Source organism: Streptomyces sp. NPDC002588 (assembly GCF_040295925.1).
GTDB lineage: Bacteria > Actinomycetota > Actinomycetes > Streptomycetales > Streptomycetaceae > Streptomyces.
Window position 1 is genome coordinate 1 of the sequence record NZ_JBEOWF010000005.1, and the last position, 57,671, is coordinate 57,671.

Genomic DNA, 57,671 nt, shown 5'->3' on the forward strand with positions numbered 1-57,671 from the left:
CAGTACATCGCCCGCGAGGGCATCGAACTGCCCGAGATCTACTTCGCGCACGAGCGGGAGGTGTTCCAGCGGGCCGGGATGTGGCTGACCGCCGGCGAGTGGGGCGGCCCGAAGGACGGGGAGACCGTCGAGAAGCGGCTCGTTCGGTACCGGACCGTCGGGGACATGTCCTGCACCGGCGCCGTCGACTCCGACGCGGTGACGCTGGCCGACGTGATCACCGAGATCGCCGCCTCCCGGCTCACCGAGCGCGGCGCCACCCGCGCCGACGACAAGCTCTCCGAGGCCGCGATGGAAGACCGCAAACGCGAGGGGTACTTCTAGACATGACGGTCGACACACTGCGCTTCGCCACCGCCGGCTCCGTCGACGACGGCAAGTCCACTCTCGTCGGACGGCTGCTGCACGACTCCAAGTCGGTCCTCACCGACCAGCTGGAGGCCGTCGAGCGCGTCTCGGCGAGCCGCGGCCGGGAAGGCCCCGACCTCGCCCTGCTCACCGACGGACTGCGCGCCGAACGCGAACAGGGCATCACCATCGACGTGGCCTACCGCTACTTCGCCACCCCCCGCCGCCGCTTCATCCTCGCCGACACCCCCGGCCATGTGCAGTACACCCGCAACATGGTCACCGGCGCCTCCACCGCCGAACTGGCGATCATCCTGGTCGACGCCCGCAACGGCGTCGTCGAGCAGACCCGCCGCCATGCCGCCGTGGCCGGACTGCTGCGCGTCCCGCACGTGGTCCTCGCGGTCAACAAGATGGACCTGGTCGGCTACGGGCAGGACGTGTTCGAGCGCATCGTCGAGGAGTTCGCGGGCGACGCCGCCGAGTCGGGACTCCCCGGCTTCACCCCTGTCCCGGTCTCGGCGCTCGCCGGGGACAACGTGGTCGAGCGCTCGACACGCCTGGACTGGTACACCGGACCCACGCTGCTGGAGTTCCTGGAGCAGGTGCCCGTCGCCGCGGACGCCGCCGACGCGCCCACCCGCCTCCCCGTCCAGTACGTCATCCGGCACGGCGATGTCCGCCTCTACGCGGGCCAGTTGGTGTCGGGCTCCCTGCGGGTCGGCGACCGGGTGACCGTGCATCCGTCGGGCGAGACCTCCGAGGTCGCCGCGATCGACGTACTGGGCAAGGAGGTCGAAGCGGCGTACGCGCCGCAGTCCGTCGGGATACGGCTGGCGGACCGGCGGGACGTCTCGCGCGGGGACATGATCACGGCGGGCACGGACGCTCCGACACTCACCCAGGACGTGCGGGCGGCCGTGTGCCATCTGGCCGACCGTCCGCTGCGGGTGGGCGACCGGGTGCTGCTCAGGCACACCACGAGGACGGTCAGGGCGGTCGTCCGGGACCTCGGCGGGCCGGCCGCGCTGTCGGTGAACGACCTGGGGCGGATCACCCTGCGCACCGCCGAGCCGCTCGCGCTGGACGACTACGGGCTCTCGCGTCGCACAGGCGCGTTCATCCTGATCGACCCGGCGGACGGCGCGACGCTCACCGCGGGCATGGCCGACGTCACCTCGTAAGGCTCAGCCGGGGTCTGGGCGCGTCCGTGCGGCCGGTCCGCGGGGGCCGGCTGCCCGCCAGGTAGGGGGCGGGCCAGTCGGCCCCCGGCCCGCTGTAGCCCTGCTCGGCGGCCGCGTGGAGGGTCCAGTTCGGGTCGTGGAGGTGCGGCCGGGCGAGCGCGCACAGGTCCGTACGGCCCGCCAGGATCAGGGAGTTGACGTCGTCCCAGGAGGAGATCGCGCCGACGGCGATCACCGGGATCCGCGCCGAGTGGCGGATGCGTTCCGCGAACGGCGTCTGGTACGACCGTCCGAACTCCGGTTCCTCGTCGGCGACGACCTGGCCGGTGGACACGTCGATCGCGTCGGCGCCGTGCGCGGCGAAGGCGCGGGCGATCTCCACCGCGTCCTCGGCCGAAGTCCCGCCGTCAGCCCAGTCGGTGGCGGAGATCCGGACGGTCATCGGGCGCTCCGCGGGCCACACCGCGCGTACGGCGTCGAAGACCTCCAGCGGGAACCGCAGCCGTTTACCGAGCGTGCCGCCGTAGGCGTCCTGACGCAGGTTGGTCAGCGGGGAGAGGAAGCCGGACAGCAAATAGCCGTGGGCGCAGTGCAGTTCGAGCAGATCGAAGCCGGCCCGGGCGGCCCGTCCGGCGGCGGAGGCGAACTGTTCGCGCAGATCGGTGAGTTGGGCGCGCGAGAGCTGGCACGGGGTCTGGCTGCCCGGCTTGTAAGGCAGCGGGGAGGCGGCCACGAGCGGCCAGTTGCCCTCGGGAAGCGGCTCGTCCATGCCCTCCCACATGGGCCGGGTGGAGCCCTTGCGGCCGCAGTGGCCGAGCTGCACTCCGATCGCGGTGCCCGGCGCCCGGGTGTGCACGAACTCGGTGATCCGGCGCCAGGCGTCGGCCTGTCCGGCGGTGTAGAGCCCGGTGCAGCCTGGCGTGATGCGGCCCTCGGGGGACACGCACACCATCTCGGTCATCACCAGTCCCGCCCCGCCGAGGGCGCGGGCGCCGAGGTGCACGAGGTGGAAGTCGCCGGGGACGCCGTCGGTGGCGGAGTACATGTCCATGGGCGAGACGACGACCCGGTTGCGCAGGGTCAGGCCGCGCAGCCGGAACGGGGTGAACATCGGGGGTGTTCCGGGCGGACAGCCGAACTCCCGCTCCACGGCCTCGGTGAAGCGCGCGTCGCGCAGGCGCAGGTTGTCGTGGGTGACGCGGCGGCTGCGGGTGAGCAGGTTGAAGGCGAAGCGGCGGGGGCGCTGGCCGACATGGAGGGCGAGGTTCTCGAACCACTCCAGGCTGGCGCGGGCGGCCCGCTGGGTGGAGGCGACGACGGGCCGTCGTTCCGCCTCGTAGGCGCTCAACGCGCTTTCCAGGGTGGGCTGTTCGGACAGGCAGGCCGCGAGTGCCAGCGCGTCCTCGACGGCGAGCTTGGTGCCGGAGCCGATGGAGAAGTGGGCGGTGTGGGCGGCGTCGCCCAGGAGGACGACGTTGCCGTGCGACCAGCGTTCGTTGACGACCGTGCGGAAGGTGGTCCAGGTGGAGTTGTTCGACTTCAGGGGCCGTCCGCCGAGGGCGTCCGTGAAGATCCTGGCGCAGCGCCCGATGGACTCGTGCTCGCCGAGTTCGTCGAAACCGGCCGCTCTCCAGACCTCCTCGCGCATCTCCACGATCACGGTGGAGGCGTCCGCCGCGTACGGGTAGCCGTGCAGTTGCATCACGCCGTGCTCGGTCTCGGCGATCTCGAAGCGGAAGGCGTCGAAGGCGAAGTCGGCGGCGAGCCAGATGTACCGGCAGCGGTGGGGCGTCAGCCGGGGGCGGAAGGCGTCGGCGTACGCCTCGCGGGTCGTGCTGTGCACTCCGTCGGCGGCGATGACGAGGTCGTAGGTCTCGGCCAGCCAGGACGGATACGGCGCCTCGGTGCGCAGGCGCAGGTCCACGCCGAGGGTGCGGCAGCGCTCGTGCAGGATCTCCAGGAGGCGCTTCCTGCCGAGGGCGGCGAAGCCGTGGCCGCCGGCGGTCTGGCGGGTGCCGCGGTGGACGATGTCTATGTCGTTCCACCGGACGAAGTCCCGTTGGAGGGCCTGGTGGACGGCGGGGTCGGCATGCTCCATGCCGCCGAGGGTCTCGTCGGAGAGGACGACTCCGAAGCCGAAGGTGTCGTCGGGGGTGTTGCGTTCCCAGAGGGTTGTCTCGCGGGACGGGTCGAGGCGTTTCAGTAGCGCCGCCGCGTACAGTCCGCCCGGGCCGCCGCCGATGATCGCGATGCGTCGGGGGTGGTTCGTCCCTGAGGCGGGCATCATCGCCCCCGCCACTTCGGAGGGCGCTTCTCCGTGAAGGCCGCGTGGAACTCCGCGTAGTCCTCGCCGTTCATCAGGAGGGCCTGGGTCGCGGCGTCGAGTTCCACCGCGGCCGCGAGCGGCATGTCCAGCTCGGCCGTCAGCAGGGCCTTCGTCTGGGCGTGCGCCAGGGCCGGGCCCTCGGCCAGGCGGCGGGCCAGGGTCCGGGCGGCCCGGTCCGCTCCGCCGTCCTCCGCGAGCTCGCTGATCAGGCCGATCCGCTCGGCCTCGGGGGCCCGGACCGGCTCGCCCAGCATGAGGAGGCGGGTCGCGTGGCCCAGGCCGACCACCCGGGGCAGGAGGTAGGCGGCACCCATGTCGCCGCCGGAGAGGCCGACGCGGGTGAAGAGGAACGAGAAGCGGGCCGTGGGGTCGGCGACCCGGAAGTCCGCGGCCAGGGCGAGGACCGCTCCGGCGCCGGCGGCGACGCCGTGCACGGCCGCGATCACCGGGAACGGGCACTCCCGCACGGCCCGCACGACCTGGCCGGTCATCCGGTTGAAGTCGAGGAGCTGGGCGGTGTCGAGGGCGAGGGTGGCGCCGATGATCTCGTCGACGTCCCCGCCGGAGCAGAAGCCGCGGCCCTCGCCGGCCAGCACCAGGGCGCGGACCGAGCGCTCCCGGGACAGCTCGGCGAGCAGATCGCGCAGGTCGGCGTAGGCGCCGAAGGTGAGGGCGTTGAGCTTGGCGGGGCGGTTGAGCGTGACGGTGGCGACCCCGTCGGTGTACTCGACGCGGAGGTGTTCCCAGCGGGCGGTGCGCGCGGCGGATCCGGTGAAGGGACTCATCAGGGCGGCCTCCTCGACGGTCACTCCCGAAGTTATCACCTGTATGTGACTGTCGTCATGAGTGCGCGATACCAGGGCGGGCCGCCGGCAGGCGCCGGGTGATCGATCAAAGTGTCACCGGTCGTCAATAACGCGGTAACAACGGGAGTGGGTGTGCGAGGCGGGCCGTTGTCCGGGGTAAGCCGTCCGGTAGCGGGGCCGAGGGTCCCGTACGGCGCCCGGTGAGCGCTCCCGCCGACGGCCGCCGTATCCTTCCTGAAGCTGAAAGCAGGACCGTCTGATGTCGATCACGGGACCCTGCGCCATGAACGGACCTGCCTTGCAAGATCGCCCCTCCGACTCGACCGCCTCCTGGCGGATAGCACTGCCGCACTCCGCCGCGGCAGTGCCGGTGGCCCGCGCGCTGGTCCGCACGGCGCTGGCGGAGCTGGAGCACTCGGCGGACAGCGACACCGCCGAACTGCTGACCGCCGAGCTGGTGGCGAACGCCGTGGAGCACACCGCGGCGGGGGACGCCCCGATAGAGCTGGTGGTGGAACTGCGGCCGACCGGCTGCCAGGTCGAGGTGCACGACCACGACCCGCTGCCGCCGGGCGACCTCACCCGGCCGGCCGGCGGGGAGCCCGACCCGTGGCAGGAACACGGGCGCGGACTGCTGCTGATCCGCGCCCTGAGCTCGTCCTGCGGGCACCGCCCCACCGAGAAGGGCAAGGCGGTGTGGTTCCGGCTGACCTCGGTCCCGCCGCAGTGGCGGCCGCGGCAGGTCTGAGCCCGGTCAGCCCCGGATCAGGGTGGCGACCAGCACGGCCTTGATGGTGTGCATGCGGTTCTCCGCCTCGTCGAAGACGACCGAGTGGACCGACTCGAAGACCTCGTCCGTCACCTCGAGGGAATCGAGACCGTGGGTCGCGTGGATCTCCTGGCCGACCTTGGTGCCGAGGTCGTGGAAGGCCGGCAGACAGTGCAGGAACTTGACGTCCGGGTTGCCGGTGGCGCGCAGGACGTCCATGGTCACCGCGTACGGGCCGAGCGCGGCGATCCGTTCGTCCCAGACCTCCTTGGGCTCCCCCATGGACACCCAGACGTCGGTGGCGACGAAGTCCGCGCCGGGGACGCCCTCGTCCAGTGACTCGGTCAGGGTGATGCGGGCGCCGCTGGTGACGGCGAGCTCGCGGGCCCGGTCGACGATCTCCTGGGCGGGCCAGTAGGTCTTGGGGGCGACGATGCGCACGTCCATGCCGAGCAGGGCGCCGGTGACCAGGTAGGAGTTGCCCATGTTGAAGCGGGCGTCGCCCAGGTAGGCGAAGGCGATCTCCTTCAGCGGTTTGGCGCTGTGCTCGGTCATCGTCAGCACCTCGGCCAGCATCTGGGTGGGGTGCCAGTCGTCGGTGAGCCCGTTGTAGACGGGGACGCCCGCGTACGCGGCGAGTTCCTCGACCTTCTGCTGGCTGTCGCCGCGGTACTCGATGCCGTCGTACATCCGGCCCAGCACGCGCGCGGTGTCCTTCACCGACTCCTTGTGGCCGATCTGCGAGCCCGACGGGTCGAGGTAGGTGGTGGACGCGCCCTGGTCGGCGGCGGCGACCTCGAAAGCGCAGCGGGTGCGCGTCGAGGTCTTCTCGAAGATCAGCGCGATGTTCCGGCCGCGCAGGTACTGGGTTTCCGTCCCGGCCTTCTTGGCGGCCTTCAGCTCGGCGGCCAGCTCGATCAGACCGCGGAACTCGTCCTCGGTGAAGTCCAGTTCCTTGAGGAAGTGGCGGCCGGCGAGGGCGGTCGGGACTGTCGCCATGGGGGCGCTCCAAGAGGTGCGTGCAGAGGTGCAGTGACAGGGACCCTTGGAAGTCTATACGACCTTCAGCATTTATATACAGACACCCGTACGGTAGTCGGACGGGCACTCGACCGACAGGACACGCGTACGGCTAGACGGCATCCCGTTCGACCGGACAGCTCATACAGCGCGGCCCGCCCCTCCCCCGGCCCAGCTCGCTGCCCGGGATCTCGATCACCTCGATGCCCCGCTTGCGCAGGTGGGTGTTGGTGGTGGCGTTGCGTTCATAGGCGACGACCACGCCCGGTTCGACGGCGAGGACGTTGCAGCCGTCGTCCCACTGCTCGCGCTCGGCCGCGTGCACGTCCTGGGTGGCGGTGAGCACCCGGATCTCACTGAGGCCGAGGGCGGCGGCGATCGCGCGGTGCATGTGCTCCGGCGGGTGGTCGGTGACCTTCAACTCCTTCTCCCCGGTGCCCGGCTCGATGGTGTACGAGCGGAGCATGCCGAGGCCCGCGTACTGGGTGAAGGTGTCGCCGTCGACCATCGTCATCACGGTGTCGAGGTGCATGAAGGCGCGCCGCTTCGGCATGTCGAGGGCGACGATGGTCTGCGCCGAACCGGCCGCGAACAGTTTGTGGGCGAGCATCTCGACGGCCTGCGGGGTGGTCCGCTCGCTCATCCCGATGAGCACCGCGCCGTTGCCGATGACGAGGACGTCCCCGCCCTCGATCGTGGACGGGTAGTCCGACTGCCCCTCGGACCAGACGCGGAACGTTTCACCACGGAAGAGGGGGTGGTGCCGGTAGATCGCCTCGAAGTGCACGGTCTCGCGCTGCCGGGCGGGCCAGCGCATGGCGTTGACGGCGACCCCGTCGTAGATCCAGGCGGAGGTGTCGCGGGTGAAGAGATGGTTGGGGAGCGGGGCGAGGAGGAAGTCGTCGAGGTCCATGACGTGGAAGCGCACGGACGTCGGCTCGGGGTGGGCCTGGAGGAACTCGCGTTTGGTCATGCCGCCGACGAGGCTCTCGGCCAGGTCGGCCGCGGACATGTTCTCGAAGGCGGCACGCAGGTGGTCGGTGGCGAGCACCCCGTACTCCTTCTCGTCGAAGACGCGGTCCAGGACGAGGGCGCGGGCCGCCGGGAGCTCCAGGGCCTCGACGAGGAGGTCGCCGAAGAGGTGCACTTCGACACCCCGGTCGCGCAGCACGTCGGCGAATCCGTCGTGCTCGGCGCGCGCCCGGCGCACCCACAGCACGTCGTCGAAGAGCAGCGCGTCCTTGTTGCTGGGGGTGAGCCTTTTGAGCTCGAGATCCGGCCGGTGCAGGATGACGCGGCGCAGCCGCCCGGCCTCGGAGTCGACATGGAATCCCATGTCTCCATCCTGACCAACGGGGACCGTCTTCACCCATGGCGGGACCGTTTCCGTGGCGTTTGTTCCCCAGCCGTAATTTTCGTCCCCTTGACGACAAGTAGGCCGCCCGATTATCGTCGCAGTGACGAGAAAAGGTACGGTTTCGAGGGGGGATCACCCATGGCCGACATCACCCGGCGGCTGGGCCTGCGTCATCTGCGGGGCGCGCCGACGGCACACATCCGCCACCACCGCTCGGGCAAGCTCGTGCACGACGGCCCCGGACTCAGCTTCTGGTTCCGTTCGCTGACCGCGGCGCTGTCCGAAGTGCCGGTCGACGACCGTGAGCTGGCCATGACCTTCCACGCCCGTACCGTCGACTTCCAGGACGTCACGGTGCAGGCGACGGTGACCTACCGGATCAGCGACCCGGCCGTGGCCGCCGCCCGGCTCGACTTCTCCATCGACCCGGACACCGGCATCTGGCGGGGCGCGCCCCTGGAACAGCTCGGCACCCTGCTGACCGAGACCGCCCAGCAGCACGCGCTCGACGTCCTCGCCCGTACGTCGCTGGCGGCGGCGCTGGTCGACGGGGTGGCGTCGGTACGGGAGCGGGTCGCGGCGGGACTGGCCGCGGAGCCGCGGCTGCCGGCCACCGGCCTCGAGATCGTGGCCGTCCGGGTCGTGGCGCTGCGCCCCGAGCCGGAGGTGGAGCGGGCGCTGCGCACCCCGGCCCGCGAGCAGATCCAGCAGGAGGCCGACCGGGCGACCTATGAGCGGCGGGCGGTGGCCGTCGAGCGGGAGCGGACCATCGCCGAGAACGAACTGGCCAGCAGGATCGAACTGGCCCGGCGCGAGGAGCAGTTGGTCGAGCAGCGGGGTACGAACACGCGCCGCGAGGCCGAGGAGGGCGCGGCCGCGGACAAGGTGCGGGCGGAGGCGGAGGCGACCCGCACGGTACGACTGGCGGAGGCTGAGGCCGCGAAGCAGGTACGGCTGTCCGAGGCGGAGGCACAGCGCACCGAGCGGCTCGCGGAGGCGGAGGCGACCCGTACCGTACGGCTGGCCCGCGCGGAGGCCGAGGCGGCGCGCGAGGTGGGCGAGGCGCGGGCGGCGGCCCAGGCGGCCTGGCTGCGGGTGCACGCCGACGTCGACGTGTCGACGCTGCACGCCCTCACCGGCAGCCGCCTCGCGGAGAACCTTCCGCACATCGACAGCGTGACCGTGTCGCCGGACGTGCTGACCGGGCTGCTGGCCAAGCTGGGAGCGCGGGAGTGAGCCTCGCCCCGCGGGCCGTGCTGGTCCATCGCACCACGGAGTACGAGGAGTTGGTGGCCCGGCACGGCACGCACGGCCAGGCCGCCTTCTTCCTCTCCTCGCGGGGCCGGGACATCGAGGAGATCGCGGAGCGCCACCGCCGTACAAAACGGGCCCTGGCGGAGGTGACCTCGGCGATACCACTGACATGGCGTCAAACCCGTGTCGAACGAACCGACTTGGACCGCTTCCTCTTCGCACCGGAGGACGTGGTGATCGTGGTGGGCCAGGACGGGCTGGTGGCCAATGTCGCCAAGTACCTGGCCGGACAGCCGGTGGTGGGCATCGACACCGAGCCGGGACGCAATCCGGGGGTGCTGGTACGGCACCGGCCCACGGACGCGGCGGCCCTGCTGCCGTCGGCGCGGGACTGCGCCGCCGACGAACTCACCATGGTGGAGGCCGTCGCCGACGACACCCAGCGGCTGCTGGCACTGAACGAGATCTACCTCGGCGCCGCCGGTCACCAGACCGCCCGCTACCGCCTGGGCCTCGAGGACGACGGGGGTGTCGTCGAGGCCCAGGCCTCCTCGGGGGTGCTGATCGGCACCGGCACCGGGGCGACCGGCTGGATCCGCTCGGTGTGGGGCGAGCGGGGCGGCGGCCTCCCGCTGCCCGGCCCGACGGAGGACCGCCTGCTGTGGTTCGTACGGGAGGCCTGGCCGTCCCCGGCGACGGGAACGGCCCTGGTCGCGGGTGAGCTGGCGGCGGGAGACCGGTTGAGTCTCGTCGTCGAGTCCGAACGCCTCGTCGCCTTCGGCGACGGCATCGAGAACGACGCGCTGGAACTCACCTGGGGCCAGACGGTGCGGGTGGGGAAGGCGGAGACGGCACTGCGGCTGATCGGCTGAGCCGAGTGCCACCCGCCGTACGCCTTCCCCGGCACGTCGCCGTCGAGTCCTGCCCGCCGAGGGAGGCCACGAGGCGCTCTCTCACAGCCGCGGGTCGACCGGTTCCGACTCCAGGGCCAGCACTCCGAAGACCGCCTCGTGGACACGCCACAGCGGCTCGCCCTCCGCCAGCCGGTCCAGGGCCTCCAGACCGAGCGCGTACTCGCGGACGGCGAGGGAGCGCTTGTGGTTCAGGAAGCGGCCGCGCAGACGGGCCAGGTTGTCCGGGCGGGTGTACTCGGGGCCGTAGATGATCCGCAGGTACTCGCGGCCCCGGCACTTGATGCCGGGCTGCACCAGCCGGCCCTGCCCGTCCCGTACCACCGCCCCCAGCGGCTTGACGACCATGCCCTCGCCGCCGCGGCCCGTCATCTCCAGCCACCAGTCGACGCCGGCCCGCACCGACTCGGGGTCGGCGGTGTCGACGTACAGCCGGCGCGTGGTCTGCAGCAGACCGGTGGAGTCGTGCTCCACCAGCCGGTCGAGCAGGGCCAGCTGGCCGTCGTGGGGCAGGGAGGCCAGACTGCGGCCCTGGACCGCCAGGATCTGGAACGGGGCCAGGCGTACACCGTCCAGACCGTCCGTCGTCCAGCAGTAGCGGCGGTACGCCTCCGTGAACGCGGCCGCGTCCGAGGCGCGTTCACGCTGCCGGGCCAGCAGGTCCGACACGTCGATCCCCCGGGCCGCCGCGCCCTCGAGCGCGGCCAGGGCGCCCGGGAACACCGCCCCGGACGCGGCACCCACGGCCGCGTACTGGGAACGCAGCAGCCCGGACGCCTTCAGGGACCACGGCATCAGCTCGGCGTCCAGCAGCAGCCAGTCCACCGGGCCGGAGGCGCTGTCGGGTGCGGCGAGCTCCGACCACAGGCCCGCCTCGTCGACCGCCGCGCGCACCCGGCCGAGGATCTCCTCCGTCACCGACTCGTCGTCGAAGAAGGGACGGCCGGTGCGGGTGTAGAGGGAGCCGGTCGGTCCGTCCACCCCGAAACGCCTACGGGCCGCCTCCGCGTCGCGGCACACCAGGACCACCGCCCGCGAGCCCATGTGCTTCTCCTCGCACACGACCCGCGCGACCCCGTCCGCGGCGTACTGCGCGAACGCCTCCGCCGGGTGCTCCAGGTAGCCGTCGACGTGGCTGGTCGCCGTCGGTGCCATGGTGGGCGGCAGGTACGGCAGCAGCCGCGGGTCGATCGCGAAGCGGCTCATGACCTCCAGCGCCGCGGACGCGTTCTCCTCCCGGATCGAGATCCGGGCCTGCCCCTCGTACCGGGTCTCGACGATCCGCCGGCCGTGGACGTCCGCCAGATCCAGCGGACGCCCGTCGCGGCCGCCGGGCGCCTCGGACCGCAGCGGCTTCACCGGCTCGTACCAGACCTGCTCCGCCGGTACGTCGACCAGCTCGCGCTCCGGCCAGCGCAGCGCCGTCAGCCTGCCGCCGAAGACCGCGCCGGTGTCCAGGCAGATGGTGTTGTTCAGCCAACTGGCCTCCGGGACGGGGGTGTGGCCGTAGACCACCGCCGCGCGGCCCCGGTAGTCCTCCGCCCACGGGTAGCGCACCGGCAGACCGAACTCGTCGGTCTCACCGGTGGTCTCGCCGTACAGGGCGTGCGAGCGGACCCGGCCGGAGGTGCGGCCGTGGTACTTCTCCGGCAGACCGGCGTGGCAGACCACCAGCCGGCCGCCGTCCAGGACGTAGTGACTGACCAGGCCGTCGATGAACTCCCTCACCTCGGCGTGGAACTCCTCACTCTCCTCGGCCATCTGCTCGATGGTCTCGGCCAGTCCGTGGGTGTGCTGGACCATGCGGCCCTTGAGGTGACGGCCGTACTTGTTCTCGTGGTTGCCGGGGACGCACAGGGCGTTGCCCGACTTGACCATCGACATGACGCGGCGCAGCACAGCAGGGCTGTCCGGGCCCCGGTCGACGAGGTCGCCGACGAAGACCGCCTGCCGGCCCTCCGGGTGGACGCCGTCCGTGTATCCCAACTTGCCGAGCAGCGACTCCAGTTCGGACGAGCAGCCGTGGATGTCGCCGATGATGTCGAACGGGCCGGTGAGGTGGGTCAGGTCGTTGAAGCGCTTCTCGGTGACGACGGTGGCGTGCTCGATGTCCTCGACACCCCGCAGGATGTGCACCTTGCGGAAGCCCTCACGCTCCAGGTGCCTGATCGAGCGGCGGAGTTCACGGATGTGGCGCTGGATGACCCGGCGCGGCATGTCGGCGCGGTCGGTGCGGGAGGCGTTGCGCTCGGCGCACACCTCCTCCGGCACGTCCAGCACGACGGCGATGGGCAGCACGTCGTACTTCCTGGCCAGGTCGACCAGTTGGCGGCGGGCGTCCTGCTGGACGCTGGTGGCGTCGACCACCGTGCGGCGGCCGGCCGCGAGCCGCTTGCCCGCGATGTAGTGCAGGACGTCGAAGGCGTCCCGGGTCGCGCTCTGGTCGTTCTCGTCGTCGGAGACCAGGCCCCGGCAGAAGTCGGAGGAGATGACCTCGGTGGGCTTGAAGTGCCGGCCGGCGAAGGTCGACTTGCCGGAACCGGAGGCGCCGATCAGGACGACGAGGGAGAGGTCGGTGACGGGCAGCTTCCGGCCCTTGTGCTGTGTCTCGGTCATGCCGCCTGCGCCTCCTTCTCGTTCGTGGTCTTCGTCGTGGCCGTGCCCAGGGTGAAAACGGCCATCTGCGTGGGCGGTCCCACTTCCGGGTCGTCCGGCCCAACGGGCACGAACGCGACCTCGTAGCCGTGCCGTTCGGCCACCGCGGCCGCCCACGACCGGAACTCCTCGCGGGTCCACTCGAAGCGGTGGTCGCCGTGCCGGGCATGGCCCGCCGGGAGGGACTCCCAGCGGACGTTGTACTCGACGTTCGGAGTCGTCACCAGGACCGTGCGGGGGCGGGCCGAGCCGAACACCGCGTACTCCAGGGCCGGCAGCCGGGGCAGGTCGAGGTGCTCGATCACCTCGCTGAGCACGGCGGCGTCATACCCCTTGAGGCGGGTGTCGGTGTACGCGAGGGAGCCCTGGAAGAGCTGCACACGGGATGCCTGCCGCTCGCCCATCCGGTCCAGCTTCAGCCGCCGGGCGGCGATGGTGAGCGCCCGCACCGACACGTCGACGCCGACGATCTCGGTGAACCTCGGGTCCTTCAGCAGCGCCTGCACCAACGAGCCCTGGCCGCAGCCGAGGTCGAGGACGCGGGCGGCACCGGACGCCTTCAGCGCGGCGATGATCGCGTCCCGCCGTTGCACCGCGAGCGGGGTCGGCTTCTCCTCGGTCTCCGCCTCCGCCTCGACCGCGTTGTCGATGTCCTCGACCTCGCTGTCGTCGGCCTCCGCGAGCCGCACCAGCTCCAGCCGCTCCATCGCCTGCCGGGTCAGCGACCAGCGGCGCGAGAGGTAACGGCTGGTGATCAGCTTCTGCTCGGGGTGCCCGGGCAGCCAGCCCTCGCCCGCCCGCAACAGCTTGTCGACCTCGTCGGAGGAGACCCAGTAGTGCTTGGCGTCGTCGAGGACCGGCAGCAGCACATACAGATGCCGCAGTGCCTCGGCGAGGGTCAGCGACTCCGACTCCAGGACGAGACCCACGTACCGCGAGTCGCCCCACGCCGGGAACCGCGGGTCGAGCGGCACCGGGGCGACGGTCACCGCCCAGCCGAGCGGTTCGAAGAGGCGGCGTACGAGCTCCGGGCCGCCCCGGGCGGGCAGCGCGGGCACCTCGACCCGCAACGGCCTGGTCTGCTCGGGGAGTTCGGGCTTCGCGGCGCACACGCCCCGGATCGCGCTGGAGAAGACGGCGCTCAGCGCGACGGCGAGCAGCGAGGAGGCCGCGTACGGGCGGTCGTTGACGTACTGGGCGAGCGCCGCGTCGGGGGCGCCGCCGCGGCCCTTGCCCTTGCCGCGCCTCACCAGCGCCACGGCATCCACCTCCAGCAGCAGCGCCGCAGTGCAGCGCTGGGCGTCGGCCTCGGGGTAGAGGACGTGCGCCTTGCCGTAGGAGACGGAGAACGCCTGCGCTTTCCCGGGATGCTTGTGCAGCAGATAGCCCAGGTCGGTGGCGGGGCGCTCGGGGGTGCCGGTGGTGGTGATCGTCAGGAACACGGTGGGTCGCCTCGGAAGGGTTCGGTCTCGGAGGAAGCGAAGGGCTGGGGAACGGGCGAAGGACTGAGGAACGGGCGAAAGCGCTGGTCGTGCGCTCGCGCGCCTCTCCAACGTACCGAGAAACGGTGCGCGGGGACGCGGAATTTCACCGGCTACCGCTCCGCCCGCCGCCACGCCCCGACGCCCAGCTTCCCGGTGGTGCCCAGGTCCAGCTGCGGGGTCACCATGACCGGCGCGGCGCCGGACTTCGCCCGGACGCGGACATACGGGACGTTCAGCGGCTCGGTGGTCACGTCGGTGTCGGTGTTGCGCCAGACCAGCCCGGAGACGGCGGTCTCGCCGGGCTTCAGGGTGAAGGCAGTGGGCGGGTCGTCGTATCCGGTTCCGGTGGCGATGCTGTCGCCGCCGCGGAGGATCCGGACTCCTCCGACCGGACGGTGCTCCTTGTCCAGCAGGCTCAACTGCGGATATCCGTCGAGGGAGTAGTCCTTCTCCCCGCAGTTCTCCAGGTGCAGTCCGACGACGCGCAGGCCCATCGCCGCGTCGCCCTCGTCCGCCGTGAGGCGGATCCCGGAGGGCGGGCAGACGCCCGCCTCGGCCGGCGCCTCGGCCGTGGGGACCTTGGTGACCCGGATGACCTTGGCCGCCGTCACCCGGGGGGCGCCCGGCACGAGCACGTCCATCCCGACGGTTCCCCGTACCGTCCGGCCCGCCCCCACCCCGGACACGGTCTCGCGCTGGTTGCCCACCGCCCCGCCGTCGCTCGCCGTGAAGGAGAAGAGCACGGTGTACGTGTACGACTCCCTGCCGTCGTTGGTGACCTCGTAGGCGGCCGAGACACGGGAGCCGGCGGCGGAGGGAACGGTGACCGCGGTGATCCGTACGCCGTCCACCGGCGGGTCGGTGACCTGGGTCCTGGGCGCCGGGGACGCCGCGCCGGCTCCGCCGGCCGGACCCGCGCGTTCCGTTCCGCACGCCGTGGCGCAGAGCAGCAGGACGGCGGCGGCCGTCAGGGCTGGGCGGGTACCGCGGGGCCGGCGCATCCGGTCACCTCATCAGGGGCCGGTCCCGGACGCCTGTGGCGGAGGCCACAGTTCCGGTCACAGCCGTGTCACAGATGACGGAGTGCCGGGCGGTCGCCCGCCCGATCACCGAACACACCCGACAAGCCGCACAAGTCGGACCACGATGTCCGGCCGGGCCACGCGACCGCCCTGCCTCCTACGACAGCTGGGACTGCACCTGCGCGGAGATCAGCTCCAGGTGGTCCAGATCGTGCAGGTCGAGGATCTGGAGGTAGAAGCGGGTCGAGCCGGCCTCGGCGTAGCGGCCGATCTTCTCGACGACCTCGCCCGGGGTGCCGGCCAGGCCGTTGGCCTTGAGCTCGTCGACCTTGCGGCCGATCGCGGCGGCGCGGCGGGCGACCTCCTGGTCGTCCTTGCCGACGCACACGACCAGGGCGTTGGAGAGGGTGATCGCGCCCGGGTCGCGGCCGATCTCCTCGGCGGCGGCACGCACCCGGCCGAACTGGGCGGCGCTGTCCTCGACCGAGCCGAAGGGCATGTTGAACTCGTCGGCGAACCGGGCCGTCAGCCGGGGCGTACGGCTCGCGCCGTTGCCGCCGACCAGGACCGGGATCTTGGGCTGCGCGGGCTTGGGCAGCGCGGGTGAGTCCTTGAGCTCGTAGTACTTGCCGTGGAACTCGTAGGTCTTGCCGGGCTCGGTGGCCCACAGGCCGGTGACGATCTCCAGCTGCTCTTCGAGACGGCCGAACTTCTCCTTCGGGAAGGGTATGCCGTACGCCGTGTGCTCCTCCTCGAACCAGCCCGCGCCCAGGCCGAGTTCGACGCGGCCGCCGGACATCTGGTCCACCTGTGCGACCTGGATGGCGAGGACGCCCGGCAGCCGGAAGGTGGCGGCGGTCATGAGGGTGCCGAGCCGGATCCGCTTGGTCTCGCGGGCGAGCCCGGCGAGGGTGATCCAGGCGTCCGTGGAACCCGGGAGGCCGTCCCCTGGGCCCATCTTGAGGTAGTGATCGGAACGGAAGAAGGCGTCGAAGCCGAGGTCTTCGGTGGCCTTCGCCACGGTGAGGAGGGTGTCGTAACTGGCACCCTGCTGGGGCTCGGTGAAAATACGAAAATCCATACCTCCATCCTGCCTGCCGGGCTTCCCGTCAACCCCATCGGCACCCCCGGGCCCCCTGCTCCCCGGCCGGGTGAAGAGCATCCGCGCGGGGCGCGGGGTTGGTGGACTCGGCGGGTGCACTGAAGGCGCTCAGCACTCCGGTAAGACGCCCTGTCTCGTGCCTGTCTCCGTCCTCTCCTCTCTCGCCTCTCCCGCTTCTCTCTCCTCCCTCTCCTCTCTCGCCGCGAGTTTGCGCAGCATCTCCATGACCCGGTCCCTGGACTCGTCCGCCGCGTCGATCGCCTCCATGCACTGCCAGTACGTGCCCTGGTCGTCCGCCGCGCTGGCCAGGCCGACCAGGGCGATGCCGACCTCACCGAGCAGTCCGCCCAGGTCGAGCAGGGCCGCGCGGGCGTCGTCCAGCTCGGTGAGCTGGGCGGCGCGCAGGTCGGCGGTGTCGAGGTCGGGCGTGTCCAGCACACCGCATCCCCGGCCCGCCAGCTCGGTCAGTCCCAGTGCCTCGCCGCGCAGTTCCGGCGGACCCGAGACGGCGAGGCGGCTGCCTATCGCCTGTGCCAGGGCCTGCGCCTGCCACACCTCCGTGAGGATCCCCGTCCGATCGCCGCTGCCCGCGAGCGCACGCCTGCTTGCCAGGATGAGCCACACCGCGTCCATGCGCCGCCCCCGTCTGTCCCGACGTGCTCCTCGCACGTCCGCCCGAACTCCCTGGCACCCGATCTGGCAGCCGATCTCGCAGCCGGCCTTGCGCACAGAGAGTGTTCCACTACCCAGAGTGAGGGTCCGTGGGGCGAAAAGCCAGAGGATGACGGAAATCTGTGGACAACAAATCGGTTTCGGACCGCCTCATGACTCCGGAGAGTGAAAGCGGATCGCGGAAATCCAGAGTTGTCCACAGGCACGGCTCCTGACGACGGCTCAAGGCGCCGGGAATCGCCGCTCGTTGCGGTCGATCTTCGCGTCCAGGGCGGTGAGCGGGTCGATGCCGAGCACCTCGCACAGTTGCAGCAGATAGGCGAGCACGTCGGCGACCTCGTCCGTCACCCGGTGGGCGGTCTCGGGGTCGTCCATGACCCGCGCCGACTCCTCCGGGGTCAGCCACTGGAAGATCTCGACCAGTTCGGAGGCCTCCACGCTGAGCGCGGCGACGAGGTTCTTGGGGGTGTGGAAGGGCTGCCAGTTCCGCACGGCCGCGAACTCGGCCAGCCTGCGCTGCAGTTGTGCGACGTCGAGGTGTTCGGGGTGCTCGGGGCGCTGGGGGTGCTGGGGGTGCTGGGGGTGCTGGGTCACGGCCCCAGGTGTACCACCGTCACTCCTTTCGTCCGTACGGCCCAGGACGCGTCGCTCACCGCGCCGACGCAGCGGACGTGCCCGCGCTCGGCCGTCCGCACGGCCAGCCGCAGCAGTCCGGCGCGCTGCCGTACGTCCAGCCCCCGGTCGAAGTTGTCGGCGAGGAGGGTGAACGCCTGCATCGCGGACGGCACCTCGCCGGCCGTGTCCAGGTCGAGGACGCCGGGACCGGTGAGCAGGACCAGAGCGAGGGCGACGTGGCGCAGTTCGCCGTATCCCAGCCGGGCGAGTTCCGTGGCGGTGCCGTCGCCGCGGTCGAGGACAGCGCGGACGGTGCCGTCGGGCAGCGGCTCGGCGCGCAGGTCGACGACCGGCCCGGCGCAGCCTACGTCCAGGGCCGAGACCAGTTGCGCGTGCCGCCGTGCGCACTGCTCGCGGGTGCGCCAGACGACGTCGGCGAGGTTGTCGCAGCCGCCGAGCAGCCGTCCCGAACCGATGGGAACCGGGGCGCCCATCCACTCCGGCTGCGGATCGCAGGCGAAGACGGAGCGCAGGGCGACGACCATCTGTTCGGCGGCGGCGAGGACCTGCCGTTGCCCGTCGGTCTTCCCGGCGACGCGCAGCGGGAGCAGGGCGGTGCCGAGCCGGTCGTCGGGGAGGGGGGCGCGGGTGACGGGCGCGGATCCGGCGGTGTGCCAGGCGGCCTGCACCGTACGCCGTGCGGGGTCGCGCAGGGCGGTCTCGAGGAGGACGGTGCCGCCCGTGCTCAGCCGCTCCCCCACGATGCGCAGCTCGGGTTCGGCCTGTACTGCGATGTCGAGCCGGACCGGCCCCTCGGGTCCGTCGGCGGTGCAGCCGATACGGAAGCCGCGGCGGCGCTGGGCGTCGGGGCGGGACCGCTCGGGGACGCAGGCGCGGGGATCCGGGAACACGTCCCCGAGCCGGGTCCCGCCGCCGAGCCGCGCCAGCGCCTCGTACGCCCGCACCGCGGTGGTCTTCCCGCTCCCGCTGGCCCCCGCGACGAGAGTGACCGGCCCCAGGGGGACACGCACCCCCCGATGCCCGGCGAAGGCGGAGAGCCGCAGCTCGGTGAGACAGGGGCGGAGGGGGTGGTCACGGGCGGGAGCGGGTGGGGCTGCCGGCTCGGGCAGGGTGGCCGGGGAGGAGGCGGGGGCCGGGGCGGCCGAGGTGGCACGGGGCGGGGTCATATGCGGACCGTAGGACTCCCTGGGTCCGGCGAACCGTTCCCTCCGGGGGAGCTTCCTACGATCGGGCGACCAGGGGCGCTGACACGGCCTGCCGTGCCGTACCGATGCGAGCCCAGGTGAACCGACGTGAACCGACGTGAACCACCGGCGCACCCGCCTCGCGCGTGCCCCTCTCAGACCCCCGGTACCCCGGCCCCTTCCATGATCCCGCTGACCTCCGTGCCGGGCGGGGTGAGGAGGAAGACGTTGCGGTCGACCCGGTGCATCCCGCTGGCGAGGCCGAAGACGACGCCGGTGGAGAAGTCGAGGACGCGTTTGGCGACCTCGGTCTCCGCCCCGGTGAGGTCGAGCAGCACCGGGATGCCCGCCATGAGGGTCTCGGCGACCTCGCGGGCGTCCGCGAAGACGTTGACCCGCAGGACGACGAAGCGCCGGCGGGCCTCCGTCTCCGCGTCGGGCAGCGCGCGGTGGCCCACCGCCGACGGCCACGCGTCCCGGCCCCGCAACGGAACCACCTGAGCGAGCCCTTCCCACTGTTCATCGGTGACGTCGTATCGGTTCACCGTTTCCCCCCGGACTGACTCGCACTCATTGACTGCACCGGTCAATTCTTACGCCAAGTCACCCGTTCGGCCCAACAGCGACACGGACCGCGACCGCCACAGGCGTCCCACCCAGGCTTCTTACCACCCGCACACCGGAATCTTCACATCCGGGAGCAGCGCTTTCACCGGGCCCGATTAGGTTCCTCCACTGTGCAACTGGCAGACGACACGCTGCTGACACCCGGCCGGCGGACGCAGTCGGCGGTGTCCGCCCCTCCGGAAAACCCCGCGCAGTGGCACCGGGTCCTGACCCTGCTCGCCGACGTCAGTCTCCTCATCGGCACCCGCGCCGTCTGGACCCAGGCCGCGAGCCACCGGGTCGCCGTGGCCGCGGTGATCTCGGTCTGCTACGCGTCGATTCTGGTGTGCGGGGTGCTCGCGCTCGTCGTACGGCGGACCCGCTCGCTCGCCCGCGTCGACCTGTGCGTGCTGGTGACCGCCCTCACCCTCGTGCTGTGTGCCTGGGTCATGGCCCACAAGGGCGGCGACGAGGGGCTGCTCACCACGCAGGCGGCCCGGGAGATCGCGGGCGGCTCCCCGGTCTACGGACAGCCCTGGCCCTGGCTCTTCGACCACGGCGTCGCCCGCACCCCGACCGTGTACGGCGGTTACGACTACACGTACGGCTATCCCCCGCTCGCCCCGCTGCTGACCGTGCCGCTGCTGTGGCTCGGGCACCAGGGCGCCCCCGCGACGGCCATGGCGACCGGCGCGCTGCTGGCCGGCGCGGTGACGCTGTGGCGGATGCTGCCCGTGCCGTGGCGGCCGGCCGCGACGATGGTGTGCCTGGGGTTCGGGATGCTGCCGTCGTACGCACGGCTGGGCTACCCGGCGATCCTCTCTATGGCGCTGCTGCTGCCGGTGGCGGTGCGCTGGCCGCGGATCGGAGCGGGCGGGCGGCTCGGCCGGACGGGGGTCGCCCGTGCGGTGTGTCTGGGCGCGGCCTGTGCCGCGCAGCAACTCCCCTGGTTCGTCGCGCCGTTCCTGCTGGCCGGGATCTACGCGGTGCGCCGCGGCGAGCTGGGCCCGCGGGCCGCGGCGGGTGTGCTGCTGCGGCTGACCGGGGTCGCCGCCACCGCATGGCTGCTGATCAACACGTACTTCCTGGCGCAGCAGCCGCGGGGCTGGTTCCAGGGGATCGCGCTGCCGCTGACGCAGGGCGCGGTGCTGCACGGTCAGGGCCTGATCGGTGTCTCGCTGTACCTCACGAACGGCAGCGACCGGATCGACTGGTACGGGCATGCGAGCCTGCTGCTCGCGGCGGGGCTGCTGGCGCTGTTCGTGCTGTTCGTACGGCGGCTGGGGCCGGTGGCGACCGTGCTGCCCTGGTGCGCCTTCTTCCTGGCGACGCGGTCCCAGGACGGCTACTACCTGATCATGACGCCGCTGTGGGTGGCGTCCGCGGTCACCGCGCCGCTGTCGGAGTTCGCCGGCGCGTGGCAGCCACGGCCCCGGCTGATGGCGGGTCCGCGGCGGCGGCCCGTCCGCCTCGCCGCGGTCGCGCTGGTGCTGCTGCCCGCCCTGGCGAGCGGCGCAGTCGCCGCGACCGGGACGCCGCCGCTGCGGATGCGGGTCGTGGCGGTCCGGCATCCGTCGCCGACCGCCGTGTCCCTGCTCACCGTACGGGTCACCAACACCGGTGACACCGCGCTCACTCCGCACTTCACCCTCACCACCGGCCAGGGCATGGACCCGTACTGGAGGATCACCGGCGGTCCGCGCACCCTGCCCGCCCACGCCACCGCCCGCTACGAACTCCGGCCGCCCGCCCGGAGGTTCCACGTGCCGCGGCCGGGCGTACGGATCCGGCTGCGGGCGTTCACGGCGGATCCGCAGACGCTGTCCAGCACGGACGTGGGTCCCGCGCTGCGGGCACCGTCGCCTCGACTGCGCGGCCGGTCCGGGGCGGGGCGGGACGCCCGTTCACCAGGCTGAACTGACGGTACGTCAGGCCTAGGCCGTGCGGGTGAAGCGGAGCGCGGTGGCGATGGTCGTCAGTCCGCGGATCATGCCGAGCTGGTTCCAGTCCAGGCCGAACTCGCCCCGGTCCACGGTGAATTCGGCGTCCAGGGTGAGGGCGTCGGCGTCCGCGCCGGTCAGCCGGGCGGTGAAGGAGTGCGGCCTGCTGATGCCGCGCACGGTGAGCTGGCCGGACACCTGGACCGCGCCGTCGCGGAGTTCGGCGGAACGCACCGCGTAGGTGATCTCGGGGTGGTTCGCGGCGTCGAAGAAGTCGGCGCCGCGCAGGTGCTCGTCGCGCTTGGCGTTCTTCGTGTCGAGGGAGGCGGCGTCCAGGGTCAGGGTGCCGGTGGCGGAACCGTCGGCGGCCACCTCACCATTGCCGCGCACGGCGGCGAAGGTCCCCTTGACGGTCACCAGGCCCCACATCGTCTTGTGCTTGAGCGCGACGGTGGAGGCGCCCGCGTCGAGCTGCCAGAGTCCGGTTTCCACGGCGACGGTCATGATCATCCCTCACATCGATGGGGCACGAGCCCGCTTGTCCAAATTTGGATGAGACTGCGGGCGCCAACGCTATCGAGTAATCCAAATCTGAACAACCCGTCGGTCCAAAAATGGATGACAGGTAGAATCGGGTCATGGCCGACCCCGAGGAGCACGCCCCCGACCTGCCTGAATGTCCGAGCTCCCGGAGCGGGGGGCTACTGCCGCCCGAGCTGCGCGCATGGATGGTCCTGCTCGCCGCCACGGGAGCGGTGGAGCAGCGGCTGCGCGCGGTCGTGAAGGATCGGCTGGACGTCTCGCACGACGAGTTCCTGATCCTGTGTCTGCTCGCGGAACAGCCCCGGGAGGGGCTGCGCATGACGCGGGTCGCGGAGCTGCTGGGCCGCCCCAAGACCCGACTCACCTACCAGGTCGCCTGCCTCCAGCACGCCGGCCTCGTCACCCGCAAGTCGGTCTGCGGTGACAAGCGGGGCGTCGAGATCGCCCTCACCGACAAGGCCCGCGAACTGCTGCGGGAGGCCTCCGGCGCGCTCGCCGAGACGGTCACCACGGCCCTGGCCCGGGTCATGGGGCCGGAGCAGTGCGCCGCGATGAGCGGGCTGGTGGTGGGGAGGCACGACGAAACCGAGCGCCAGGCAACCGAGCACCCGGCAACCGAGCAAGCCGAACCCGAGCCCGCCGAAGCCGAGGCGGGGACCGCCCCGGCGGAGCCGGTCGGGGCCGGCGACTGACAGGACGCGGAGGCCGGGCGTGTCCTGACGCCCGGCCTCCGCCGCACCCGATCCCCCGCGCCTCTACTTCGCGCCGACGAGCTCCGCGACCTCCGCCTTCTCCTCGCCGTCACCCTGCTTCGCGGCGGCCTTGCGGCCCGGCAGGACGGCGAGGACGACCAGGGTTCCGGCCGCCATGATGATCCCGCCGACCAGGCTGGTCCGGGCGACACCGTGGGCGAAGGCCTCGTGGACCGCGTCCACCAGGGCCTGCGCCTGCTGCGGACCGGCGGACGACGTCTTCGCGATCCGCTCCGCGACCGCCAGGCCACCGCCGACGGAGTCCTTCGCGGTGTCCAGCGCGGCGGCCGGCAGCCGACCGCCGACCAGGTCGGTCAGCCTGTCCTTGTAGGCGGTGCCCAGCAGCGAGCCCAGGATCGCGATACCGAGGGAACCGCCGAGCTCCAGCGCGGTGTCGTTGGCGCCGCCCCCGACGCCCAGCTCGCTCTCCGGGAAGGAGCCCATGATGGTGTCGGTGGCCGGGGAGACGCTCAGGCCGATCGCGAAGCCCAGCATCAGCATGGTCGGCACGAAGTCGGCGTACGTCGAGCCCGTGTCGATCCGGGTGAGCAGGAGGACGCCCGCGGTGCCGACGGCCATACCTGCAACCACCATCGGCTTCATACCGAGCTTCGGGGTCAGCCTGCCGGTGACGGCCGCGCCGACGAACACGGCACCCGCCAGCGGCAGCAGACGGACGCCGGTCTCCAGAGCGTCGTAGCCCAGGACGAACTGCAGGAACTGCGTCGCGTAGTAGACCGAGCCGAAGGTGCCGAAGAAGAAGAACAGGACCGCCGTCATCGAGCCGCTGAAGGAGCGCAGCCGGAACTTGCGCACGTCCAGCATGGGGTGCGGGTGTCGCAGCTCCCAGGCGACGAAGGCCACCAGGCCGGCCCCCGCGACGACGGCCGCGCCCACCGGGCCGGCGCCCCAGCCGAAGTGCGGGCCCTCGATGATCGCGTAGACCAGGGAGCCGACGGAGACGATCGAGAGCAGACCGCCGACGTAGTCGATCCGGCCCGCCCGGTCCGCCTTGGACGGCGGCACCAGGGCCACGGCGCCGACGACCGCGAGGACGGCTGTCGGAACGTTGATCAGGAAGGTCGAGCCCCAGGCGTGGCTCTCCAGCAGCCAGCCGGCGACCAGCGGTCCCACGGCGATGGCCAGACCCGAGGTGGCCGTCCAGGCCGTGATGGCCCGGACCCGCTCCTCCCTGGGGAAGATCGCCACCAGCAGCGAGAGCGTGGCCGGCATGACCACGGCAGCACCGACGCCCATGATCGCGCGGGCCGTGATCACGAGGGCGGTCTCGTCGACCAGGCTGCCCATCACGGAGCCGCCGGCGAAGATCACCAGGCCGGCGATCAGCGCTCCGCGGCGGCTGTACTTGTCGCCGATCGAGCCCAGCACCAGCATCAGCGCGGCGTACGGGACGGTGTAGCCGTCGATGACCCACTGCAGGTCGCTGCTGCTCAGCCCGAGGTCCCGGGTCATGTCCGGGGCGGCCACGATCAGCGAGGTGTTCGCCATGACCACGATCAGCAGACTCAGGCAGAGCACGAGCAGGGCCCACCAGCGCCGTGCGTACGGCCCGGTCGTCTTCTCGACGGGCGTGTTGGCGACGAAGGGCATCGGGACTCCTAGCGGCGACGAATAATTGCCCACTGGTGTGCAGACTACGCGATTGCCCATGGGTGTGCAAATAGAGGGGTGCAGGGGTGACGGCAGCGAGACGGACCGAGCGGGGCATGGCGACGCGACCCGCCGGCTCGCAGGACCAGGCGGGTGGGCGGACGGGCGGGTGGAGCGTCAGGAACGCGGAGAGGGCACGGAGACGGACCCGGGCGGGCAGAGCCTCGTACTCATGGGCGACGGCGCCGGGACCGCCGCGAGGTCACTCCCCGCCGTCGGGCTCCGTCGTCGGCGCCGGCGGGGCGGTCTCCTCGGCCACGGCGCAGGCCCGGTCCGCCGGGACGCCGGCCGCGATGAGGGTGACGACGGCGGTACGGGTGCCGTCGTCCTCCAGCGCTCCGGTGTTGACCTGCTCCAGCAGGGCGAAGTGCATGGCCTCGAGACCGGCGCTCAGCACCGCGGGCGGCAACTGCGCATGGAAGACGCCGTCGCGCTGGCCGCGCTCCAGGATGGCCGTGACCTCGTCGCGGGCCGGGGCCAGGATCTCGGCGACGCGCTCCACACCGAGGTCGCGGCGAGCCAGCGCCAGGAGCAGCCGGTAGCGGTCGCCCACGGGCCAGATGCAGTACACGAAGTGCGCGAGCGCCCGGTCGGCCGGTTCCGCCGGCCGCCTGGCGACCTCCAGCACGCCCCGCAGTGTCTCGGAGGCCTCCTCGGCGAGCGCCTCCAGCAGGGCCGCGCGCCCGGGGAAGTGTCCGAAGAGGGTGCGCCGTACGACACCGGAGGCGCGGGCCAGCTCCTCCAGGGTGATGTCGGGGTTGCGGCCGAGCTCGCGGCGGGCCGTGGCCAGAATGCGCGCCCGGTTGGACCGCGAATTGCGTCGCTGCGGCTCGCGGGCCACGGGCTTGATCACGGCGGAACCTCGGTGGATCAGTACGGACGGACGGCCCGCCCATTCTGGCACGCGGCCTCTCCCACCCCACCGACCCCACGGCGACACCCCAAACTTGGCGTGCTCGCTTTCTTGAACTATTCGTCTTTAGGGCAGTAGGTTGGCCCCATGACTGCACCCCAGCCCCAAACCGTCGCCGAAGAGCTGCGCGGTGTCGGCCTGCGGGTGACGGCCGCCCGTGTCGCACTGCTCGAGACCGTCCGGGACGGTGACCACCTGGACGTCGACGCGATCGCGTCCGGAGTGCGCGACCGCGTGGGCCACATCTCCGTACAGGCCGTGTACGAGGCGCTGCACGCGCTGACCGCGGCCGGACTCGTACGCCGTCTCGAACCGCCGGGCTCCCCTGCGCGGTTCGAGGGACGCGTCGGGGACAACCACCACCATCTCGTGTGCCGGTCGTGCGGCATCGTCGCCGACGTCGACTGCGCGGTCGGCCACGCCCCCTGTCTGACAGCGTCGGACGACCGCGGCTTCGCCGTCGACGAGGCCGAGGTCATCTACTGGGGCCTGTGCCCCGCCTGTTCCGCCGCCGGTACCGCAGCACCGTGAATCCCACGGCACGACCGTGATTCCCCAGCAGCACCGTGATTCCCCCCAGTTCGGAAGGATCCCTATGTCCGAGAACCACGACGCAATCGTCACCGACGCGAAGGAGCAGGCGGGCGGTTGCCCGGTCGCCCACGGGCGCGCCGCGCACCCGACCCAGGGTGGCGGTAACCGCCAGTGGTGGCCGGAGCGGCTCAACCTGAAGATCCTCGCCAAGGACCCCGCGGTGGCGAACCCGCTCGGTGAGGGCTTCGACTACGCCGAGGCGTTCAAGAACCTCGACCTCGCCGCCGTGAAACAGGACATCGCCGAGGTGCTGACCACCTCGCAGGACTGGTGGCCGGCCGACTTCGGCAACTACGGCCCGCTGATGGTCCGTATGGCCTGGCACAGCGCCGGCACCTACCGCATCAGCGACGGCCGCGGCGGTGGCGGCCGCGGGCAGCAGCGCTTCGCGCCGCTGAACAGCTGGCCGGACAACGGCAACCTGGACAAGGCCCGCCGTCTGCTGTGGCCGGTCAAGAAGAAGTACGGCCAGTCCATCTCCTGGGCCGACCTCATGATCCTCACGGGCAACGTCGCGCTGGAGCAGATGGGCTTCGAGACCTTCGGCTTCGGCGGCGGCCGCGCCGACGTCTGGGAGGCCGACGAGGACGTGTACTGGGGTCCCGAGACCACCTGGCTCGACGACCAGCGCTACACCGGCGACCGCGAGCTGGAGAACCCGCTCGGCGCCGTCCAGATGGGCCTCATCTACGTCAACCCCGAGGGCCCGAACGGCAACCCGGACCCGCTGGCCGCGGCCCGCGACATCCGTGAGACGTTCCGCCGCATGGCGATGAACGACGAGGAGACCGTCGCCCTCATCGCCGGTGGTCACACCTTCGGCAAGACCCACGGCGCGGGCCCGGCGGACAACGTCGGCGACGACCCCGAGGCCGCCACCATGGAGGAGCAGGGCCTGGGCTGGAAGTCCACCTACGGCACCGGCAAGGGCGGCGACGCCATCACCTCCGGTCTCGAGGTCACCTGGACCACCAAGCCCACCCAGTGGAGCAACGACTTCTTCGACATCCTGTTCGGCTACGAGTGGGAGCTCTCCGAGTCCCCGGCCGGTGCCAAGCAGTGGGTGGCCAAGGACGCCGAGGCGATCATCCCCGACGCGCACGACCCGTCGAAGAAGCGTCTGCCCACGATGCTCACCACCGACCTCTCGCTGCGCTTCGACCCGATCTACGGTGAGATCTCGCGCCGCTTCCACGAGAACCCGGCCGAGTTCGCGGACGCCTTCGCCCGCGCCTGGTACAAGCTGACCCACCGTGACATGGGCCCGAAGTCGCTGTACCTCGGCGCCGAGGTCCCGGCGGAGACGCTGCTGTGGCAGGACCCGCTGCCGGCGGCCGAGGGCGAGGCCGTCGACGCGGCCGACGTCGCGGCGCTCAAGGCCAAGGTGCTCGCCTCCGGTCTGACCGTCTCACAGCTCGTGTCCACCGCGTGGGCGTCGGCCTCCACCTTCCGTGGCAGCGACAAGCGCGGCGGTGCCAACGGCGCCCGGATCCGCCTCGAGCCGCAGCGCGGCTGGGAGGTCAACAACCCGGACGAGCTGGCCCAGGTGCTGCGCGTCCTGGAGGGCATCCAGACGGAGTTCAACTCCGGCGCCAAGAAGGTCTCCCTGGCCGACCTGATCGTCCTCGGCGGCGCCGCCGGTGTCGAGAAGGCCGCCAAGGACGCGGGCGTCGACGTGGAGGTCCCCTTCACGCCGGGCCGGGTCGACGCGACCGAGGAGCACACGGACCCCGAGTCGTTCGCCGCGCTGGAGCCGACCTCGGACGGGTTCCGCAACTACCTGGGCAAGGGCAACCGTCTGCCGGCCGAGTACCTGCTGCTCGACCGCGCCAACCTGCTGAACCTGTCCGCCCCCGAGCTGACGGTCCTCGTCGGCGGCCTGCGCGTCCTGGGCGCCAACACCGCCCAGTCGTCGCACGGCGTCTTCACGGACACCCCCGGCAAGCTGACGAACGACTTCTTCGTCAACCTGCTCGACCTGGGCACGACCTGGAAGTCGACCTCGGAGGACCAGACCCTCTTCGAGGGCCGCGACGCCGACACGGGCGAGCTGAAGTGGACCGGCACCCGCGCCGACCTGGTCTTCGGCTCCAACTCCGAGCTGCGCGCCCTCGCCGAGGTCTACGCGAGCGACGACGCGAAGGCGAAGTTCGTGAACGACTTCGTCGCGGCCTGGGTCAAGGTCTCGAACCTGGACCGCTTCGACCTGGTCTGATCTCCGCGCACACCGCCGGAGGCCACCGCGTTCGAGGAACGCGGTGGCCTCCGGGCGTCGGCGTCCGTCGCGGGTCAGGGCGCCGCCGTCCGCTGGAACCGCCCGGCGTAGAACAGCAGGGCGGTGTCCCCGTCGCCGGTGGTGGAGGAGAGCACCTCACCGAGGAACAGCGAGTGGTCGCCGGCGAGATGGGACTCGACCGGCCTGCACTCCAGCCACCCCAGCGCGCCGGTCAGCAGCGGCGCCCCGGTCAGCGGCCCCGGGTGCCAGGCGACCCCGTCGAACTGGCGCCGGCCCAGCGGCCTGGCCTTGTCGGCGAAGTAGCGGGCGATCGGCTCCTGGCCCGCGCCCAGGATCGAGACGCCGAAGCCGCGTGAGCTGCTGAGACTGGTGTGCATGACCGCCGTGTGCGCGACGCAGCAGTGCACGAGCGGAGGATCGAGCGAAACCGATCCGAACGCGTTCGCGGTCATCGCGTGGACCTCGGGCTCGCCGACGGACAGCACGACGACACCCGAGGCGAACCTGGACATCGTCTGCCGGAACGAAACCGACACTCTCTCCCCCCGTTCCCGGCACCGACGTGCCGGACGATCACTCGTACTTGCTCGTGTCGGGGAGCCTCTCCCCCAGGTGATCGCGGACGGCGACGGCGGTCAGTTCCGTCACCAGGCCGGCGTCCACCGGGATCCCCCGTGTCTCGTGGAACCAGCGGTGGAACGCCTCCTGGTTCGCTCCCCACGGCGGCGGTCCCGGAAAGTACGGCGTGACGTAGACCGGGGTGCCCGGTTGGCTGCGCCAGCTGTCGGCGAGGGTGCCGATGTCCACGGTGTCGTAGCCGAGAACGTCCAGCAGCGCGGTCACGTCGGCCTTGGCGTCCGGGTGGTCGCCTGCGATGGGCAGGGCGCTGCGCTCCCGGGAACCGGATGGCCGGGCGAGGGCCAGCAGGCTGATGAAGAAGATGTTGTTGCACGCCTTGACCACACGCGATTCCGCCAGGTGCCGTTGCACGAGGGCGCTGGAGGTCAGCTCGCCCGTGTCCAGTTCGGCGATGCGGCCGTCGCGCTCCGGGTAGTAGTTCATCGTGTCGATCACGGTCTTGCCCGTCAGCTCCGCGGCGGGCAACCGGTCGTAGGCGTGCAGCGGTACGGTCGCCACCACCAGGTCGCCGGACCGGGCGGCCTCGGCGGGGGTGGCCGCGCGGGCCTGGGCGCCGAGTTCGGCGACCAGGTCGGCGAGGGTCTCGGGAGCGCGGGAGTTGCTCAGCACGACGTCAAGGCCGGCGGCCACGGCCAGCCGGGCCAGCATGCCGCCGATCATGCCGCTGCCGATCAGCCCGAGAGTCTTGGTCACGATGTCGTTCTCCGTTTCGTTGGTCAGAGCGGTGGCCTGGATCGCGTCACATCACGCGAACGGGCTCACGGTGTTCTCCGCGCCCAGCAGAGCGGCGCCGTAGATCTCCAGGTTGACCTGCGGGATGAGCATCCCGTGCCGGGCCGCCACGCTCGCGTCCCGCCAGATCCGCTGCAGAGGGCTGGCGTCGGCCAGGCCGCTGGAACCGTGGGCGGTCATGAGGGTGTCGATGGCGCGGCCGACATGGCGGACGGCCACGGCGGCGTCGGCACGGTACCGGGCGCGCTGGAGTTCGGTGGGAAGGACGGCCTCGACGGCGTGCCGGTCGAGGGCGTCGGCGGCCCGGTAGGCGTGCAGGTCGGCGGTGTCCAGGGCGGCGGCGGCCTCGGCGATCTGGAGCTGGAAGGCCACGGAGTCGCGTTGGCGGGCGAACGTGGTGAAGGCGATGCCCTTGTGCTCGGCGGCTTCCATGACGTGGGTCAGGGCGGCGCGGCCGAGGCCGAGCTGGGGGCCGGCGACCATCAGCACGAGCGAGGGCACGATGGCGCTGCGGTAGGAGGGGGCGACGCCCAAGGTGACGTTGGAGCCCGCCACCAGGGGGCCGAGCCGCAGCACCCGGTGCTCCGGCACGAACACGTCGTCGATCACATAGCGGTTGCTGCCGGTCGACCGCATGCCGGCCATGTGCCACTCGTCGATGATCTCGTAGTCCTCGCGCGGCACCAGGAAGGCCGCCGGGCCCTCTTCGAGGACGGCGGACGCTATCACCCACGACGCGTGCCAGATGCCGGAGGCGTAGCTCCAGTCGCCGCTGAGCCGGTAGCCGCCCGGCACCCGGCGGACCGGGCCGCTGGGCTTTAGGGTGCCGCTGACCAGGCTGTCGGGAGTGTCGCCCCACACGTCGTCCTGTGCCTGTTCGGGGAACAGTGCCACGCACCAGCTGTTGCCGTTCCACAGTGAGGTCAACCAGCCGGCGCCGCCGTCGATCGCGGCCACGGCGGACGCCACCTCCAGGTGCGTGCGCAGCGGTGCCTCGGCGCCGCCGTACCGCTTGGGTGTGGCGGTGCGGAACACGCCCGCCTCCCGCATGGCCGCCACGGTCTCGTCGGACAGCCGACGTTCGGCGTCGGCCTGCGGGGCCGCTGCGGTCAGGTGCGGGGCCAGGGCGTCGATGGCCTTGAGAACACCGGAGCTCATCGCGAGCCTCCTCCGGGATCGGGTGTAGGGGTGTCGCCGCGTTCGACGGGCACTCCCACCAGCGAGCCGTACTCGCCCCAGGACCCGTCGTAGTTCTTGACGTCCGGCCGGCCGAGCAGTTCGCTCAGGACGAACCACGAGTGCGCCGAGCGGGCGCCGACCCAGCAGTAGGTGATACATCCGCGCGCCGGGTCCAGCGCTGCGTAGACCTCTTCCAGTTCCTGCCGGGACTTGAAGGCGCCGTCCTCGTCGAGCGCTTTGTCCCACTCCAGGTTGACCGCGCCGGGCACGTGGCCTGCGCGCTGGGCCACCTCGTGCGGGTTGTTGCCGGGCGCGAACGCCTCACCGGCGAACCCGGGTGCGAAGATGCGGCCCGCGTACTCGTCGGGGGTGCGCACGTCGAGCAGGTTCCGGGTGCCGATGGCGGCGAGTACGTCGTCCCGGGTGGCCCGGATCGAGCCGTCGGGGTCCTGGGCGTGGTAGTCGGTGGCCGGGCGGACCGTCTCCTCGGAGGTGAGGGGGTGGCCGTCGCGCTGCCACTTCTCCCTGCCGCCGTCGACGAGTTTCACCGACCGGTGCCCGTAGAGCCTGAAGTACCAGAGTGTCAGTGCCGCGAGGAGGTTCGCGTTCACCGAGTAGAGCACGACGGTGTCGTCGTTGCCGATGCCCTTCGCGCTCAACAGCTTTTCGAACGCGCCGCGGTCGATGACACCCAGTCGTAAGCCGTCCTGGAACTCGTCCCAGCCGATCCAGACGGCACCGGGAACGTGTCCCTTCCGGTAGTCGGCGTCGCTGTTGCCGGTTTCCACGAACACCGTCGCCGGATCATCGAGGTGGGCCACCGCCCATGCTCCGGTGACCACGGAGGATTCTCGAGTCATGGTGCGCTCCTTCGGGGTTGTCAGGCCACCGAGACCTCGGGGTTCGTGCCCGGTTCCGGGGCCACGGCGGTACGACGGTCCCGGTGCCAGGCGAACAGGCAGGTCAGGATGCCGAGCACGGTGATACCGGCGGCCACCGGGTAGATCGCGCGCAGCCCCAGGTCGGAGTCGATGATCCGGCCGCCGAGCCATGACGCGAGGGCCGCCGCGAGCTGATAGGCGGACGAGTTCACCGCGAGCGCCAGCGTGGGTGCCGTCGAGGCGGTCCCCAGCACCCTGGCCTGTGTGCCGGGCACGATCGAGAAGCCCAGCGCTCCGAGCAGGAAGACCATGATCGCGGAGGCCACGAGGCCCGCGCCGACCGCCCACATCCCCAGGAGGGCGACCGCCAGCGTGGTCAGCAGACCGACCAGCGAGGGCATCAGCGCGCGGTCGGCCAGCCAGCCGCCCGCGAGGTTGCCCGCGGTCGCGCCGACGCCGTAGACGAGGAGCAGGATCGGCACCGCGGAGTCGGAGAACCCGGAGACGTCGGTGAGCAGCGGCGAGAAGTAGGTGAACACGATGAGCAGGCCCGCGTTGCCGACGACGGTGACCAGGATGGCCAGCTGGACGGGAGAGTTGCGCAGCACCCGCAGCTCGCCGAAGGCGGAGGTGGAGGTTTCGTTGGTGACGTCGGGTACGAAGCGCGCCACCATCAGCAGGCCGACGGCGCAGGTGAGGGCGATGGCGACGAACGTCGCGCGCCACCCGAAGCTGTTGCCGATCAGGGTGCCCAGGGGAGCGCCGAGGATCATCGCGAGGTTCATGCCCAGGATCAGCTTCGCCACCGTGGAGGCCGCCTTCTCGGGCGGCACGGTCGAGGTGGCGATGACGATCGCGTTGGCGAAGAACGTCGAGGTCACCAGGGCCGTGACGACCCGCGCCACGAACGCCACGCCGTAGACGGGCGCGAGCGCGGAGGCCAGGTTGCCGAGGACGGCGATCGCCAGCAGGACCAGGAGCAGCTTCTTCCGCGGGTACCGGGCGGTGAGAGCCGTCACCACCGGGCCGCCGAAGATCATGCCGATGGCGTACGCCGTGACGAGGAGGCCGGCCGCCGGAATGGACACGTCGAGGCCGTCGGCGACGTCCGGCAGGATTCCGGCGACCACGAATTCACCGGTGGTGATGCCGAAGACGCACAGCATTAAGGACAGGACACTGATAGGCATTTTTCCTCTTCGCATCGGAATCGTTCGTACTGCGGCTTGCGGCCCGCGCCGCCTCAGGTGCAGCTCTTGACGAAGGAGTCCACTCCGTCGGGGTGGGAGAGCACGGCCCACATCGCGACCGGGTCGTGGAAGCGGCTGACGAACGCGTCCGCGACCCGCTTGTCACCTGCCGCCCTGCCGAGCAGGTCCCGGACGTGTGGCGGGGGTGGCGCCAGGAACGCGTTGCTCCACGCGACGACATGGCGTGCGTGCTCCCACAGCCGGGCCGAGGCGTCGCGGCAGAACTCGGCGTCGAGCGGGCCGGCGGCCGAGGCGATGAGCTCGGCCAGCGCGAAGGCCGTGTGCGAGCCGAGATTGGCGCCCTGGGCGGTGAGCGGGTCGTTGGTGATCCAGGCATCGCCGATGGCCAGGGCGCAGGTGCCGTCCGCCACCTGGGCCCATCCCCTGCGGACCGCCGGCGTGACGCCGCCCTGCGCCAGCTCGCCCGGCGCGACGAGGCCGAACCGCGCGGAGTCGACGCGTTCGCGCAGACTGGGCGCGTACTCGGCGACCAGGCGCAGCACCTCGCGGTGAAAGCCCGCCGGATCGGCGTCGGCGTCCAGGTGGGCGGGCGGCTCCAGCGGACCGCCCGGCACCGCCTCGAACGCCAGCACGTGCGCCGGTCCGAGGCGGGACAGGAACGGTATCCGCAGGATCTCCCCGATGCCGGGCAGGAAGTGGATGTCCAGCGTGTGCGGCACGTCCTCCCGGATCCCGTGGTAGAAGCCGCTGCACAGGATGCGCTGCGGTGTCGTGTGCGGCGAGCGCGCGGGGTCCACCGGGAACAGCTCCCGCATGGACCGGTCGCCGTTGGCGACCACGACCAGCTCGTGCCGGCGGGCGACCTGGTCCACCGTGACGGGACCGGTCAGGGCGTTCCCGCCGCGCCGGGTGAACTCCTCGAACAGGTGCGGCAGATAGAGGCGGAAGTCCACGACGCTCGACGGCGGGGTCAGCGCCGCGGTGAACTCAAGGTCGGTGTCCTCGCCGTGGACGGTGATCGACCAGTTGTGCACCCGGGCGTCGTCGGACTGCCAGGCGTGCACGCCGAGCGACTCCTCACGCGCCTGCGTCGGCCCGAAGCGGGCCGGGAAGTTCCTCGGCCGCGCCGCGCCGAGCTCCTCGGCGGTCGCCGCGGAGTACAGCGTCACGGGTATGCCCAGTTGCTGGAGACGCAGCGCCAGCTGCAGCCCGGAGATGCCGGAACCGATGATGCCGATGCCGGTCATGCGCCCACCTGCCCGGTGAAGGAGTCCGACCGCAGCCGGCCGGCCAGCCAGGCCACGCTCTCCACCGCGTATCCGGCGGCCTCGGGGGACGCCAGGGCCGAGACGGGGATGAGCACGGGCAGGCGCATCCCCGCGTCGGCGAGTTCACCGATCCGGTCGAGTACGGTCTGCCGGCTGCCCACGATCGCCAGGTCGGCGACCAGCTGGTCGGGTACGACGGCCAGCGCCTGCTCGACCTGCTCACGCGTCAGACGGTGCGGCAGCAGGTGGGACAGCCCGGGGTAGTCCTCCCCGAACGGATGGGCGACGTCGTACTCGCGCCACTTGGCGGCACCGGCGTGCAGCGCGAGATACCGGATCGCCTTGACGCCGGTCAGCTCGCGGGCCGCCTCGTCGGTCTCGGCGACCAGGATCGGCACGCCGCCCGCGGCGACGATCCCGTCCGGGTCCCGGCCCGCGGCGACGGCGGCCCCTCGCACGACGGCCAGCCTGCGGGCGTACTCGGCCGGCGTCATCAGGTCCGAGGGGAGCCAGCCGTCGCCGTAGCGGCCGGCGAGCGCGGTCATGCGGGGGCCGCTGCCGCCCACCCAGATCTCCGGGACGGAGCCGTCGGGCGCACGCAGGTCCATGACCGCCTGGTCCAGGGTGAAGAACTCGCCCTCGAAGTCGTAGGGCCCCTTGGTGTCGAAGAACATCCGCAGGATCCGCAACGCCTCCTCGACCCGGTCCACCTGCCGGTGGGCCCGGATCCCGTAGGGCCGGAGGTTCTCCTGCGCGCCCGCGCCGATGCCGATGACGGGTGGCCGCTCGGTGAACTGCGCCAGCGTCAGCGCGGTCTGGGCCAGCACGGCCGGGTGCCTGCGGTGCGGGTCCGTGACCCCGACGGCCAGCCGCACCGGTCCGGCGTGCGTCGCGAAGTTGCCGAGCACGGTGGCGAACTCGAGTGACAGGTCGGGGGACGGGAGGGCCGCGGCCAGGTAGCTGAAACCGGTGTCCCATGCCTGCCGCGGAAACACGTTGATCAAGTGGTCGAACACGACGAACGTGTCCACGCCCGCCGAGCGTGCGAGGTCGAGCAGACCCCGCCCGCCCTCGACCGGCCCGACGGCGTCCCACGCCAGTCCCACTCTCATACCCCGCTCCTCACAGCCAGTGGTTTCGTGATGGACTCGTCGGCGCCTCAGATGACCTCGACCCGCTGGAGGTGGCGCTTGGTGGGACCGCTGAACGCGTTGCGCCCGTGGATGAGCGAGAAGTTGTCCGCGATCAGGATGTCGCCGGCCTGCCAGTCGTGGTCGTAGCAGTACTCGGGGCGGTGCACGCGCTCGGCGAGCGAGGTGAGGAACTCGTCCGCCTCGGACCCGTCGATCCCGTCGACCTCGACGTACACCGGGTTCTTGTACTTCTCCGGCGACAGCGGCTCGGCGAACCGCAGTACGGGCAGGCCGGTGACGGGGTGCTGGGAGACCAGCCGCTCGGTGACCTGCCCGCCGTAGTGGACGACCTTGTCGGTCGAGTAGGTCATGCTGATCCTGCTCCAGCGCTCGCGCAGCGCGTCGTCCGCGTCCCGGTAGACCCGCGAGGTGTCGGAGAAGACCGTTTCCCCGCCCACGCCCGGTGTCACGTCCAGGCACTGGAAGAAGAAGTAGCGCGGATTCGCCTCGACGAAGGCGCCGTCCCAGTGGAAGGGCACGTCGCCGCTGTCGAACAGATAGTTCTTGGGGTTCTCCTCGACCACCAGGTCGACCACTTCGCCGGGTTCCCACTCGAGGACCTCGCCCCAGCGCCGGCAGTAGTCGGCGAACGCCTGCTTGGCCATCAGCTGGAAGCCGCGCAGCACCAGGACCCGCGACTCCACCGTCCAGCGCGCGAGCGTGTCGACGGGGATCTCCTCGATCCGGGCGCCGCCGCCGGCCGCCTGCACGACGCGGCCGAACGGGCGCAACGGGGTGTGCGTCAGCTTGGTGTTCTCGGTGGAGCCACAGGGATAACTCGTCAAGGGATCGCCTTCCTACGATTTGATGGCCGAATGGGGTTCGACGAAGTGGCTCGGCCGGCCGTGGCGCCAGACGACGGAGGCGTCGGCCTTCTCGGCGTCCCACTTCTTGACCAGCGAGAGCTTGGTGCCGTCGTCGAGCACCACTCCGTGCCACGGCGTCAACCACGCGTCCTGGGTCCGCAGCAGGCGTACGCCGATCTTTCCCGAGTGCGGTGACTGCGGATGGATGGACAGGCGAAGGGCCTGCGGGAACCGCTCGGCCACCACCCGGCTCCAGGCGTTGCTGCGGCTGATCGTCCGGTAGGCCAGTTCCTTGGACTCGTTCCGCAGCGCCGTCCGCGAGACCTTGTCGCCCTTGACGCCCACGGCGTCCTCGAACATGAAGCGGTGGATGCCGTTGAAGAGCGCCCTGGTACCGCTGTCGGTGCGTACGCCTTCCTTCAGCTCCTCGACCGTCGGGGCGTAGTTGTGTTCGAGCACCTTGCGCAGGGTCGGGTAGTCCACCCCGCCGAACGCGTCGTCCAGCCCGTACAGGTCCAGCGACGGCCAGTTGGCCGCCGCGATCATCTCGGCGAGGCACACCCGGTACTCGGTGACCACGTCGTCGGCCACGCCGACCACGTCACCGAAGACATGGCCGTCCGAGCAGATGGTGACCCGCGCGCCCGAGGGGTGGAAGTGGCCGATGTAGTCGCACAGCGACTGCAGGAAGTCCAGCCCCATGTACTCGCCCAGGTCCGGAAGCTCCCCCAGCACCTTGGTGCGGTTGGGCGACTTGGCCGGGAAGGCGGGCAGGACCAGGTGTATCGGCTGTGAGCGGCGGATGAAGTAGTCCAGTTTGGCGCGGTGTTCCTCGAGGCAGGCGGCGCAGGGCGCGGAGACGCACTCCTGGCTGTCGGTCTGCCCGACCGCTGCCAGCCAGGTCCGCTGGGAGCGGTACAGCAATTTGACGATCTTGTCCGATGACTCCGTACAGTCAGCCTCTATCGGGCCAGTACTCAATTCAATTACCCCCGTTGAGCAATACGGACGTGAAATTGACCGACAGTGATTCTCGGCCATTTCCGGATTTCCGTAGGGGGGAATGCCGACGTCGATCGTTTCCGCATCGGTTTCGGCCACCCCCAAGACGCTGCTCAGGTTTGCATACCACGGAGCGGCCCTGCAATAGCCGACCGATTAGATAAGAAGGACGACCGATAGAGGAAAGTCTATGGAAAAACCGGCGGTGATCTCAGCCCAGGAACTCCGGTTCCCCGCGGGGATCGGGGACCGGCCGCCAGCCCTCGTCGGAGCGCCGGTAGGTCCATCGCGGACCGTGGCGCAGCAGGTCGGCCAACGCGCCGAGGAAGCGCTCGACGTGCTCGGCGGTGGTGCCCAGACCGACGCTGGCCCGCAGCGCGCCGGCGGACCCGTCGGCGCCGCCCACCAGGTGGCGCACGGCCTGGTGGGCGCAGAACGCGCCGTAGCGGATGCCGATCCCGTGCTCCGCGGCGAGCGCGGTGGCGACGAGTTCCTGGTCGGCCGGCGCGCCGGCGCCGTCCACGACTGTGAACGACACGACGCCGACGCTCGGGTGGTCCGGACCCCACATCCCGAGCAGACGGACACCGGGAATCTCGGCCAGGCCCAGCCGCAGCCGGGCGGCGAGCGTCCGCTCGTGGCCCTCTATCGCGTCCCATCCCGCCGCCGACAGGGTGTCGCAGGCGACGGCCATCGCATGGGCGCCCACCACGTTCGGTGAACCCGCTTCGTGCCGGTGGGGCAGGTCCGCCCAGGTCACGCTCTCCACTCCGGCGTCATCGGCCACCCGTGCGGTCGCGCCGCCGCCCGCCAGGTAGGGCTCGGCGGCGGCCAGCCAGTCGGGTGCGCCCACCAGGGCCCCGGCACCGAACGGGGCGTACAGCTTGTGCCCGGACAGTGCCACCCAGTCCACCTCGAGCGCGGACATGTCCAGCGGCCGGTGCGGCACCAGCTGGGCGGCGTCGAGCACCACCCGCGCGCCGTGCCGGCGGGCCACGTCGGTCAGTTCGGCCACCGGCCACACTTCGCCCGTGACGTTGGAGACACCGGTGATCACCACCAGTCTCGGCCCCTTCGACGTGGTGGCCAGCGCGTCGTCGAGCACGCGCATCGCGTCCTTCGGCCGGGCCGGCACCCCCAGCCGCCAGACCTTGGCGTCGCGCCACGGCAGCAGCGCGGCGTGATGGTCGGTCGAGAACCGGAACACCATGGTGTCGGGCGGCACGGCACGAGCCAGCAGATTGAGCGCGTCGGTGGTGTTGCGGGTGAACAGCACGGAGGTGTCGCGCCCGGCGCCCACGAAGCCGCGCACCGACGCCCGGGCCCGCTCGTAGGCCCGCGTGGTCACCCGGGAGGTGAAGCCGGACCCTCGGTGCACGCTGCTGTACCACGGCAGCAGCCGGTTCACCCCCTGCTGGACGGCGGTGAGACAGGGGGCGCTCGCGGCGTGGTCGAGGTGGCCGTGGGACACCTGTCGCCCGTCGACCAGCGGCACCAGCAGATCCGCGCCCACCACACTCGGAATGCACCCGACACCCATACCGACCCTCCGTTGCCCATTGCGTTGGCGTGGCTGCTCGATGCACGGCGCCGAGCGGACGGTTCCCCTTGTGCGTGCCCTGTGAGTGAGCCGTCGGAAGGCGTGTGACCGCGGTCAGGCCGGCGTCGCAGCACAGCCGTGGACGTGACCACGGGTTTTCCCCCGGATTTCCCCCACTGCCAACTCCCCAGAATCAACTGTTCCGGCTCCGCGGAATGGACTGAAAACTGGTGGTTCACCTGCCTGCCCCGCGCTAGAGTGGGGGACCATGCTGTCATTGCACCAAGGTTCGGTCAACGGCTCATCAATTAGATATTCGCAGACAGCGTTAGATGGTTCATTATGAATACGGGGGAATGCCGGTCATGGAGGACCCGACCGTTCATCAACTTCGGCTGCTGCTCACGCTGGCCGAGGAACTCCACTTCAAACGGGCGGCCGGAAGGCTGTATCTCACGCAGCCGGCGCTCAGCCAGCAGATCCGCTCTCTCGAACAACGACTCGGCGTGAAGTTCTTCACCCGGACCAGCCGACGCGTCGAACTGACCCCCACGGGGCAGGCCCTGCTCCCCCTGGTGAGGAACGTCGTCACCGCGACGGAGCACCTGCGCAACGCGGCGTCCCGCTCCGCGACGGGGGACACCCGGCTGCGGCTGGGAGTGTGCGAGAACGTCGCCGCACTGGAGGCCACCCGCAGCGTGCTCGACGCGATTTCCGCCCTGTACCCCTGTATGGGCCCGGAGATCCACGTGCTGGACTTCGTCGAGCAGATGACGGTGCTGCAGAGCGGTGCGATCGACGCCGTCTTCGCCTACCTGCCGGTGCCCGACGGCCTGCACAGCCAGCCGTTGGCCACGGAACCGCGCATGGTGTGCGTCGCCAGTTCCGATCCGCTGGCCGAGTACTCCTCGGTGACCCTGGCGGACCTGGCCGACTATCCGGTGGTCAGCCTGGCGCAGCAGATGCACCAGGGGGGCCGGGACTTCTGGGCGGCCGACCCGCGCCCGGACGGCTCGCGCGTCCGCTACACCGGTCATCACGTCACCCGGTTCGAGTCACTGCTGTCGATGGCCTCCTTCGGCGGGGCGATCGCCTTCGTGCCCTCCGCGGCGGCGCGCCTCTATCCCCGCCCCGACATCCGCTACCTGCCGGTGCGTGACCTGCCGGACTGCACACTGGGCGTGGTCTGGCCCGCGGTGGACCGCGACAAGCCGCAGATCGCGGCCCTCGAGGACATCTGCAAACAGCTGCACAGCCAACGCCTGCTGACCAGCGCCATGCAGAATCTCACCCGGCTGCTGGAGCTGGAGACGACCTACTGCTGACGGAGGGCCGGCCCGTCGCCCGGGCTCGTCCGCCGGTCGCCCCGGCACCCTCGACCCGACCGCCGCGCACGCCTGTTGGCCCGCCCCGCCACTCGCGGCGCCCTTCGTCACGAACCGGTCTTCTCCGCCGGAGCCATTGACGCCACGACACTTACTTAGACTAGCCTTGCCTAAGTTGGCCGCTTCCGGAGGGTGGGCTGGTGGGAACAGGGAAGTGGTCGGGGCGCGACGTCCTGACGCGCTCGATCGGACAGCAGGGACGTCGCATCACGCTCGCCGCCGCGCTCGGGGCCGCCCATCAACTGGGCGAGGTCTCCGTGCCGGTGCTCATCGGAGTGGTCATCGACCGGGCCGTGGCCAGGTCGGACGGCGGCCTGCTGGCGCTCTGGCTCGGCGTGCTCGCGATCGTCTACGTGGCGCTGTCGTGGAGTTTCCGGCTGGGCGCCCGCTCCGGGGAACGCGCCGCCGAGGAGGCCGCCCACGAACTGCGGCTGGCCCTCGTGCGCCGGGTCCTGGACGCCCGGGGCGGCGCGGAAACAGGCCGGCTGCCCGGTGAGCTGGCCAATGTCGCCACCGAGGACGCCAAGCGCGTCGGCGCGGTCAACATGGCGCTCATGAGCGGGATCTGGGCCTGTGCGGGAGTCGCCGCCGGCGCGGTGGCCCTGCTGGTCATCTCCCTGCCGCTCGGGCTGATCGTGCTGCTCGGCACACCCGCGCTGCTGTATCTCGGCCATCTGCTGAGCAAGCCGCTCGAGCGGCGCAGCGAGGCCCAGCAGGACCGGGCCGCGCACGCCTCCGGGGTGGCCGCCGACCTGGTGGCCGGACTGCGGGTGCTCAAGGGCATCGGAGCCCAGCGGGCGGCGATCGAGCGCTACCGCCTCACCAGCCACGACTCGCTCGCCGCGACGCTGCGGGCGGCCCGCGCGGAGTCCTGGCAGACCGGTCTCGTCATCGCCCTGACCGGCGGGTTCATCACACTCGTCGCGCTCGTGGGCGGCCGGCTGGCGCTCGGCGGCGACATCACGCTGGGGCAGTTGGTGTCCGCCGTGGGCCTCGCGCTCTATCTGCTCGGGCCCCTTGAGACGTTCGCGTGGGTCAACGCCGAACTCGCCCAGGGCCGGGCCTCCGCCGCCCGGATCGCCGAGGTGCTGTCCGCCGACCCCGCGGTCGCTTCCGGCGAGGACGAGCCGGCCGGTCCGGTACGCGGTGCCGTACGGCTGCGCGGCGTACGGCTGGACGGCCTGGACGGCCTGGATCTGGACCTGCCGGCGGGGCGGCTGACCGGCGTCGCCGTCACCGACCCGGCCGACGCGCAGGCCCTGTTGCGCTGCCTGGGCCGGGACGCCGATCCGGAGTCGGGCCGCGTCGAGCTGGACGGCGTACCGCTGACGGCACTCGACCCGGACCTTCTGCGCACCGCGGTCCTGGTCGCGGCGCATGACGCGGCCCTGTTCGAGGGCACCCTCGCGGAGAACGTGGAGGCGACCTCCGGCTCCGAGGACCCCGAGACCCTCCGCTCCATGGCCGCCGCCTGCGCCGACGAGGTGGCGCGTTCGCTGCCGTACGGCGCCGGTACCGATGTCGGGGAGGGCGGGCGGTCGTTGTCCGGCGGGCAGCGGCAGCGCGTCCTGCTCGCCCGGGCCCTGCGGGCCGGCCGCGAGGTGCTCGTCGTGCACGATCCGACCACCGCCGTCGACGCGGTGACCGAGGCCCGGATCGCCGAGGGCATCCGTGAGGTGCGCGGCGGCCGCACCACGGTCCTGGTCACCAACAGCCCCGCCCTGCTTGCCGTCACCGACCGGGTGGTCCTGCTGGACCGCGGCCGGATCGGCGCGGAGGGCACGCACGCGGAGCTCGTACGGACCGACGCGGCCTACCGGACGGCGGTGCTCGCATGACCCCCAAGGACGACTCCGTCACCGCGGCACCGGACCGGGAGCTGCTGCCCACCGCCACCCCCGCCCGCACCCGCGAGGCCGTGCGCGAGCTGCTGCGCCCGCACCGGGCGCTCGCCGTCTCGGGGTTCGGGCTGATGGTGATCGCCACCTCGGTGGGACTGCTCACCCAGCCGCTGCTGGGCCGGATCGTCGACCTGGTCACCGAGCGGCGCTCCCCCGACACGCTGACCACGCCCGTCGTCGCGCTGGCCCTGGTCGCCGTCGTGCAGGGCGTGACGACCGCCTTCGGCATGTCCCTGGTGTCCCGGCTCGGCGAGACCGTACTGGCCCGGCTGCGCGAACTGTTCGTGGAACGGGCGCTGCTGCTGCCCCTGGACCGGCTGGAGAAGGCGGGCTCGGGCGACCTCAACTCCCGGGTCACCCGGGACGTCTCCCGGGTCGCGGACGCCGTGCGCACCGCGCTGCCCGAACTGGCCCGCTCGACGCTGTCGATCGTGCTGACCCTGGGCGCCCTGGCCCTGCTGGACTGGCGGTTCCTGCTGGCCGCGCTGGTCGCCGTGCCCGTCCAGGCGCACACGGCCCGCTGGTACATACGCAACGCCGTCCCCCTCTACGCCAAGGAGCGCATCCTCACCGGCGCCCAGCAGCAGCAGCTCCTCGACAGCATCGGCGGCGCGGCGACCGTACGGGCGCACCGGCTCCAGGCCGCGCACACCCGCCGCGTCACCGAACGCTCGCGGGCCGCCGTCGACCTGACGATGCGTGGTGTCGGGCTCGTGCTGCGCTTCTACAGCCGGCTGCACATCGCCGAGTACGCCGGTCTCGCGGCCGTCCTCGGCACCGGCTTCCTGCTGGTCCGCTCCGGGTCGGCGTCGCTGGGCACGGCGACGGCCGCCGCGCTGTACTTCCACAGTCTGTTCGGGCCGGTCAACACGGCTCTCGTGCTGCTCGACGACGCCCAGTCGGCGACGGCCGGACTCGCCCGGCTGATCGGTGTGGTCGACGAGCCGCCCGCCGAGGAGGCCGCCACCGGCGGCGCGACCGCCGACAAGATCCTGTCCGGCGACAAGGTCATGTCCGGCGAGGTCCCGTCCGACACGGTCACCCTCGCCGGGGTCTCCCACGCCTACCTGCCCGGCCGTCCGGTCCTGCACGAGGTGGACCTGACGGTCCGGCCGAAGGAGCGGGTCGCCCTGGTCGGCACCTCCGGCGCGGGCAAGACCACCCTGGCCAAGCTGGTGGCGGGACTGCACCGGCCGACCGCGGGCCGGGTCGACGTCGGCGGCACCCGGCCGGACGAGTACGGCCGTACGGTCGCGCTGGTCACCCAGGAGGTGCACGTCTTCGCCGGGCCGCTCGCCGACGACCTGCGGCTGGCCCGCCCCGACGCGAGCGACGGGGAACTGGTGGAGGCGCTGTCCGCGGTGGGCGCCCTCGGCTGGGCGGAGGCACTGCCGGAGGGCCTCGCCACCGTGGTGGGCGACGGCGGCCACCAGCTGACCCCCGACCGCGCCCAGCAACTCGCCCTGGCCCGGCTGCTGCTGGCCGATCCGCCGGTCGTCGTCCTGGACGAGGCGACCGCCGAGGCGGGCAGTTCGGGCGCCAGGCAGCTGGAGCAGGCGGCGGAACAGGCGCTGAAGGGGCGGACCGCGATCGTCGTGGCGCACCGGCTCAGCCAGGCGGCGAGCGCCGACCGGGTCGTCGTCCTGCGGGGCGGCCGGATCGTGGAGAACGGCACCCACGACGAACTCCTCGCCGCCGAAGGCTCGTACGCCGCCCTGTGGCGGGCCTGGTCCGACCACCGCACCGATCCCCCGGCCCCCACCCGCTGACCCCGTCACCCCCCGCTGCCCACCTCACCGTCCCGACCGTAAGGATCACTCGATGGCCCGTGTCAGAAGAGCCACCCGGCTGACCGGACTGCTCACCTCCGTACTTCTGCTCATCGGCACCGCCGCCGCCTGCGGCTCCTCCGACGACGCCGGCTCGGCCGGGTCCGCCGCCTCGGAGTCGTCGGCGTCGAGCGGCGCCTTCCCCGTCACCATCCAGCACAAGTACGGCAGTACGACGATCAAGTCCGAGCCGAAGCGGATCGTCACGGTCGGTCTGACCGACCAGGACGCGGTGCTGGCCCTCGGCAAGGTGCCCGTCGGGACGACCGAGTGGCTGGGCGGCTACAAGGGCGCGATCGGCCCGTGGGCCCAGGACAAGCTGGGTTCGGCGGCCGCGCCGACCGTCCTGAAGGACACCGGCACCGGGCCGCAGGTGGAGAAGATCGCCGCACTGAGGCCCGATCTCATCCTCGCTCTGTACTCCGGGCTGACGAAGGCGCAGTACGACAGCCTGTCGAAGTTCGCGCCGGTCGTCGCGCAGCCCAAGGAGTACAACGACTACGGCGTCCCGTGGCAGCAGCAGACCGAGACGATCGGCAAGGCGCTCGGCAAGGAGACCGAGGCCAGGACGCTCGTCCAGGGCGTCGAGGACAAGTTCGCCGCGGCCAAGAAGGCGAACCCGGCGTTCAACGGGGCGACGGGTGTGATGGCGACGCCGTACGAGGGCGTGTTCGTCTACGGCAGCCAGGACCCGCGCTCGCGGCTGCTGGAGGACCTCGGTTTCTCGATGCCGAAAGACCTGGACAAGCTGATCGGCGACTCGTTCGGCGCCAACATCAGCAAGGAGAGATACGACCTCCTCGACCAGGACGTCGCGGTGTGGATCGTGCCCGACCTCACCACGGCGGTGAAGAAGCTGCACGACGACAAGGTGTACGGCGACCAGAGCGTGGTGAAGGAGGGCCGCGAGGTCTTCATCCAGGAGACCGGCGACTACGGCAACGCGGTCTCCCTGTCGACCGTGCTGAGCATTCCGTACGTCCTGGACCGGCTGGTGCCGCAGCTCGCGGCGGCGGTGGACGGCAGGACGGCGACGAAGGTGGAGCAGCCGGCCTCCTGAAACCCTGGTACGTGGAGAAGGGGCGGCCCGGACGGGCCGCCCCTTCCTCATGCCGCCTCAGGCGCGGTCGGCGAGGCTCCTGGGCCGCATGTCCGTCCAGTGGGTCTCCACCCAGTCCAGGCACTCCTGGCGTCCGGCCGGGCCGTGCACGGCCTGCCAGCCGGCCGGGACGTCGACGAACTGGGGCCACAGGCTGTGCTGGCCCTCGTCGTTGACGAGGACGGAGTAGACGCCGTCGGCGTTCTCGAACGGGTTGCTCATGGCTTCGGTGCCTTTCTGCCGGAGTGCATCAGTGGTGGTCGTGCTGTGCGTCGGCCCGCCGGACCAGGGCTTCCAGGGCCCGGAACCAGGTCCTGCCCAGGTCGTCGACCGCCTCTTCGGTGAGCAGTTCGGCGGCGTAGGCCCAGTGGGCGTTCAGCAGGGGTCCTTCGGGGCGGTCCTCGGTGAGGGCGTTGAGGGTCAGGGCGTGGGACATCGGCATGCCGGGGTCGGCGTCGAGGTCGGCTGCGTCCTCCTCGGGGGCGTAGGACCAGTCGGCGGACTCTGCGCGGCCGAAGCGGCCCATGTAGTTGAACTCGATCTGGGGGACGGCGAGTTCGGCGAGGCCGGGACCGGTCTCCGGGTTGAGGTGGCGCAGCAGTCCGTGCCCGATGCCCGAGGCGGGCAGGTCGGCGAGGTGGCGGCCGATCCTGGCCAGCGCCGCGTCCAGGGCGGGGCCGCCGGCGAGGGCGTCCGCCGGGTCGGCGTCGGCCGGTTCACCGACGTCCAGCCGTACCGGCACCACGCTGGTGAACCAGCCGACGGTGCGGGACAGGTCGGCGTTGCCCACGAGTTCCTCCTCGCGGCCGTGGCCCTCCAGGTCGACCAGGACGGGTCCGCCGGGCGCCGCCGCGCCGAGCACCCGGTGCCGCCAGTCGGCGACGGCCAGGGCGAAGGCGGTGAGCAGGACGTCGTTGACGGTGGCCCCGAAGGCCGCGGGGACCCGGCCGAGGAGCGGGGCCGTGATCTCCGTGGGCAGGGTCAGGGAGTGGTGGCGGGTGGTGGCGACGGTGTCGTGGGCCGCGTCCAGCGGGCGGGCCAGCGGCAGCCCGGCGCCCTCGGCGAGCTCGGCGGTCCAGTGGGGCAGTTCGTCGGTGCGGGCAGGCTCGGCGGCCCGCGCGGCGAGCAGGCGGGACCAGCGGGCGAACGACACCTCGACCGGCGCCGGTTCGGGGGTGCGGCCGGAGCTCACCGCGGCCCAGGCGCCGGCCAGGTCGGGCAGCAGCACCCGCCAGGACACGCCGTCGACGACCAGGTGGTGGACGAGGAGCAGCAGCCGTCCCGGCTCGTCCGGCCCGGCGTCGAACCAGACGGCCGCCACCATCGCGCCGGCGTCCGGGTCGAGCCGGTCGCGGGCGGGGGCGGCGTGCGCGGTGATCGCCGCGCGCAGCCCGGCGTCGTCGGCGCCCTGTACGTCGACCGTGGTCAGCCAGGAGTCGGCGTCGGTGTCCTGCGGGGCGGGCACCTGGAGCGACCAGGCGGCGCCGCCCCGGTCGAGGCGGGCGCGGAGCATGTCGTGCCGGTCGGCGACGGCCCGCAGCACGGCCCGCAGTCCGGACTCGTCCAGGCCGGCCGGGGTGCGGATCAGAGCGGCCTGGTGGTAGCCGGCGATCGGGCCGCCGCGCTCCCGCAGGGCGTGCATGATCGGAGTGAGCGGGACGGTTCCGGTGCCGTCGTCGTGGCGGCGCCGCCGCTGGGTGTCGTCGAGCGTTACGGCGACGGCGGCGAGGGCGGCGACCGTGCGCAGCTGGAAGACCTGGCGCGGGGTGATCCGCAGGCCGCCGGTGCGGGCCCGGGCCACCAGGTGCATGGCGACGATGCTGTCGCCGCCGAGGGCGAGGAAGTCGTCGTCGACGCCGACGGCGTCCTCGGGCAGCCCCAGCACCTCGGCGAACAGGCCGCGCAGGGCGCGCTCGGTGTCGTTCCCGGGCGTGCGTCCGCCGCCGGTGGAGGTGAAGTCGGGCGCGGGCAGGTTCGCCCGGTCCAGCTTGCCGTTGGAGAGCAGCGGCAGCCGCTCCAGGACGACCACGGCGGCCGGGACCATGTACTCGGGCAGCACGGCCGCGGTGTGGGTGCGCAGGGCGCCCTGGTCGGCACCGCCGTCCGGGACTTCCGCATACGCGACCAACTGCCTTACACCAGGCCGGTGTTCGCGAGCGACGACCACGGACCGGGCGACCGCCGGATGGATGTCCAGTGCGGCTTCGATCTCGGCGAGTTCGACCCGGTAGCCGCGGATCTTCACCTGGTCGTCGGCGCGGCCGGCGAACTCGAGGAGTCCGTCCTCGGTCCAGCGGGCCAGGTCGCCGGTGCGGTACATGCGCCCGCCCGTCGCACCGAAGGGATCGGCGACGAACCGCTCGGCGGTCTGCCCGGGGCGTCCGAGATAGCCGCGCGCCAGCCCGGGCCCGGCGAGGTACAGCTCGCCCGTGATCCCGGGCGGAACCGGGCGCAGCGCCGAATCCAGCACGTAGGCACGGGAGTTGTGGACGGGCCGGCCGACCACCGGGCGGGCGCTGTCCCGCACCCGGCCGACCAGCGCGTCCACCGTGGCCTCGGTGGGGCCGTACAGGTTGAAGGCCTCGGTGTCGCGGAGCGCGGCGAGCCGGGTCCACAGCGGCTCGGGGACGGCCTCGCCGCCGAAGCCGACCACCGCGAGCGGGCAGCCGCCGTCCGAGGTGAACAGGCCGGCGTCCGCCATCTGCGCGAGCATGGACGGGGTGACCTCGATGAAGTCGATGCCCTGGTCGCGGACGAACGCGGCGAGCAGTTCGGGGTCGCGCCGGGTCTCGTCGTCGGCGATGTGCAGGGCGTGCCCGTCGAGCAGCCACAGTTGCGGCTGCCAGGAGGCGTCGAACGAGAACGACCAGGCGTGTCCGACCCGCAGATGACGGCGTCCGGTGCGTTCCTTCGCCAGGTCGTGCAGGTCGCGTCGGTGGCTGTGGAAGAGGTTGGCGACGCCGCGCTGGGTGACGACGACACCCTTGGGGCGGCCGGTGGAGCCGGAGGTGTAGATGACGTAGGCGGGGTGGTCGGGGCCGGGGGGCGTGGGCTCGGCCTCCGGGCCCCCCTCGAGATCTCCCAGGGCCGCCACCGGAACGTCCGTCGCGGGCAGCGGAGTTGTGGGATCGGCGAGGACCAGGACCGGGCGGGCGTCCGCCAGCATGTCCTGGATGCGGGACGGCGGCAGGTCGGGGTCGAGGGGCAGGTAGGCGGCGCCCGCCTTCATCACGGCCAGGACGGCGGCGATGTGGTCGGCCGTGCGGGGCAGAGCGAGGGCCACGAGCCGCTCGGGGGCGGCACCGCGCGCAGCCAGGGCGCGCGCCAACCGGTCGGTCCGGGCGTCGAGTTCGGCGAAGGACCAGGTGGTCGTGGCGTCGGTGACGGCGACGGCGCCCGGGGACGCGGCGGCCTGGGCCGCGAACAGCGCGGGCAGGGTGCCGGGTCCGGCCGGCAGCGCGTTGTCGTTCCAGGTCTCCAGGACCGTACGGCGGCCGGCCGTGTCCAGCAGGTCGAGGGCGCCCACCGGCCGGTCGGGCCGCTCCGCCATCGTCGTCAGCAGGGTCACGAGGGCCGCGGTGATGTGCCGGACGGCCGGCGCCTCGAACAGGTCGGGGCGGAACTCGGCGGTCAGCCGCAGCCGTTCGGCGGGCTCGACCGCCCACGCGAACGGGTAGTGGGTGGAGTCCGCGTGTTCGCGGACGGTCGCGCGGGGCGCGTCACCGGTCCCGGCGGCGCGGTCCTCGGCGACCGGGTACGACTCGAACACCATGAGCGTGTCGAAGAGTTCACCGAGTCCCGCGGCCCGCTGGATGTCCGCGAGTCCGAAATGCTGGTGGTCGATGAGCCGGGACTGCTCGTCCTGGAGCCTGGCCAGCAGCGCGGCGGCACTCTCCTCGGGGCGCAGCCGGACGCGCACCGGCACGGTGTTGATGAACAGGCCGATCATCGTCTCGGCGCCGGGGAGTTCGGGCGAGCGGCCCGCGACCGTCGCGCCGAACACCACGTCGTCGCGTCCGGTGAGCCGTCCGAGCAGTACGCCCCAGGCGGCCTGGACCAGGGTGTTGAGGGTCAGGCCGTGGGCGCGGGCGAAGGCGTCCAGGGCGGCGGTGCGCGCCGGGTCCAGCTCGACGGTGTGGGTGTGCGGGACCACGGCGGTGCGGCCGGGGTCCGCGGCCGCGAGCCGGGTGGGCTCGGCCAGCCCGGCCAGGGCCTCGGCCCAGGCGGCGGCGGAGACGGCGGGTTCCCTGGACGCGAGCAGTCGCAGCTGGGCGCGGTAGGGAGCGGGGGCGGGCAGTACCCGGCCCTCGTACAGCTTCCACAGCTCGGCGGTGAGCAGCGGGAGCGACCAGCCGTCGAGCAGGAGGTGCTGGTGGGACAGGACCAGCCGGTGGCGGTCCTCGCCCAGCCGGGCCGACAGCAGCCGCAGCAGGGGCGGTTCCGTCGTGTCGAAGCGGCGCCGTTCCTGGCTCAGGAGTCGGTCCCAGTCGTCTGCGCCGGTCAGCTCCACCTGCCGCCAGGGCAGTGCGACCGTGCGCGGTACGACGGCGACGGGCCGCCCGGTGGACAGGTGGCGGAAGCCGGCGCGGAGGTTCTCGTGCCGGTCCAGCAGGCGCTGGGCGGCGGTGCGCAGCCGCTCCGCGTCCAGCGGGCCTTCGAGGTCGTAGGAGATCTGGACGGTGTAGACGTCGGGCCCCTCGTCGCCGTCGTCGAGGGCGGCATGGAAGAGCAGGCCGGCCTGGAGCGGGGAGACGGGCAGGACTTTGGTGCCGGCGGGCAGGCCGGCGAGTTCGGCGCGCTCGTCGTCGGTGAGACCGGCGAGCAGATCGGCCGTGTCGTCCGCGCCGTCGTCCGCGCCGTCGTCCGGGGCGAGGGCCGCGACGACACCGGCCAGCCCGGCCGCGGACTTGTGCCGGAAGACGTCCCGTGGGCTGAAGGCCAGCCCGGCCGCGCGGGCGCGGGCGACGAGCTGCATGGCGACGATGCTGTCCCCGCCGAGGGAGAAGAAGTCGTCGTCGGGGCCGACCCGTTCGAGGCCGAGGACGTCGGCGACCAGCGCGCACAGGGTCTCTTCGAGCGGGGTGCGCGGGCGGGTGTCGGTGACCTCGGCGGCGAAGTCGGGCGCGGGCAGCGCCCGGCGGTCCAGCTTGCCGTTGGGGGTGAGCGGGAGCGTGTCGAGGGTGACGACGGCGGCCGGGACCATGTGGTCGGGCAGGGTGGCCGCGGCGTGGGCGCGCAGGGACGCGGAGTCGACGCTGCCGACCACATAGGCGACGAGTCGTTCGTCCCGTACGACGACGGTGGCATGGGCGACGGACGGGTGCGCGGCGAGCACGGTCTCGATCTCGCCAGGCTCGATTCGGAAGCCGCGCACCTTGACCTGGTGGTCGGTACGGCCCAGGTACTCCAGCTCGCCGTCGGCGGTCCAGCGGGCGAGGTCGCCGGTGCGGTACATACGCGCCCCGGGCGCCTCGGCGTACGGGTCGGCGACGAACCGCTCGGCGGTCAGCGAAGGGCGGCCGAGATAGCCGCGCGCCAACTGCACACCCGCCAGATACAGCTCCCCCGCCACACCGGGCGGCACAGGCCGCAGACCGGCGTCCAGGACATAGGTCCGGGTGTTCCACACCGGGCGGCCGATGGGCACGCTCGTCGCGTCGGGGCCGACCTCGCGGGCGGTGACGTCGACGGCGGCCTCGGTGGGCCCGTAGAGGTTGTGCAGCTCGGCGGGGAGCACCTCGTGGAAGCGGCGGGCGAGGGCGGCGGGCAGGACCTCGCCGGAGCACATCACCCGGCGCAGCCCGGTGCACCCTGCGGCGCCCGGCTCGTCGAGGAAGGCACGCAGCATGGACGGCACGAAGTGGACGGTGGTGACTCCCGCCCGCTGGACGAGACCTGCCAGCCGGGCGGCGTCCTTGTGCGCCTCAGGCGGGGCCACGACCAGCGTGGCACCGGTGATCAGGGGCCAGAAGAACTCCCACACCGACACGTCGAAGCTGGACGGCGTCTTCTGCAACACCCGGTCGTCGGCGGTCAGTCCGTAGGCGTCCTGCATCCACAACAGCCGGTTCACGATGCCCGCGTGCGGGACGACGACACCCTTCGGACGACCGGTCGAGCCGGAGGTGTAGATGACATAGGCCGGGTGGAGGGGATCGTACGAGGTCGGCAGCGTGCTCTCCGGCCCCGTCGGCAGACCCTCGCGGACCACGCACACCGGACGGGCGTCCTCGACCATGAGAGCCAGCCGCTCCGCCGGATAGTCCGGGTCCAGCGGCAGATACGCCGCACCCGCGCGATGCACCGCCAGCAGCGCCACCACCAGATCCACCGATCGCGGCAGGGCGACGGCCACCGTCCGTTCCACCCCCGCGCCGAGACCCGCCAACACACGCGCGGTGCGCTCGACGCGGGAATCCAACTCCGCGTACGTCAACCGCTGTTCCTCGAAGACGAGAGCAGTGGCATCCGGAGTCCGGGCGGCCTGGGCGCGGAACAGCTCGGGCAGGGTCGGGTCCGGCACCGGGTGCGCGGTCGCGTTGAACTCACCGAGGACACGGGCGCGTTCGTCGGAATCCAGGACGTCGAGGCTGCCGATGCGGCGGCCCGGGTCGGCGGCGATCTGCTCCAGGAGCCGTTCCGTGCGGCGGGCCAGCAGCTCGGCGGTCGCGGCGTCGAAGAGATCGGCGCTGTACTCGATCCAGCCGTCGATGCTCTCGCCCCGCTCGACGAAGTCGAAGCCGAGGTCGAACTTGGCGGTGTCCTGGCCGACCGGTTCGCGGCGGACGTCGAGCCCGGAGAGGGCGGGGCCGTCGCCGGTGCCGGTCAGGTGGACGACCATGACCTGGAACAACGGGTGCCGGGCCAGCGAGCGTTCGGGGTTGACGGCCTCCACCAGCCGCTCGAACGGCAGCTCCTGGTGGTCGTAGGCGGTGAGGGAGGTGGCCCGGACGCGGGCCAGCAGTTCGGCGAAGGTGGGGTCGCCGGACAGGTCGGTGCGCAGAACGAGGGAGTTGACGAAGAACCCGACCAGGTCCTCCAGTGCCTCGTCGGAGCGGCCCGACACGGGTGCGCCGAGGGGGATGTCGTCCCCGGCTCCGAGGCGGTGCAGCAGGGCGGCCACGGCCGCCTGGGCAACCATGAACATGCTGACGCCGTGCTCGCGGGCCAGGTCGCGCAGGGCGCGGGCGAGCGCGGGCGGAACGGTGAAGCCGGCCGTGCCGCCGCGCCCGGTGGACTCGGCCGGCCGGGGCCGGTCGGTGGGCAGGTTCAGCTCGTCGGGCAGCCCGCGCAGGGTGTCCGTCCAGTGGGCGAGCAGGCCGGGCTCGGCCGCGTCGAGCAGCTCGCGCTGCCAGAGCGTGTAGTCGGCGTAACTCGCGGTCAGCGGCGCCCAGTCGGGCGCGCGACCGGCTGTGCGGGCCGCGTAGGCGGTGCCCAGGTCCGCGAGGAGCGGGCGGTGGGACCACTCGTCGGTGGCGATGTGGTGCAGCAGGAGCAGCAGGACGTGCTCGTCCGGGCCGGTCTCGAACAGGGTGGCACGGACCGGGAGTTCGCGTTCCAGGTCGAAGACGTGCGCGGCGCGGGCGTTCAGTTCCTCGAACGGCGCGGTGATGAGCGGGACTTCGACGTCGGCCAGGATCTGCTGGTACGGCACCCCCTCGACCGAGCGGAACACGGTCCGCAGCGGGGCGTGCCGGGCGGCCACGTCGTTCAGGGCGGCCTGGAGGGCGTCCCGGTCGAGCGGGCCGGTCAGCCGCCAGGCCGACGGGAGGTTGTACGCCGTGCTCGCGCCGTCGACCTGGGCGAGCAGCCACAGCCGCCGCTGGGCGGAGGACAGCGGGAGCAGCGTCGGGCGCGGCCTCGGGTCGGCCAGGGCCGGGCGGGCTCCGGTGCCGGACGCGCCGAGGCGCGCGGCCAGTCGGGCCACGGTGGGCGCCTCGAAGACGGTGCGGACGGCGAGGTCGGCGCCGAGGGCGGTGCGGACCCGGCTGACCAGGCGCATGGCGAGCAGCGAGTGGCCGCCGAGGGAGAAGAAGTCGTCGTCGGGGCCGACCCGTTCGAGGCCGAGGACGTCGGCGAACAGGGAGGCGAGGATCTCCTCGCGCGGGGTGCGGGGCGGGGTGCCGTCGGCCGCCGTCACGGTGAACTCCGGGGCGGGCAGAGCCTTGCGGTCGAGCTTGCCGTTGGGGGTCAGGGGCAGTTCCGGCAGTGCGACGAAGGCGGCCGGGACCATGTGGGCGGGCAGGGTGGCCGCGGCGTGGGCGTGCAGGGACGCGGAGTCGACGCTGCCGACCAGATAGGCGACGAGTCGTTCGTCCCGTACGACGACGGTGGCATGGGCGACGGACGGGTGCGCGGCGAGGACGGCCTCGATCTCGCCGGGCTCGACGCGGAAGCCGCGCACCTTCACCTGGTCGTCGGTACGGCCCAGGTACTCGACCGTGCCGTCGTCCGTCCAGCGGGCGAGGTCGCCGGTGCGGTACATGCGCGCGCCCGGCGCCTCGGCGTACGGGTCGGCGACGAACCGCTCGGCGGTCAGTGCCGGACGGTCCAGGTAGCCGCGCGCCAGCTGCACACCGGCGAGGTACAGCTCGCCGGGGACGCCCGGCGGGACCGGCCGCAGACCGGCGTCGAGGACGTAGAGGCGGGTGTTCCACACCGGGCGCCCGATCGGCACGACGGTCGCGCCGGGGCCGATTCCGATCGCCGTGACGTCGACGGCGGCCTCGGTGGGCCCGTAGAGGTTGTGCAGCTCGGCGGGGAGCACCTCGTGGAAGCGGCGGGCGAGGGCGGCGGGCAGGGCCTCGCCGGAGCACATCACCCGGCGCAGCCCGGTGCACCCTGCGGCGCCCTGCTCCTCCAGGAAGAGCTGGAGCATGGAGGGCACGAAGTGGACGGTGGTGACGTCCTGTTCGCGGATCAGCCGGGCCAGGTAGGCGGGGTCGCGGTGGCCCTCGGGCCGGGCGAGCACGAGAGCCGCGCCGGTGATCAGGGGCCAGAAGAACTCCCACACCGACACGTCGAAGCTGGACGGCGTCTTCTGCAACACCCGGTCGTCGGCGGTCAGTCGGTACGTGTCCTGCATCCACAGCAACCGGTTGACGATGCCCGCGTGCGGGACGACGACACCCTTCGGACGACCGGTCGAGCCGGAGGTGTAGATGACATAGGCCGGGTGGAGAGCGTCGTACGACGTCGGCAGCGTGCCCTCCGGCCCCGTCGGCAGACCCTCGCGGACCACGCACACCGGACGGGCGTCCTCGACCATGAGAGCCAGCCGCTCCGCCGGATAGTCCGGGTCCAGCGGCAGATACGCCGCACCGGCACGATGCGTCGCGAGCAGGGCGACCACCAGGTCCGCCGAGCGCGGCAGGGCGACGGCCACGGTCCGCTCGGCACCCGCGCCGAGGCCCGCCAGGACGCGGGCGGTGTGCTCGACGCGGGCGTCCAACTCCGCGTACGTCAGCCGCTGTTCACCGAAGATCAGGGCGGTCGCCTCCGGGGTGCGGGCGGCCTGGGCGCGGAACAGCTCGGGCAGGGTCAGGTCCGGCACCGGGTGCGCGGTCGCGTTGAACTCACCGAGGACACGGGCGCGTTCGTCGTCCTCCAGGACCTCCAGGTCCCGTACGGCACGGTCGGGTTCGGCGGCGGCGCACTCCAGCAGCCGTACCGCGCGGGCCGCGAGGCGCTCGGCGGTGGTGTGGTCGAAGAGGTCGGTGGCGTACTCCAGGAGCAGGACGACCCGGTCGGTCTCGTCGACGAAGGTGAAGTGCAGGTCGAACTTGGCCATGCCGGTGTCCATGTCGAACCACTCGGTGGTCAGACCGAGCACGTCGGGGTCGCCGCCCTGCCGGTGGTGGTAGCCGAGCATCACCTGGAAGAGCGGGTTGCGCCCGGCCACCCGGGGCGGGTTGAGGGCCTCCACCACGCGGTCGAAGGGCAGATCCTGGAACTCGAAGGCGGCGAGCGACGACTCTCGCACCCTGCTCACCAGTTGACGGAACGTCAGGTTGTCGCCGGACAGGTCGGTGCGCAGGACCAGGGTGTTGACGAAGAAGCCGACCAGGTCTCCCAGTGCCTCGTCGGTACGGCCCGCGATGGGCGCCCCGAGCGGGATGTCGTCGCCCGCGCCGAGCCGGTGCAGCAGCGCCGCGGTGGCCGCCTGGAACAGCATGAACATGCTGGTGCCGGTGGCGCCGGAGAGGTCGCGCAGGGCGCGGCCGGTGGCGGCGGGCAGCTCCAGGCGGACCTTGCCGCCGCGTCCGGTCGGTTCGGCCGGGCGGGGCCGGTCGGCGGGCAGGGTCAGCTCTTCGGGCAGCCCGCGCAGGGCCCGCGCCCAGTGAGCGAGCTGGGCCTCGCCGGTACGGGCGAGCAGGTCCTCCTGCCAGAGGGTGTAGTCGGCGTACTGCACGGGCAGCGGGGTCCAGTCGGGGGCCCGGCCCGCGCGCCGGGCGTCGTAGGCGGCGCCCAGGTCGGCGAGGAACGGCCGGTCGGACCACTCGTCGGTGGTGATGTGGTGCAGGACGACGGCCACCACGTGGTCTTCGTCGTCCAGCCGGAACACCTCGCAGCGCAGCGGGAGTTCGGTGGTGAGGTCGAAGGGGCGGCGCTGGGCCGCCTCGATCAGTGCGGGCAGTGCGTCCTCGGTGGCGTCGAGGACGGTGAACGGCGGGTGCGCCGTCTCCGCCGGGACGATGTGCTGGTACTCATGGGCCGGGAACAGCGTGCGCAGGGCCTCGTGCCGGTCGGCGACGTCCTTCAGCGCGGCGCGCAGGGCCTCGGTGTAGAGGGTGCCGCGCAACCGGAAGACCAGCGGGAAGTTGTAGGCGACGCCGCTGCCGGTGATCTGCTCGACCAGCAGGAGACGGCGTTGCGCGGCGGCGAGGGGGACACGGTCGGGCCGGTCGGTGGCCGGGGTGACGGGCGGCCGGGCCGGGCTCGCCGCGCCGACCCGGGCCGCGAGCCGGGCCGGGGTGGGCGCCTCGAACAGGTCACGGATGGCGAGTTCGGCGCCCAGTTCGGTGCGGGCGCGGCTGACCAGCCGGGTGGCGAGCAGCGAATGGCCGCCGAGGTCGAAGAAGCCGTCCTCGGCGCCGACCTCGGGCAGGCCGAGCACCTCCGCGAAGAGCCGGCAGAGCGTCTCCTCCCCGGGGGTGCGGGGGCCGCGTCCGCCGCCGAGGGCGACGACGGGTTCGGCGTCGGGCAGCGCGGTCAGGTCGAGCTTGCCGTTGGCGTTCATCGGCAGCCCGTCGACGGTGACGAAGGCGGCCGGGACCATGTAGTCGGGCAGTTCGCGGCCCAGGTCCTCGCGCAGCCGCCGGACCAGCGCGCTCGCCTCGCGGGCGGCGGTCGGCTCGTTGGCGTACGGGGCGGTACCGCCGCCCGGCCGGAACAGGCCGCCGGTGAGGCGGGAGCCGGTCGGTTCGGTGAACACCGCGTCGTACGCCCCGGTCGTCGCCGACCAGGTGGTGAGGACCCGGTGGCCGGTGCGGGCGCCGAGGGCGTGCAGGGTCTCGGGGTCGACCCCGCCGTCGACGACGCGGCCGTCGGGGACGGCGGTGACACGCAACGGGCCCACTGCCAGGCGCTGTTCGAGGTCGGCCTCGCTCGTCCAGGCGACAGCGGGGACGGTGTCGAGGGGCGTGTCCGGCTCCCCCTTGTACAGCACCACGTCATAGCGGTGCCGGGACAGCTCGTTGTGGTGCAGGCCGCGCTTGGTGCGCAGGTCGACGCCGTGGCCGAGGGTGGTGAAGTAGTCGGGGTCGACCAGGAGTTCCTTCTCCAGGGCCAGGGAGCGGGTGACGGCCCGCTCCAGGTCGGCGTCGGCGGTGCCGCGGGCGCGCTGGATCTCGGTGTGGAAGGTGCGGGCGAGCCGCAGGTTGCGGACGTCGCCGACGAACAGGGCGCCACCGGGCGCGAGGAGGCCCATGGCGCCGTCGATGACGGCGGTGAGGTACTCGACGCTCGGGAAGTACTGGATGACGGAGTTGATGACGATCGTGTCGAAGTAGCCGGTGGGCAGCCCGGAGAGGTCGTCGGCCGGACAGCAGCGCAGTTCGACCCTGGCGGCCAGCTCCGGGTCGCGGCCGCGGAGCTCCTCGCCGATCTTGCGGATGACGGGTGCGGCGAAGTCGGTGCCCCAGTACGCCTCGGCGGCCGGGGCGAGCCGGGACAGCAGCAGACCGGAGCCGATGCCGATCTCCAGGACGCGGCGCGGGCGGAGTGAGGTGATGCGGGCGAGGGTGGCCTCGCGCCACTCGTGCATCTCCTCGAAGGGGATGGGCTCGCCGTCGTAGGAGCTGTCCCAGCCGTCGTACCGCTCGGTGAAGACGGCGGTGCCGATCTCCTCGTACTCGTCGGAGTAGATCTCCTGCCACTCGCCGACCTGGGCGGCCTCGGCGGCCGAGCGCTCCTGGTCCGTGCCGCGCGCGGGGACGACGTAGCCGACCAGCCGTTCGTCGCGCACGACCACGGCGGCCTGCGCGACGAGCGGGTGGCGGCTGAGGACGGTCTCGATCTCGCCGGGCTCGATGCGGTAGCCGCGGATCTTGACCTGGTCGTCGGTGCGGCCGAGGAAGTCGAGATTGCCGTCGGCGCGGCGGCGCACCAGGTCGCCGGTGCGGTACATGCGCTCGCCGGACTCGCCGAACGGGTCGGCGACGAAGCGTTCGGCGGTCAGGGAGGGCCGGTCGAGGTAGCCGCGGGCGAGGCCGACGCCGGCGATGTAGAGCTCGCCGGGGACGCCGTCGGGGACGGGGCGCAGCCAGGCGTCGAGGAGGTGGGCGCGGGTGCCGCGGATGGGGCGGCCGACGGTGGGGGTGGCGCTGTCGAGGGTGCCGCCGCCGAGGGTGTTGATGGTGTACTCGGTCGGCCCGTACAGGTTGTAGCCGTACGTCCCCTCGGTGTCGCGCAGGGCCGCCCAGACGGCGTCCGGGACGGCCTCGCCGCCGAGCAGCACCAGGGGCGGGACGTGTCCCTCCAACAGGCCCTGGTCGATGAGGAGTCGGGCGTATGTGGGGGT

The 57,671-nt window shown here is 72.2% G+C and carries 40 protein-coding genes (1 of these 40 running past the window's edge); 13 read left to right on the forward strand and 27 right to left on the reverse strand.

Annotation, left to right across the window (positions count from 1 at the left end; genetic code table 11):
- Both ABT057_RS07215 and ABT057_RS07220 read left to right on the forward strand, forming a co-directional pair.
- A partial coding sequence (locus tag ABT057_RS07215; RefSeq protein WP_502973807.1) for an adenine nucleotide alpha hydrolase family protein occupies window positions 1-324 on the forward strand: 324 nt, incomplete at its 5' end.
- Between the two features lie 2 nt (window positions 325-326).
- A complete protein-coding gene (locus tag ABT057_RS07220) occupies window positions 327-1,532 on the forward strand; it encodes a sulfate adenylyltransferase subunit 1 (protein ID WP_352341464.1) in 1,206 nt (401 codons plus the stop codon).
- Here ABT057_RS07220 and ABT057_RS07225 read toward each other — a convergent pair.
- Together ABT057_RS07225 and ABT057_RS07230 are read right to left on the reverse strand one after the other, a co-directional pair.
- Complete coding sequence (locus ABT057_RS07225; RefSeq protein WP_352341465.1) at window positions 1,522-3,819, reverse strand: bifunctional salicylyl-CoA 5-hydroxylase/oxidoreductase; 2,298 nt, start codon at window positions 3,817-3,819, stop codon at window positions 1,522-1,524. The two genes, ABT057_RS07220 and ABT057_RS07225, sit on opposite strands and share 11 nt — an antisense overlap.
- Window positions 3,816-4,643, reverse strand: coding sequence for an enoyl-CoA hydratase family protein (locus tag ABT057_RS07230; RefSeq protein WP_352341466.1), 828 nt, complete (start codon window positions 4,641-4,643; stop codon window positions 3,816-3,818). The genes ABT057_RS07225 and ABT057_RS07230 overlap by 4 nt, the downstream gene beginning before the upstream one ends.
- Before the next feature lie 304 nt (window positions 4,644-4,947).
- Here ABT057_RS07230 and ABT057_RS07235 point away from each other — a divergent pair, with 304 nt between their 5' ends.
- A complete protein-coding gene (locus ABT057_RS07235) occupies window positions 4,948-5,412 on the forward strand; it encodes an ATP-binding protein (protein ID WP_352341467.1) in 465 nt (154 codons plus the stop codon).
- A 6-nt stretch (window positions 5,413-5,418) separates the two neighbouring features.
- On the opposite strand, the gene argF is transcribed toward ABT057_RS07235, so the two are convergent.
- Both argF and ABT057_RS07245 read right to left on the reverse strand, forming a co-directional pair.
- Window positions 5,419-6,432 carry an ornithine carbamoyltransferase gene (argF, locus tag ABT057_RS07240; RefSeq protein ID WP_352341468.1) on the reverse strand — a complete coding sequence of 338 codons (1,014 nt, stop codon included), beginning with the start codon at window positions 6,430-6,432 and terminating at the stop codon, window positions 5,419-5,421.
- Window positions 6,433-6,565: 133 nt separating this feature from the next.
- Complete coding sequence (locus ABT057_RS07245) at window positions 6,566-7,789, reverse strand: arginine deiminase (protein ID WP_352341469.1); 1,224 nt, start codon at window positions 7,787-7,789, stop codon at window positions 6,566-6,568.
- Window positions 7,790-7,948: 159 nt separating this feature from the next.
- Here ABT057_RS07245 and ABT057_RS07250 point away from each other — a divergent pair, with 159 nt between their 5' ends.
- Together ABT057_RS07250 and ABT057_RS07255 are read left to right on the forward strand one after the other, a co-directional pair.
- Window positions 7,949-9,046: an SPFH domain-containing protein gene (locus ABT057_RS07250; RefSeq protein ID WP_352341470.1), complete on the forward strand. Its 1,098-nt coding sequence runs from the start codon at window positions 7,949-7,951 to the stop codon at window positions 9,044-9,046.
- Complete coding sequence (locus ABT057_RS07255) at window positions 9,043-9,936, forward strand: NAD(+)/NADH kinase (RefSeq protein ID WP_352341471.1); 894 nt, start codon at window positions 9,043-9,045, stop codon at window positions 9,934-9,936. Before ABT057_RS07250 ends, ABT057_RS07255 begins: the two co-directional genes overlap by 4 nt.
- Before the next feature lie 81 nt (window positions 9,937-10,017).
- Here the strand turns inward: ABT057_RS07255 and ABT057_RS07260 are convergent, their stop codons facing one another.
- From ABT057_RS07260 to ABT057_RS07295, 8 genes are all read right to left on the reverse strand, one after another.
- Window positions 10,018-12,591, reverse strand: coding sequence for a polynucleotide kinase-phosphatase (locus ABT057_RS07260; protein WP_352341472.1), 2,574 nt, complete (start codon window positions 12,589-12,591; stop codon window positions 10,018-10,020).
- Complete coding sequence (locus ABT057_RS07265) at window positions 12,588-14,072, reverse strand: 3' terminal RNA ribose 2'-O-methyltransferase Hen1 (RefSeq protein WP_352341473.1); 1,485 nt, start codon at window positions 14,070-14,072, stop codon at window positions 12,588-12,590. The genes ABT057_RS07260 and ABT057_RS07265 overlap by 4 nt, the downstream gene beginning before the upstream one ends.
- Window positions 14,073-14,224: 152 nt before the next feature.
- Window positions 14,225-15,115: a DUF4232 domain-containing protein gene (locus ABT057_RS07270; RefSeq protein WP_352341474.1), complete on the reverse strand. Its 891-nt coding sequence runs from the start codon at window positions 15,113-15,115 to the stop codon at window positions 14,225-14,227.
- Window positions 15,116-15,293: 178 nt separating this feature from the next.
- Window positions 15,294-16,217 (reverse strand): LLM class F420-dependent oxidoreductase, encoded by a 924-nt coding sequence (locus ABT057_RS07275; RefSeq protein WP_352341475.1) that lies wholly within the window; start codon window positions 16,215-16,217, stop codon window positions 15,294-15,296.
- 129 nt (window positions 16,218-16,346) lie between these two features.
- The gene (locus tag ABT057_RS07280; protein WP_352341664.1) at window positions 16,347-16,871 is read right to left on the reverse strand and encodes a DUF6099 family protein; all 525 of its coding nucleotides are present in this window, start codon (window positions 16,869-16,871) and stop codon (window positions 16,347-16,349) included.
- 261 nt (window positions 16,872-17,132) lie between these two features.
- Entirely contained in the window at window positions 17,133-17,504 is a 372-nt protein-coding gene (locus tag ABT057_RS07285; RefSeq protein WP_352341476.1) for a nucleotide pyrophosphohydrolase, read from the reverse strand.
- The gene (locus ABT057_RS07290; RefSeq protein WP_352341477.1) at window positions 17,501-18,712 is read right to left on the reverse strand and encodes an AAA family ATPase; all 1,212 of its coding nucleotides are present in this window, start codon (window positions 18,710-18,712) and stop codon (window positions 17,501-17,503) included. Before ABT057_RS07290 ends, ABT057_RS07285 begins: the two co-directional genes overlap by 4 nt.
- Window positions 18,713-18,885: 173 nt before the next feature.
- On the reverse strand, window positions 18,886-19,275 hold the full coding sequence (locus ABT057_RS07295) for a cell division protein SepF (protein WP_352341478.1): 390 nt from the start codon (window positions 19,273-19,275) through the stop codon (window positions 18,886-18,888).
- A 192-nt stretch (window positions 19,276-19,467) separates the two neighbouring features.
- Between ABT057_RS07295 and ABT057_RS07300 the strand changes: the two genes are divergently transcribed.
- Window positions 19,468-21,252, forward strand: a complete 1,785-nt coding sequence (locus tag ABT057_RS07300) for a hypothetical protein (RefSeq protein WP_502973809.1) — start codon at window positions 19,468-19,470, stop codon at window positions 21,250-21,252.
- Window positions 21,253-21,270: 18 nt separating this feature from the next.
- Here the strand turns inward: ABT057_RS07300 and ABT057_RS07305 are convergent, their stop codons facing one another.
- On the reverse strand, window positions 21,271-21,780 hold the full coding sequence (locus ABT057_RS07305; RefSeq protein WP_352341479.1) for a YceI family protein: 510 nt from the start codon (window positions 21,778-21,780) through the stop codon (window positions 21,271-21,273).
- 134 nt (window positions 21,781-21,914) lie between these two features.
- On the opposite strand from ABT057_RS07305, the gene ABT057_RS07310 reads away from it, so the two are divergent.
- Window positions 21,915-22,511: a MarR family winged helix-turn-helix transcriptional regulator gene (locus ABT057_RS07310; RefSeq protein WP_352341480.1), complete on the forward strand. Its 597-nt coding sequence runs from the start codon at window positions 21,915-21,917 to the stop codon at window positions 22,509-22,511.
- 63 nt (window positions 22,512-22,574) lie between these two features.
- Here ABT057_RS07310 and ABT057_RS07315 read toward each other — a convergent pair whose 3' ends face one another.
- The gene (locus tag ABT057_RS07315) at window positions 22,575-24,182 is read right to left on the reverse strand and encodes an MFS transporter (RefSeq protein ID WP_352341481.1); all 1,608 of its coding nucleotides are present in this window, start codon (window positions 24,180-24,182) and stop codon (window positions 22,575-22,577) included.
- A gap of 262 nt (window positions 24,183-24,444) precedes the next feature.
- Window positions 24,445-25,095: a TetR/AcrR family transcriptional regulator gene (locus ABT057_RS07320; RefSeq protein WP_352341482.1), complete on the reverse strand. Its 651-nt coding sequence runs from the start codon at window positions 25,093-25,095 to the stop codon at window positions 24,445-24,447.
- A gap of 147 nt (window positions 25,096-25,242) precedes the next feature.
- On the opposite strand from ABT057_RS07320, the gene ABT057_RS07325 reads away from it, so the two are divergent.
- Both ABT057_RS07325 and katG read left to right on the forward strand, forming a co-directional pair.
- Window positions 25,243-25,686, forward strand: coding sequence for a Fur family transcriptional regulator (locus ABT057_RS07325; protein ID WP_352341483.1), 444 nt, complete (start codon window positions 25,243-25,245; stop codon window positions 25,684-25,686).
- A 64-nt stretch (window positions 25,687-25,750) separates the two neighbouring features.
- Entirely contained in the window at window positions 25,751-27,964 is a 2,214-nt protein-coding gene (katG, locus tag ABT057_RS07330) for a catalase/peroxidase HPI (RefSeq protein WP_352341484.1), read from the forward strand.
- Between the two features lie 74 nt (window positions 27,965-28,038).
- Here katG and ABT057_RS07335 read toward each other — a convergent pair whose 3' ends face one another.
- From ABT057_RS07335 to ABT057_RS07380, 10 genes are all read right to left on the reverse strand, one after another.
- The gene (locus tag ABT057_RS07335; RefSeq protein WP_352341485.1) at window positions 28,039-28,497 is read right to left on the reverse strand and encodes a flavin reductase family protein; all 459 of its coding nucleotides are present in this window, start codon (window positions 28,495-28,497) and stop codon (window positions 28,039-28,041) included.
- A 61-nt stretch (window positions 28,498-28,558) separates the two neighbouring features.
- Window positions 28,559-29,317, reverse strand: a complete 759-nt coding sequence (locus tag ABT057_RS07340) for an NADPH-dependent F420 reductase (RefSeq protein ID WP_502973811.1) — start codon at window positions 29,315-29,317, stop codon at window positions 28,559-28,561.
- A 51-nt stretch (window positions 29,318-29,368) separates the two neighbouring features.
- Window positions 29,369-30,514 (reverse strand): acyl-CoA dehydrogenase family protein, encoded by a 1,146-nt coding sequence (locus ABT057_RS07345; protein ID WP_352341486.1) that lies wholly within the window; start codon window positions 30,512-30,514, stop codon window positions 29,369-29,371.
- On the reverse strand, window positions 30,511-31,395 hold the full coding sequence (locus ABT057_RS07350; protein ID WP_352341487.1) for a sulfurtransferase: 885 nt from the start codon (window positions 31,393-31,395) through the stop codon (window positions 30,511-30,513). Before ABT057_RS07350 ends, ABT057_RS07345 begins: the two co-directional genes overlap by 4 nt.
- A gap of 20 nt (window positions 31,396-31,415) precedes the next feature.
- Window positions 31,416-32,582 carry an MFS transporter gene (locus ABT057_RS07355; RefSeq protein WP_352341488.1) on the reverse strand — a complete coding sequence of 389 codons (1,167 nt, stop codon included), beginning with the start codon at window positions 32,580-32,582 and terminating at the stop codon, window positions 31,416-31,418.
- Between the two features lie 77 nt (window positions 32,583-32,659).
- Window positions 32,660-33,874 (reverse strand): styrene monooxygenase/indole monooxygenase family protein, encoded by a 1,215-nt coding sequence (locus ABT057_RS07360; protein ID WP_352341489.1) that lies wholly within the window; start codon window positions 33,872-33,874, stop codon window positions 32,660-32,662.
- On the reverse strand, window positions 33,871-35,007 hold the full coding sequence (locus ABT057_RS07365) for an LLM class flavin-dependent oxidoreductase (protein WP_352341490.1): 1,137 nt from the start codon (window positions 35,005-35,007) through the stop codon (window positions 33,871-33,873). Before ABT057_RS07365 ends, ABT057_RS07360 begins: the two co-directional genes overlap by 4 nt.
- A 47-nt stretch (window positions 35,008-35,054) precedes the next feature.
- Window positions 35,055-35,873 (reverse strand): TauD/TfdA dioxygenase family protein, encoded by an 819-nt coding sequence (locus ABT057_RS07370; protein ID WP_352341491.1) that lies wholly within the window; start codon window positions 35,871-35,873, stop codon window positions 35,055-35,057.
- Between the two features lie 12 nt (window positions 35,874-35,885).
- Window positions 35,886-36,818 (reverse strand): L-tyrosine/L-tryptophan isonitrile synthase family protein, encoded by a 933-nt coding sequence (locus ABT057_RS07375; protein ID WP_352341492.1) that lies wholly within the window; start codon window positions 36,816-36,818, stop codon window positions 35,886-35,888.
- A 289-nt stretch (window positions 36,819-37,107) separates the two neighbouring features.
- Window positions 37,108-38,436, reverse strand: a complete 1,329-nt coding sequence (locus ABT057_RS07380) for an aminotransferase class V-fold PLP-dependent enzyme (protein WP_352341493.1) — start codon at window positions 38,434-38,436, stop codon at window positions 37,108-37,110.
- 365 nt (window positions 38,437-38,801) lie between these two features.
- Between ABT057_RS07380 and ABT057_RS07385 the strand changes: the two genes are divergently transcribed.
- From ABT057_RS07385 to ABT057_RS07400, 4 genes are all read left to right on the forward strand, one after another.
- On the forward strand, window positions 38,802-39,761 hold the full coding sequence (locus ABT057_RS07385; RefSeq protein ID WP_352341494.1) for a LysR family transcriptional regulator: 960 nt from the start codon (window positions 38,802-38,804) through the stop codon (window positions 39,759-39,761).
- Window positions 39,762-39,961: 200 nt separating this feature from the next.
- Window positions 39,962-41,659, forward strand: coding sequence for an ABC transporter ATP-binding protein (locus ABT057_RS07390; RefSeq protein WP_352341495.1), 1,698 nt, complete (start codon window positions 39,962-39,964; stop codon window positions 41,657-41,659).
- A complete protein-coding gene (locus ABT057_RS07395; RefSeq protein WP_352341496.1) occupies window positions 41,656-43,491 on the forward strand; it encodes an ABC transporter ATP-binding protein in 1,836 nt (611 codons plus the stop codon). Before ABT057_RS07390 ends, ABT057_RS07395 begins: the two co-directional genes overlap by 4 nt.
- A gap of 52 nt (window positions 43,492-43,543) precedes the next feature.
- Window positions 43,544-44,611, forward strand: a complete 1,068-nt coding sequence (locus ABT057_RS07400) for an iron-siderophore ABC transporter substrate-binding protein (protein WP_352341497.1) — start codon at window positions 43,544-43,546, stop codon at window positions 44,609-44,611.
- Window positions 44,612-44,668: 57 nt separating this feature from the next.
- Here ABT057_RS07400 and ABT057_RS07405 read toward each other — a convergent pair whose 3' ends face one another.
- Together ABT057_RS07405 and ABT057_RS07410 are read right to left on the reverse strand one after the other, a co-directional pair.
- Window positions 44,669-44,872 (reverse strand): MbtH family protein, encoded by a 204-nt coding sequence (locus ABT057_RS07405; RefSeq protein ID WP_352341498.1) that lies wholly within the window; start codon window positions 44,870-44,872, stop codon window positions 44,669-44,671.
- A gap of 28 nt (window positions 44,873-44,900) precedes the next feature.
- Window positions 44,901-57,671, reverse strand: partial view of a non-ribosomal peptide synthase/polyketide synthase gene (locus tag ABT057_RS07410; RefSeq protein ID WP_352341499.1) — the 3' portion only. Its footprint extends 8,979 nt past the window's final position; 12,771 of the gene's 21,750 nt are visible here — the last part of the coding sequence; its start codon lies off the right edge, out of view; it ends in the stop codon at window positions 44,901-44,903.

Bases quoted from the DNA above. Each gene is read 5' to 3' on its own strand.
- ABT057_RS07220 (WP_352341464.1), top strand. From the start codon at position 327: ATGACGGTCGACACACTGCGCTTCGCCACCGCCGGCTCCGTCGACGAC.
- ABT057_RS07225 (WP_352341465.1), bottom strand. From the start codon at position 3,819: ATGATGCCCGCCTCAGGGACGAACCACCCCCGACGCATCGCGATCATC.
- ABT057_RS07230 (WP_352341466.1), bottom strand. From the start codon at position 4,643: ATGAGTCCCTTCACCGGATCCGCCGCGCGCACCGCCCGCTGGGAACAC.
- ABT057_RS07235 (WP_352341467.1), top strand. From the start codon at position 4,948: ATGAACGGACCTGCCTTGCAAGATCGCCCCTCCGACTCGACCGCCTCC.
- argF (WP_352341468.1), bottom strand. From the start codon at position 6,432: ATGGCGACAGTCCCGACCGCCCTCGCCGGCCGCCACTTCCTCAAGGAA.
- ABT057_RS07245 (WP_352341469.1), bottom strand. From the start codon at position 7,789: ATGGGATTCCATGTCGACTCCGAGGCCGGGCGGCTGCGCCGCGTCATC.
- ABT057_RS07250 (WP_352341470.1), top strand. From the start codon at position 7,949: ATGGCCGACATCACCCGGCGGCTGGGCCTGCGTCATCTGCGGGGCGCG.
- ABT057_RS07260 (WP_352341472.1), bottom strand. From the start codon at position 12,591: ATGACCGAGACACAGCACAAGGGCCGGAAGCTGCCCGTCACCGACCTC.
- ABT057_RS07270 (WP_352341474.1), bottom strand. From the start codon at position 15,115: ATGCGCCGGCCCCGCGGTACCCGCCCAGCCCTGACGGCCGCCGCCGTC.
- ABT057_RS07275 (WP_352341475.1), bottom strand. From the start codon at position 16,217: ATGGATTTTCGTATTTTCACCGAGCCCCAGCAGGGTGCCAGTTACGAC.
- ABT057_RS07280 (WP_352341664.1), bottom strand. From the start codon at position 16,871: ATGGACGCGGTGTGGCTCATCCTGGCAAGCAGGCGTGCGCTCGCGGGC.
- ABT057_RS07290 (WP_352341477.1), bottom strand. From the start codon at position 18,712: ATGACCCCGCCCCGTGCCACCTCGGCCGCCCCGGCCCCCGCCTCCTCC.
- ABT057_RS07305 (WP_352341479.1), bottom strand. From the start codon at position 21,780: ATGACCGTCGCCGTGGAAACCGGACTCTGGCAGCTCGACGCGGGCGCC.
- ABT057_RS07310 (WP_352341480.1), top strand. From the start codon at position 21,915: ATGGCCGACCCCGAGGAGCACGCCCCCGACCTGCCTGAATGTCCGAGC.
- ABT057_RS07315 (WP_352341481.1), bottom strand. From the start codon at position 24,182: ATGCCCTTCGTCGCCAACACGCCCGTCGAGAAGACGACCGGGCCGTAC.
- ABT057_RS07325 (WP_352341483.1), top strand. From the start codon at position 25,243: ATGACTGCACCCCAGCCCCAAACCGTCGCCGAAGAGCTGCGCGGTGTC.
- katG (WP_352341484.1), top strand. From the start codon at position 25,751: ATGTCCGAGAACCACGACGCAATCGTCACCGACGCGAAGGAGCAGGCG.
- ABT057_RS07335 (WP_352341485.1), bottom strand. From the start codon at position 28,497: ATGTCCAGGTTCGCCTCGGGTGTCGTCGTGCTGTCCGTCGGCGAGCCC.
- ABT057_RS07345 (WP_352341486.1), bottom strand. From the start codon at position 30,514: ATGAGCTCCGGTGTTCTCAAGGCCATCGACGCCCTGGCCCCGCACCTG.
- ABT057_RS07350 (WP_352341487.1), bottom strand. From the start codon at position 31,395: ATGACTCGAGAATCCTCCGTGGTCACCGGAGCATGGGCGGTGGCCCAC.
- ABT057_RS07355 (WP_352341488.1), bottom strand. From the start codon at position 32,582: ATGCTGTGCGTCTTCGGCATCACCACCGGTGAATTCGTGGTCGCCGGA.
- ABT057_RS07360 (WP_352341489.1), bottom strand. From the start codon at position 33,874: ATGACCGGCATCGGCATCATCGGTTCCGGCATCTCCGGGCTGCAGCTG.
- ABT057_RS07365 (WP_352341490.1), bottom strand. From the start codon at position 35,007: ATGAGAGTGGGACTGGCGTGGGACGCCGTCGGGCCGGTCGAGGGCGGG.
- ABT057_RS07380 (WP_352341493.1), bottom strand. From the start codon at position 38,436: ATGGGTGTCGGGTGCATTCCGAGTGTGGTGGGCGCGGATCTGCTGGTG.
- ABT057_RS07385 (WP_352341494.1), top strand. From the start codon at position 38,802: ATGGAGGACCCGACCGTTCATCAACTTCGGCTGCTGCTCACGCTGGCC.
- ABT057_RS07395 (WP_352341496.1), top strand. From the start codon at position 41,656: ATGACCCCCAAGGACGACTCCGTCACCGCGGCACCGGACCGGGAGCTG.
- ABT057_RS07400 (WP_352341497.1), top strand. From the start codon at position 43,544: ATGGCCCGTGTCAGAAGAGCCACCCGGCTGACCGGACTGCTCACCTCC.
- ABT057_RS07405 (WP_352341498.1), bottom strand. From the start codon at position 44,872: ATGAGCAACCCGTTCGAGAACGCCGACGGCGTCTACTCCGTCCTCGTC.